Here is a 57,671-nt window from a genome sequence, read left to right as displayed (position 1 = left end):
GAGCAGTGATCGATCCGGTGAATATGATTCCCAAACAGCTTGAACAGGATATCAGGAGAAAGGTGGAGGCAAAGGCCTACCGCATCATGATTCTTCTGGCGCTGTTTTTATCTGTGATTATTATTACAATACCGGCTGTTGATTTCTTTAGTGAGGCGATGGAAACCATCGATCTACAGAATCGGCTGCTGACCGTGGAGGATGTAAAACCAATCCTGGAAAACTATAAACAGGCGCAGTCACGCTATGGTGATGTCGGACAGATTCAGGCGATGGTAAGAACGGATAACGAAAGTCTTTCCGATTTTATTACCATATTCGAACAGCTCCGGCCGAGCAATATTTCCATCCAGAGTTTTAGCTGCAGTGAGGGACAGGTGAGCTTTTCCGCACTGGCGGAGGGAAAGAAGACGGTAGCCAGGCTGATCCAGCAGCTTAATATGATTGCCAATGTATCCGAAGTAAAAGTCAGCGCACTTTCCAGTGTATTTGAGGGAGATAAGGAAACCGTTGCCTTCTCCCTGACCTGTATTCTGGTTAACCAGGATTCCCTGCTGAATCCGGGAACCAGGGCGGAAGCTCTGGGGAATCTGATGCCGGAGGAATACAGCGATATCTGGGATCCCGAAGGGCTCATGGACAGCGATAAGACGGAAAATGGAGATACGGAAGGTGACGGCGGTGAAACCATCGGAGCTGGGGAGAAAAACACTTCAGGCGCCGATGCGCAAATTGACGGACAGGAACGTTTAGCCCGTAAAGACGGAGCCGCTGCCGGAGAAGCAGCCGTACCGGAGGCCGCGCCCGCTTTGAAACAGGAAAATACCGCTGCTCCTGCGGCGGAACAGATCAATACCGCATCAGTCCAGCCGCAGGCGCCTGCCGTGCCGCTGACAGAAGCTCCGGTACAGACACAGCCGCAGACGCCTCCGATACAGCCGCAGACGCCCCCGATTCAGCCGCAGACGCCTCCGGCAGAGGCGGAAGTAGCCGTGATAACGGCAAATGCGGGAATCATGCCTGCAGCGGAAGCTGCCGCCCAGCCGGTTCCCGAAGCAGAGGCTAACATCCCGGATGGGATGGTATCAAATACAACGCCGGAAGCAGCCGTTCCAGCGGCAGATTCCGCACCTGTTCCGGAAGGCGCAGTCGCTGCGGAGGGAAATGAAAGCGGGGTGACAGCATCATGAAAATGACATCACGGGACAAAGAACTGATTTTCCTCGCATTATCACTTGGCATAGTTGCCGTGTCCTGGTTTTTCGGGGCTAAGAATCTTGAGAAGAAGACGGCCGAAGTGATAACCAGAAAAGAGGAACTTCAGCAGGAATATGACGAGAGGATGAGGATTCTTGCAAAGAAAGATGAGTACATCCAGAACACAAAAGATTATAATGAAGCATATCAGCTGATGCTGACCCAATATCCGGCGGATATCTCACAGGTTCAGCAGATTATGTTTGTAACCGGCCTGGAAGAGCGGTTCGACACACAGGTGGTTTCCGTGTCTTATACGGATCCCGCAGACATTTATCAGTTCCAGACAACGGACCCGGGAAATATGGCGCCCTATACTCTGGCCGTGAGCACACTGCAGATACCGGTTCAACTGGATTATAAACAGTGGAAAGAATTTCTCGATTATGTATTTTCCTATCAGGACAAGAATACAATCTCTGATATTTCGGCGTCATATAATACTGAAGCCAACGTGGTGGATGCAACTGTTACAATGTACCAGTATGCGATCCGCGGGGAAGGCAGAGTATTTGAGGAGCCAAAGATTACGGTTCCCATTGGAACGGACAATATCTTCCGCTCCGGAACGGCCCTTTCTTATGACGGAGGCACCGTCGAACAGATAGAGGCGATTAAAAAAGATTATGACTGTTATATCATGCTTTACCCATCCGCATCCGACATGAATGCAAAAGTGATTGCCGGGCCGGATGACAGGGAAAAGGTGGTTTCAGACAAAAACGAGGAGGAAACTTTGGTAATCCGCGCAGAGGAGAACGGCGAATCGTACAGCATTACCTATACGCTGGGAGAAAACGGCCGTCCTCACGTTCTGTATCCGGAGGGAGATACGCTGGACATCTATGTTCTCAGTTCCCCAAGAATGGGCGGTACCGATTTGAGCCAGGTAAAAGTCCAGATTGAGAACCGTACGGATAAAAAAATGCGGATTGCCGTGGCCGGTGAAGATGATTTGAGACCGAGGTTTGCGGTTGAGAGCAAAACCGGCGATGTGGAGATTCTGAAGTAATGGAGTGAACAGTAACGCCAAGTTGGTTACAGAAAGGAGCACGGCTGCCATGAAGAAAAGGAACGGAGGATTTACGCTGATTGAACTGTTGATCGCGCTTGCTGTCCTTTCCATCATGGCAGGCGTGCTTCTTCAGTCTTTTGTGATCAGCAGAAGGATGAATACAAAAGCCAGGAAAGATGAGCTTGTGCTGGATGCGGCAAAGCGGACGATGGAGGAGCTGAAGGGATATCCGTTTGAAAATCTGGAAACATTTCTGGCCGGAGGCGGTGGAACTCCGGGAGAAGGTGACGGAAGCGGGAACAGCGCCGGCGGAAATGTCATGATAGGGAATACGATTTACCGCGTGGAACGGCTGGAGGACGAATCCGGCTCAGACGACGGTACACCGGCTGGGGAAGAGGGCGGCGATGAAAATCCACCGTCATCCGGTTCACGGCAGGGATACAGGCTGACTGCGGAATATGGAAGAGATACGTCAGGTTCCGGAAAGGCGGCCTATCTTGTCTGTGCGGAAGCCGATTATGAGAAGTATAATTCGGCGGAGGACGAAGACCGAGAGAAATCATATTCCATCAACCGGTACCAGATGCCCAATATAGCCGATGTCAGCGGTTTCCAGAATGTGGTGATTGAACCGCAGGCCCTGATGAAGGATGATAAAAGCCTGACCTCCCAGTTACTCTTAAAAGTAAATCCGGATGAAGAGGAAGACGGAGAAGACAGTGGAGAAGGAGCGGCGGAAGATTCAGACGGTTCGGAGGATGAAACGGTATATACGGAGGAAGATGTAAAACGGTATTTGTGGCTGTTTGTAAAGGAAACGGCTGCTGCGGATGGCGGCAGCGGCGAAGCCGGAACCCTGACGGTCCAGGCCCAGGCCGTGTACACGGTAAAGGAGACGGAGGGAAATAGTTACAGCGCAGAGGAATCCGTCGAGGCAAATTTTGCATCGGTAAAGAAGAACGTTGTTAAGGATGAGAAAACCGGGCTTCCGGCTAACCGCGTTTATCTCTTCCTCCCGGATCATGAGACAAAATATACCTGGACGTCGGAGGAGGCCAAAGACGGCAGGGAGGCCGAAGAGTCGGGATTTCCCGGGTTTGACAGGATTTATATCGGCTCTTCCCTGGAAGAGGAGATTGAATTTTTCATGGTAGCGGCAAATCCGGATCAGTATGAAGAAAATGAAACGGACAACAAGGTTACGGTAGAACCGGCGGGAGGCACGGAACTTTTAATCTATTCCAATATCGGCGGAAAAGAACCTGTATCCTGGAAGGATGCGGAAAACAGGCTTTATCATCTGACTGTAACGGTCTATGAGGCGGATTACAATGGAACCGGAGCAGAAACCGGGGAGCCGGAAAGAGGCAGGGAAGTACTGAAGCTGGATTCTACAAAATCGGAATAGGCAGGATGGAAAAATCATACGTCAGAATCAGAGCAGAAAAAGACAGGAGGATCCGGAATGGGAAAGCGGTTAAAACATTTGCCGGAAAGAAGAAAACTGAATAATGCAGGTTCTACGATGATTATGGCGCTGACGATTGTTTCACTGATTGCCATTTTAGGAGTAATGGCCCTAAGCACGGCTCTTCTGAATGTGAAAATGAGGAATCTGAACCGGAGATCCGATAAAAATTTTTATTATCTGGAAACGGCGCTGGACGAAATCTACGCGCAGACCGGAAGGATGGCCAGCAATATCCTGAAAGAAAATTATGTCGAGGTCATGGGCTCGCTTTATAAGGACGGCTACCGGACGAATGACGAGGCCAATCTGCAGTTGAAGTCCAGGTTTATAAGCGATCTGCTGGCAGATGAGGCTTTGGGAATCGAAATGCCTTTATCGGATGACAACAGCGGAAATAACAGGAAAAATGCGGCAGAAAAACTGGCGTCTTTTTCTGATACAATACAGGAAAAGGATCTGGATGTATCAATTGGTTCGATTGTACTGGAAAAATATACGGGGCAGGCCAGTGAACCATCCGGAAACGGGCTGAAAAGTGGAATGGCGGGCGGCAGGTTTGCCGCCGGCGGAAAAGAGGTTTACAGCGGGATCCTGTTCAAGGATTTCTGCATCATGTATACAAATCCCGAAACAGGGATTGAGTCGGCTGTCACCGTGGACTTAAAAATAACGGCGCCCTATGTGAGATTTATGAATGAAGGGGAAGCTCTGTTAGATTACGTTCTGGCGGCAAACGGCGGAATCGAAGTCAATGTGAACGGAACCGGCAGCCCGGACAATTACTTTGCCGGGAAGATATATGGCAAATCATTTACAGTTGAACACAGCAAAACAGAGGTGGCAAGCAGTCTGTTTACATCGGCAGGAACCCTGACGGTCAGTAAGGGCGCGGATTTGAAAATTTCGCCGGATGAAAATACGGGTACGCAGAGCCGGGTATGGGCAGACGGAATCCGGATGGATGTTTCTTCTGTACTTACGGCGGAAAATGCAAGTTTCTTTATTAAGGATGATATGACCCTGTCGGGAGACAGGAATACGGTGACTTTAAAGGGCAGCTATTACGGATATGGCAACGAGGGAGACGACAGGGAGCTGACAAAAGAGACGCCGAATAAGAGCAGCGCGATTATTATCAATGACAGAGGGAGCAAACTCGACATGACCGGGCTGGATACGCTGATCTTGGCAGGCCGCGCCTATATGAGATTCGACGACACAATCACAGGCCAGGATGTGTATCCGATGGGAGAGTCCCTGGCTGTGAAGGCGACACAGACCATTTACCTGGTGCCGGAGTCCTCCATAACGCTTAAGTGGAACGGGAAGAAAGAAGCGGCAGGTTCCAACCCCGTACTGCTGCCGGAGGAAGAGGATGCTTATACGCTGACACTCCATGTAAAACTTCCCGAGAACATGGGCGGAAATGAGGCCGACTATCTGATTAAGGTAGATAATCCAAAAGCGGCGGACGACAGTGGAAAAGGAATCTCAGTCTCTGAGTATGACAGAGAAAATTCACCCGCTGTTCCCGTAATCCTCAACGGAAAAGTCTATGTTTATTACAATTTCAACTCGGAAAATGACAGAAGAAAATATTTCAATGATTACCTGAAAAATGAAGCCGATTCCTTTGACAGGCTGCTGCAAAAGAGCGGCATGACGGGAGGCAAAAGTCCGGAAAATACATTTAATGGAGGCGTATTGATAGAGGACGGCGGCAGTTCAACTCAAATCAATACATCCGGTTCCCTGTATCAGGTGGCGGGAAAAGATGAAGGGGAAGACGGTCATCTGTTCCAGCTTCTGGAGAAAGGGCAGAGCGGCGTAAGCAGCAGTATAGAATGGGCGAACCTGATAGGAAACCTCGACGCTTCGTTTAACAACCTGAAAATGAACCTGGCGGAGACGGATCGCGTGGGCGGCCGTGCTGCGGAGGCGGTTACGGGACTTTCCGCAATCCTTCCGATTGGCAATTATGTTAAAGTGGATGAAGTGGCAAAGCTGAATGGAGAGCCGGTATTTCTCGACGTGGATGGCTGCTATGTGCTGTTGAGCGGTGATTCGGTAACGGTTCAACTGGACGAGGACGGCGAGGCGGCAGTCAGCACTCTGGGGAGAACTTACACCATGAAAGGCGGCCTTGTAGTTTCTGCGAAAGATATAGAAGTGTATGGAGAGGGAACATATAACGGCCTGCTGATGGCTGCGGGGAAAATATCAATCACCGGCAGCGCCAAACTGACGGCGGACGGCCAGACCTTTGAACCCATTCTTGACAGAGACGAGATAGCAGAATATTTTTATGATTACAGTGACGTGGCATCTACCGTGCTGAATGACTATGAAGATTTTGTAACCAGAGAGAACTGGAGCCGCTCCGGGCGTGAGCAGGGAGGCGGAAAATGATGAATGCAGGAAAAGAGGATAAGGCAAACGGAGGTTTTTCACTGATAGAACTCATCATTGCAATGACTATTCTACTGGTACTCAGCGGGATGCTTTTCCTGGGAACCAATTCGGCAAAGAGGAAGGAAACAGAAAAGTATGTCAACGCCCTCAGCAATCAGATCAATCTCTCAAAGACAAGCGCCATGTCGAAATCCGGGAAGTGGCGACTGAGCCTTTACCTGAAAGATAAAGACTATTACTGCGTGCATGAGATAGAAAAACGGAAATCGGACGATGAGGAAGATACTTACTGGGAGATCCAGTCGGAGAAGGTTATGCTGGGGCGCTCGGGTGTTATGAAATATGAACTGCTGTCCGGCGGGAGCGGGGAAGGAAGCGGCGCGGAAGAGGATTCCAAGGGAACCCTGATCCACGTCTGGCGTTTTGACCGGGATACCGGTTCCTGCATAGAGGGAGCCGGCACACTGGCGGTAACCGGGGCTGGAAAAACGCAGTATCTTACTGTTTACCGGGAAAATGGCCGGTGTGAGACAGGCGATGCTGGTGTGGTGCAGTAGTTTAGAGATAGGAAAAGATGTTGGCGGAATGGTATCGGAGATAAGTGAAGCAGGAATAAAACTGCTGTTCACTCGGAAGGTATTCCACAAGGTGTTTTCATGAGCTTTTCGTGAAAATCTCAAGTTCTGCGGCGTGAACAATAACGGAATAAACAGAGAAGGAAAGGAGGGACGGCATGGAGAAAGCAGAAATAAAAGCGGCATTAATGGCCGGGAAAAAGAGCCGGAAGAATGCAAATAAAGGATTTACGCTGATAGAGCTTTTAGTAGGCATCTCGGTTATGGCAATTGTCGGACTAATGATGACGTCCCTGTTCGGCAGCTCCACCCGCCTTTACCGCTCTGCGATTTCCTATTCCAATATTCAGACAGAAAGCCAGACCGTCAGCCGGAGAATCAGCAATACCGTGATGGGAGCCAGGTCCTTGTACCTCAACGAAGGGGAGAAAGGAACCTATCTGTTTACCGGTGAAGTGACGGAGGCGGCCGGGAAGGCGAAATTCAGCGGTGAAATGTTATGGTTTAATAAGGAAACGAACTGTCTGTATCAAAACAGCAGCTTTCTTGCGGAAGAGGACTCCGGTGCATTGGAAGAACCAAATTCAACCGGAGAGGAAGACGGCGAGGAAGAAGACGGGCAGGAAGAGAAGCTCCAGTCTCTGGGAGCGCTTTCTCCTGATACGGTAAGGAAAGCATTTGAAGAAAACGCGGGCAAAGGACGGGAATACCTGATCAGCGATAAGGTGCAGGAACTGAAGTTTACGATTTATCCTGTACTGACACAGGAAGAGCGGATCGGTGACGCAGGGTATTTTTATAAAACTGAAGGAAAAGTAACTGTGGATTTTGCAATCACATTCCAATATCTGGACAGTAAGAGCTATTCCGTAGATACCAGTGCGACTCCAAGAAACAAGCTGGCTGTGCTGTGGTGGAACGGCAGCAGTGACGGCGGGGATGGGAGGCAGTAATGGAAGTTCGTGTACAGAAAAAGAAAAACAAATTCCCGATAGATGGGAAAAAACTGCATACGGTATGGAAGGTTCTGGCTGTGATTCTGTCGATTTGCGTGCTGGCTGGAGGGATCGCGCTTGTTCCAGGATGGTTTCAGGAAGCCCAGGCCGGAATAGATCCGACTAAATATAGTAAGGAACATCCGTTTGTGGTTTTAGAAATTGTGCCATATGAAGGTCAGGGACAGTGGGGATATACTGTTAGCGGCCAGGAACCGGTATCGGCAGAGAAAATCAGACTGTATCACGAGGCTGCTAATGATGAGAAACATTATTGGGAGAATACGAATCAGGACAATACATTTGATATTGATTTTAAATTTTCAGGCCTGGTAAGAGAGGTTCAAAATAAAAGCTATAGCAACCAAGATACTTTTGTTAAGCAGATTCTCTGCAGAGATAGTGGTAATCCGGACGATTGGTCGGGTAAAGTGAAAGTTCAATCCAAAAGTGCGTGTGATGTAACGGTTCAAGACGTAAAGTCAGCAGATTTGGTCGTGGTGCAAAGTAATGAAACTGCATATAAATATAATGGTTACAGTAAAACTCCTCTGTACGTTTATTGGAAATATAACAATCCTGCCGTTATGTTGAGGACAGAGAATGGAGCGGTCATTAGCCCTTTGGATGGAGGACAAGCTGTTTACGAAGGACAGATATCAAAAGATAATGGCGTGACATGGAAGTCAATGGATATGCAATGGGACGTGGTACTGGCTATCTTAGATCATGCATATACAAATAACAAGGCGACTATTGTTGCGTCAGAAAAAACCTCAGGGAATGCAGAAAATAATATAGACAAATTAATTTTACTCCTATCTAAACTGACCAGAAAAGCATATGTTGATGATGGAATCAGTAAAATGATTACTACTGCAGTCAACGGGAACGGGCTCACTACGGGGAGTTTTAATGGACAGGTAGTTTGGAACGAACAGTTATTTTATGATGCACTTTTACTTAACCGCACAAGTTTTGTAGATGGTTTTGAGAAACTAAAATATTTTATTTATAATCCATCAGACAAATATTCTCCTTCAGGTGCCTTGAAAACATTTCTAAATAACTTTAGAACAATGGCCAATCAGTCAAATGAGCAGTTTTATCAGTTTATAGATTCTGATTTATGGGATGATATTTTAAAATATGCAAAACTTCTGAGAGATAAGGAAGACAATGCAGGCAAAATTACAGAATCGGAGTATCAGTGGTTTGTCGAATGCCGGACAAAGTACGAAAAAAAGCAGATTTGTAAGCTCGAAGATAAATATGAAGTTGGGTATGACGTGCTGCATAATGGAGGGTATAGCGGAAAAACAGAGTGGGATAATGTAATACGCTATATGGAAGGTTGGATAAGTTATCCCTTTGTACCGGTTCTTTTAGCAGACAGTTCTAAGCATCAGATAGATGTTGAAGAGATTTTGCTTGGAGGTGTTGTAACACCTGACGGGCCACCGGAAGATGCAACAGATGGCTCTGTTAAGGTATTGGAAATAGAGCCATGTAATAATTATTGGCTTTCAGTACCGGGCAACCTTCCAAAACTTGCAACGGCAATTGGAGTTGACGAGGATGACATATCAGTTACATACGTAACGCCGAATACTTTGAATGGTATGGCGGTAGATCTCGTCGCAGAGTATGACTTGATACTTATAGGAGATGACGCATCGCTGCTGAATTCATCTGGTGGCGGCGGTTCAAAGAGTGTAAAGTACCGTAGTAACGGCTTTTCCGATGATGCAATTATTCCTCAGACTTTAATCAATGGTCTACTTGTAAATGACTATACAACTAAAGAAAGATTTGATATTGATATAACTAAGAAAACATCAGGAGTATCATTAAATACAGGCTCTTATCCTCTAACAGGCAGCGGCAGCACGAACTGGAATCCATTATTACGCGAAAAATGGAGTAAATTGCCGGGAGAGTATTTTCTTAAAAACGTAGAATTATCTTTAGAACTTCAAGCATTGGGGGCAGACACTACAGTAAGTAAGGCGAGATTCAGCGGCGATGATGTGACCCAATTTATGCAAAAGCAATTAGCAGAATTTGTAAAATCGGGACAGCCGGTTATAATTACAGAACAGCTTAGCACTGATGCTGAGAAACAAATCAATGAGTTCGAATGGATCGATATGAACAATAACCCATATAATGCGGAATGTGATATTGATTCCAGATTGCTTTTTGCACTATATGGGATAGAAGATGTAAAGGATTACTACAATAAAAGCCTGGATAAGTCTTATTTTGATAAGCTGATATTGATGGATTCAAAGATAACAAATCCAACTACGAAAACAGTAGATTTAAAAAAAGATTTTAAGAGTTCTGTTATTATTAAGGATTCTGAGCTTATAAAAGATGAGAATGATGAAGTTGTAACTGCGGTTATACAGAAGGGGTGGAATTCGGATACAAGGCCGGAGTTGAATACTTTAGCTAAATCGAATACGCTGACATTTGACTATGCAATTGAAATGCCCCTGGGGGACAAAGCCGAAAATATTATCATGAAAATTATCGTGGATCGCAATGGTGACGGTTATTTTGATGAAGAAGGAGATGGAGCATCCACTTCAGGAAAGCCGGGGGCACATAATAATGCCAGTGCATCTATTAAAAACGATCAGGTTTTTACCTGCCGTTTTGCGGATTTGTCTCCAAATGATTATACTGTGGAGGGAGCCAGGATCACAGGACGCTATACGACACCTATGCCGGTCGATTCAATCGAAGAAATATGTCAGTTTCAAGTGAAAGTATCCACACTTGACAAAAAGAATCCTCTTTATAGTGTGTGGACCGGATACATGCGGCCGGATTTGAAAAAGAAAGATGTAAAAGTACTTCAGATTACACCATACTCGGATACGATTGGAGGAAAAACGCTGGATAAAAATCCCCAATTTACCCGATTGATAGAAGAAGCGGAACAAAATGGCGGTGAGTATCATTTCGATTTTGAAAACGGCGATTTTGAAACGATATCTGAGGGCGATTTTGCCGCGGCTTGCGCAGGTGGGGAAATAAATCCAACCACATTATCCAGTTATGATTTAATTGTGGTCGGTACCGATTTTTCTTCTGAATTGAAGGGAGATATAATTGATCTGGATACGAAGGAGGCTGAAAAGGTTTTAAAGAGTTACTCAGAAGAGTTAAAAAAACCAATTATTTTTACAGGGGATGCTTTTTCGTATGTCAACTCAGAGAACTATTACGCTCCTGAAGAAGTGGATTATTATTACCGCAATATGACAATCCAGGAAGGGCAGCAGGAAAAGCCAACTGAATCCAACCCGAATTATAAGAGAGTGCTTATCAGTGAAGAACAGTATAACGACTATTTAGGGAAAAATGAGAAAGAGTGGAAAGATAATAATCATAACATAGGAGAAGGAACTGTTTACCTCGATCCGGAAGGATTACATTCAGTGGTCGAACAAGCAGGGTCCTATAAAGCAGTTATAAGGCCGACTGATGCAAATGACGGAAGACAAATTTCTGATTTGTACATAGGGTGGAATATATCTTCTGCTGACTGGATAAATGGTGGGGGAAGATCCGTAAAGACGACAGGAGAAAAGAATGTTTCGGTTTCGGCATATGACTTCTATGAGAAATTTGGAAGTATGATTTACCGCACATGGAGTTGGGTTTATTATTATTACGCACATACTGGTTATGTAACAGAAGATGAATTAAGAGCATTGTATGAAAAGAGTAATGGCAATCTTCAGACGACTACTATTGGAAGGAATTCTTTTAATGTAAAAGACCTGCATTCGGCACTGGGGAGTTACGAAGCGATTTCCAAAGATATTGTAGATGAAAAGAACCCAATTAAAATAGCAGGAGATACATATTATAAGTTTAAGTCTAATGGAAAAGACTATTTAGCGATCCGGTTGGAGGAAGACGTTACTAACTTATATGGTTATGTGTGGCAGAAAAAAGTCGCCGGAGACAGTGCAAATCCGGTCGAAACTAAGTACGTGCTGAACAATGTAGCAGGAAAAGGAGATTCCTTATATCCATCTCAAAACGCATGGAATTATTTATTCACTCAAAAACTCAGATACACCGTGGGTATGGATCGCTTTGCCATAACCACAGATATAAAACCCAAAGACAAAAGAGACAAAGGCAGCAGCAGACGCTGGACCGAGATAGAAGAACTGCAGGGATTTACCAACGGAGCCCTGTTAGAGTATGCGTTTATTCCGAAAGAGGGCAGCAGTTATGCATCATTAGTCAACACGGCCTCGCCGTATAACACACAGCTCTCATTGAATCTCGCATTAGGAGTAAAACCGCGTACGGAGTATATTGAACCTTTGAATGAAGGACAAATCGGATTATATCCCTTTATGATTTTCGACGAGGTTTCCGAAGCGAAAGTAAAGGTTGCCAAAAATCATGCGCCCTACTACCAGCTTGACCTGGAAAGGGAGCTTGGGAAGGGGAAAATTGATGATGTGACCGTCTGGTATACATTTGCAGGTTCGGGTAAAGATGACGAGTCGAAATACTTCGACACAACCGTCAGGGATGCAAGAAATAACTATTACCTCTACTCCAAAGGCAAAATTTATTACACCGGTTTTTCTCTCTACGATGTGACAGAGGGCACAGATTCCGATGATGCGCAGCTCGTTCCCGACATGGAAATGAAACTCTTCATCAACACCATCTACGCCGCCCTCAACAGCGAAACAGAAGAAACCACCTACTACGATACCGTAGTCCGGGAGGGGGGAACTGTTTCCGGCATTGAGCTGGCCCAGGATGCCGGGGCGCCGAACCGTTATACCTGTTATTACGATGAGTATGACGAGACGCTGGAGCTTTCCTTCCGCGTCCAGAAAATAAGTGCTGCGGACGGTGAGACAACACCGCTTACAATTGGTAAAAAGGGTGAAAAGGCAGAAAACGGCCTGCCGGCGGTGAATGAGTTCGATGAGACAGTATACACATTGACAGGCCTTCCGGAGGAAAACGGTGTTTCGAACTTCCCCGTTGTCAAGATTGCAGGGGAGCAGGGAACAAAGGGCAGCATGGGAAGCGGGGCAAGTGATATCTGGTATACGCTTCGTTTTACAGGGGATAAAGGAGACGGAAAAATCCCGGACGACATGGACGGGATGACGATGATAATCGGTCCAAAGGCAGCGGAGACGGGAACACTCAGGCCGGACAGCATATATGCGGAGATACGTTTTGTAAAACGGAATTTATTCGAGCTTGATTAGCTGTCAGCCGCAGCAAAAGAGGAGAGAGCCACATTCATGGTTCTCTCCTCTTTTGCAGTCTGTCCCAATTCTGGGTCAGGCTTGTACCGATTCTGTTTTCAAAGTATCAGAGCGGATGTTAGAACTCCGGCTCGATCAGTCCGTAGGTGTTGCCTTTTCTCTTGTAAACTACATTGACCTGCTCGGTCTCGGAGTTTAAGAATACGTAGAATGCATGTCCGAGAAGTTCCATCTGTACACATGCCTCTTCGGGGTCCATCGGTTTCATTGCAAATCGTTTCACTTTGACAATCTTTACTTCATCATCTGATTCGTATTCTTCATTCATAAAATAATCGGAGAAAGCGATGGCGGCCTGTTTTTTGTCGACAATCTTGTTCTTATATTTTTTGAGCTGGCGCTCGATAATTTCTTCTACCAAATCAATGGATACGTACATATCGTTACTTTCCTGCTCTGCACGGATGATAGTGCCTTTTACAGGGATGGTAACTTCAATTTTCTGACGTTCTTTTTCAACGCTTAATGTGACAATTGCTTCTGTGTCCTGATTGAAGTATCTTTCTAATTTGCCGATTTTCTCCTCAACTGCTGCCTTTAACCCCGGGGTAACATTAATATTTCTTCCAGTAATCTTATAACGCATACACATCGCTCCTTTTTCTTGGGATGTTTATAGTATACCACTTTTATTCAATAAATTCAATGATGAAAGTAAAATTGTCGAGACAATTATTGTTAATTTTTTCTAAAAAGTTTAAATTATTTGTAGAAAAAACCATTGCAAAACGGTTTAAAACAAAGAAATTCTGTCAAGGCTAATCTTTGTATTTTTTGTCGAAATATGCAAGTTTATGAGATATACACAAAAAAACGGATAGGGAACTTTGGATGGGGAAAGATGATGATAAACATAAAAAAGATGTGGATAATGTGGATAAGTCGGTGTATAACTGCTTTTTCCCCTAAAATGGACAAGGTGCGGTGTGCATAACTTTTCAACATTTTCGACGAAATCGGTGTGGATAATGTGGATAACTGGGGAATAGAACAAGTTTTTTGTGCAATTTGCTAAGTTTACCATAATGTGACGAATTATGTCACTGTAAAAATAAGGATACCGTTAATTGGATGTGGACAAAATGTAAAAAATTTATGAAGTCGTTGAATAAAACGCCTGTTAGTGTTAGAATAAGTAAGATTGTATAACTATAAGTATGCAGTTTTGGCATGAATAGAAGAGCTTGCAATGATGATAATAGAAATAATGATAGAAAATAGGAGAGTAAAGCATGAATCTGATAGAGAAAATGTTTGGAACTCACAGCGAGCGTGAATTAAAGATGATTTACCCCATTGTGGATAAAATCGTTGCTTTAAAACCTGAGATGGAAAAGCTGACGGACGAAGAACTGAAGGACAACACCAGAAAGTTCAAAGAGCGTCTGGAGAAGGGTGAAACATTGGACGACATCCTGCCGGAGGCATTTGCCACCATCAGAGAAGCGGCAAGGCGTGTCCTCAACATGGAACACTACCCGGTCCAGTTGATTGGTGGTATTGTTTTACATCAGGGACGTATCGCCGAGATGAAGACCGGTGAAGGTAAAACACTTGTATCCACGGCTCCGGCATATCTGAATGCGCTGTCCGGAAACGGTGTATTTATCGTAACGGTCAATGATTACCTGGCAAAACGAGATGCCGAGTGGATGGGTGAGGTCCACAGATTCCTGGGACTCTCCGTCGGCGTGGTACTGAATGCCATGACGCCCGATGAGCGCCGTGCGGCATACAACTGCGATATTACCTATGTTACGAACAACGAACTCGGTTTCGACTACCTTCGTGACAACATGGCTATATATAAGGAACAGATGGTTCTGAGAAATCTGGACTATGCCATCATCGATGAGGTTGACTCCGTATTGATTGATGAGGCAAGAACACCGCTTATCATTTCCGGACAGAGCGGTAAATCCACTAAATTATATGAAGTCTGTGACATCCTGGCACGCCAGCTGGAACGCGGTGAAGAATCTGCCGAGTTTACGAAGATGGCCGCCATTATGGGGGAAGAGATTGAAGAGTCGGGCGATTTCATTGTCAATGAGAAGGACAAGGTAGTCAACCTGACCGAGCAGGGCGTTAAAAAGGTAGAGGAATTCTTCCATATTGAAAACCTTGCCGATCCTCAGAACCTGGAGATTCAGCATAACATCATCCTGGCGCTGCGTGCCAACAACCTGATGTTCCGCGATAAGGACTACGTTGTAAAAGATGACGAGGTCCTGATTGTAGATGAATTTACAGGACGTATTATGCCGGGCCGCCGTTATTCCGACGGACTTCATCAGGCAATCGAGGCAAAAGAGCATGTCAATGTACGCCGCGAGAGCAGAACGCTGGCGACCATTACGTTCCAGAACTTCTTTAATAAATTTAAAAAGAAATCGGGTATGACCGGTACGGCCCAGACTGAGGAGAAGGAGTTCCGTAACATCTATCAGATGGACGTTATCGTGATTCCGACCAACAGGCCGGTAATCCGTATTGATAAAGATGATGCCGTTTACAAGACGAAGAAAGAGAAATTCCACGCAGTAGTGGATGAGGTGGTAGCAGCCCATGAGAAGGGACAGCCTGTCCTGGTCGGCACGATTACCATTGAGACTTCCGAACTTTTAAGCAAGATGCTGACAAGACGCGGAATCAAACACAAAGTACTGAACGCCAAGTTCCATGAACTGGAGGCTGAGATCGTAGCAGATGCCGGTGTACACGGCGCCGTTACCATTGCCACCAACATGGCCGGCCGTGGTACGGATATCAAGCTGGACGACGAGGCGAAAGCCATCGGCGGACTTAAGATTATCGGTACGGAGCGTCATGAGTCCAGGCGTATTGACAACCAGTTACGCGGACGTTCAGGACGTCAGGGAGACCCGGGTGAATCGCGTTTCTATATTTCTCTGGAAGATGATCTGATGCGTCTCTTCGGTTCTGAGAAGCTGATGAGTATGTTCAGTGCATTGGGCGTGCCGGAGAACGAGCAGATCGAGCACAAAATGCTGTCGAATGCCATTGAGAAAGCCCAGATGAAGATCGAGACCAATAACTACGGTATTCGTGAAAATCTGCTTAAATACGACGAAGTTATGAACGAGCAGCGTGAGGTTATCTACGACGAGCGCCGCCGCGTATTGAACGGCGAGAGCATGAGAACCGTAATTATGAAGATGATTACGGATATTGTAGAAAATGCAGTGGACTTGTCCATTTCTGATGAACAGGGGACGGAAGATTGGGACCTGACGGAACTGAATTCACTGCTGCTTCCGATTATTCCTCTTCCAACCATCGCATTAAACGATGATCAGAAGGATATGAAGAAGAACGAGTTAAAGCATATGCTGAAGGAAGCCGCCACGAAACTCTATGAAGAGAAGGAAGCGGAATTCCCGGAAGCAGAGCAGATCCGTGAGATCGAGCGCGTAATTCTTCTGAAAGTAATCGATGCCAAGTGGATGGCTCATATTGATGATATGGATCAGCTTCGCGAGGGCATCGGCCTCCAGGCATATGGCCAGAGAGATCCTCTTGTCGAGTACAAGATGAGCGGCTATGAGATGTTCGACAGTATGACTGCCGCAATCCGTGAAGACACAGTACGTATCCTGTTCCACATCCGCGTGGAGCAGAAGGTAGAACGTGAACCGGCTGCCAAGGTTACGGGAACGAATAAGGATGACAGCAGCGTTCAGGCTCCGAAGAAGCGTGAGGCAAAGAAGATTTATCCAAACGATCCGTGCCCATGCGGTTCCGGCAAGAAATTCAAGCAGTGCTGCGGCCGTAAGATCCTGCAGGAGATGAGTTCCAACCCGGAGCTTAAGAATAAGACGGTTCAGATGCAGATTCTTCCTCAGGGACAGAAGAAAGAGGAAAACTGATTAAGTCCCGATATTTAATAAGTTTATCATGTTAGATTTGTAAAAATATAAAATTGAAAGTGGGTGAAGCTATGGTTGAATTAGATCAATTCAAATATACGTTATCGACGTATGATAAAACTTTAGTGGAAGTGAGGGATTCACTTTGACCTGGATAACAAGGTAAAGCGAATCGATGAGCTGGACAAATCCATGGAGGAACCGGGATTCTGGGACGATCCGGACAGGTCCACAAAAACAGTAAAAGAAGCAAAGAATTTAAAAGATACGGTAGAAACTTACCGCCATCTGGAACAGCAGTACGAAGATATCCAGGTAATGATAGAGATGGGATACGAGGAGAACGACCCTGCGATGATCCCGGAGATTCAGGAAATGCTGGATGAGTTTATCGGCAGTCTGGAGGACATCAGGACGAGGACTCTGCTTTCAGGGGAGTATGATAACTGTAACGCCATATTGAAGCTGAATGCGGGAGCCGGAGGAACCGAGGCCATGGACTGGTGCAGCATGCTGTACCGCATGTACCAGAGATGGGCCGACAAGAAAGGTTATACGACCGAGGTACTGGATTTCCTTGACGGAGATGAGGCCGGAATCAAGTCTATCACGATTCAGATTAACGGGGAGAATGCCTTCGGATATCTGAAATCGGAGAAGGGCGTGCACCGTCTTGTGCGTATTTCACCCTTCAATGCGGCAGGCAAGAGGCAGACTTCATTCGTGTCCTGCGATGTCATGCCTGATATCGAGGAAGATCTGGATATTGATATTAACCAGGACGATCTGCGGATTGATACGTACCGCTCCAGCGGCGCCGGCGGACAGCATATTAATAAGACGTCATCCGCTATCCGTATTACCCACCTTCCAACCGGAATCGTGGTACAGTGCCAGAATGAGCGTTCCCAGTTCCAGAATAAGGACAAGGCAATGCAGATGCTGAAGGCAAAGCTCTATCTGCTGAAGCAGCAGGAGAACGCGGATAAACTTTCCGATATCCGCGGTGACGTTAAGGATATCAACTTTGGAAACCAGATCCGTTCCTATGTTATGCAGCCGTACACATTGGTTAAGGATCACCGGACCAATGTCGAGAACGGCAACGTCAATGCCGTGATGGACGGGGACATTGATCTGTTTATCAGCGCTTACCTGAAATGGATCAGCCTGAAGAACCAGGAGACTCCGGAGCGGTAATCAGCGGGGCGTCGATGTATTAAATAATATTGTTTTAATAAACGGGAGGAATCGGGCTATGTGCCGTTCCTCCCGTTTTTGCGTATTAATTGTTAATGATGCTCAGATGTATTCCGCGAAGCGGCGTTTTTTGCCGTTTCTGTGCATCGCTCAGCGTGTTACTGGGCACGGAGTGAATAGTAACCTATTTATTTAAGTTTATATTAACATTTGCCAAAAATGCTTGAATCTGGATGGCGATTTTGTTAAAATTTAACTAACAACAGAATATACAGCAGAAAACATATAACGCCGAATGCCATCAGCCTGCAAACCGGGCGGCGGCAGCGGGAGAACCAATTTTTGGGGTGTATTCGCCTTTATGGCGATAGGGGACCTTCTTCCCCGAACCCGTCAGCTAATCTCGTAGGCGAAGGAAGGGGTAAGCGCATTTATGCGCCCTTGTCTGATGCCCGTGAGAGGCCCGTAAGGCGTGCCTTTCGCTTTTTAAAGTCATTATTTTGTTTCAGGGACTGATTGAACTCAGACAATGTATTCGACCTGCATCCACCTTCGCCACTCGGTATATCCGGGTGCTTTTTTTGTTTTCTGTGAGTTTTTCAGTGAAGGAGAGATTGAATATGAAGATGAAAATGAAAAGAGAAACAGGAAAACCCAGCCTGCTGTTATCTGCCGCCGTGCTTGCCGTAATAGCCGTGGTTCTTACGGTGGGAATTACTTCGGGAGTTGCCACAATCCCGCTTCTGGTAGTCAATATTTTCCTCGTCCTTATTATCTCCATGCTGGCCGGATACCGCTATGCGGATTTGGAGCAGGGGATGATGGGCGGCGTGAAACGGGCCATGGACTGTGTCATGATCCTCCTGTTTGTGGGACTCCTGATTGGAGCATGGATTAAATGCGGCACGGTTCCCATGCTGATTTACTACGGCCTGGGAATTATTACACCCCGGATGCTGCTTCCGCTGACCTTTATCATGTGTTCCCTGCTGTCAATCTGTATCGGCTCCTCCTGGGGCACGGCGGGCACCGTCGGCGTGGCCTGCGTCAGCATCGGGGCCAGCATGGGAATTCCGGTGGCTCTGGTTGCGGGCGCAGCCATATCCGGCTCAATCCTCGGAGATAAGCTTTCGCCGCTGTCCGATTCAACCATTCTGGCCTCCAGCGCCAGTGATATCAATATTTATTACCACGTGCGCTCCATGCTGTATACAACGGGGCCGTCTTTTCTTATCAGCCTTGTAATTTTTTACTTTCTCGGAAGTAAATACGCACAGGTTGCGTTAGATCAGACCGTTCTCGATTCGGTGAGAAGCGGGCTTGCAGGACTTTATAATTTCAACATTCTGCTGCTGATTCCCATTATCCTTATTGTCGTGCTCAGCCTTAAGAAGGTCTCCGCTATTTTGGCCATCCTGATTTCCGGCTTTACGGGGCTTGTCCTTGCAATGGTGGTTCAGCATGCGGGAGTGGCGGAAGTGCTGTCCGTTATTTTTAACGGTGTCAAGGTGGATACAGGGATGGAGATCGTGGACACGATGCTGAGCAAGGGAGGAATATCCTCCATGATGTCGACCATCTGTACCGCGGTTCTTGCCCTGGGACTGGGCGGGATACTCAGTGAAGCGGGATTCCTGCACGTAATCGTAGCCAAAATCACAAAGACGGTCAAATCGGATACGGCCACCATCCTGGTCACTCTGGTATGCGGAATTTTCACGGTCATGGTGGTTACGAATTTTTATGTCTCCGCAGTTCTTATGGGGACAATGTTTAAAGAGATTTACGATGAGAGGCAAATCCACAGGAGCGTACTCTCCAGAACCATTGAGGAGGCCAACACCATTATCCTGCCTCTCGTGCCATGGAATACGAGCTGTATCTATTACATGGGACTGTTTGGGTTTACGACGCTGAGTTTTGCACCATATGTTGTGTTCGCTTATGTGAATATCGCCGTCAGTATTATCTGTGCGGTTGCCGGCATCTTTATCTTTAAGGCGGTTCCCGGTAATGATGCGGAGGCTGTCTGGAAGATCAGGGGCAGTAGTAAGGGAAGTTCTCCGACGCTGGAACCGGAGCCGTCACTCTGCGCCGAAGCGGCTGTGCTGATGGAGGAATCGGCTGCTGCGCTGGCTTCCCTGAGTTCACAGACAGGAGACACTGTTCTTGAATAAAACGAGGACGGTTTAGAAAAATCTGGAGCCGGAAGTCTGTTTTGATACCGGTATGATTGGGGAGGGTTATTTCCTGAATCCTGTATTATCATGAATGATTCCCTTGATTTTAAGAGAGAAAACGGCTTTTCCCGGCTGTTTTCTCTCTTTTGTATTGCATAAAAAACAATAATCATGGATAAAAACTACAAAATCCTGAAAAAAGATATTGCACCCGCATTTTAAATGTGTTAATATCTTTGCTATGAATACAAATGTATTTCTCAAGCATACACGATGGTATACAGCACAGGGGAGTGAATATGGAAGAGCAGACAAAATATTTTGTGTTAAAACAAAAAGCAGTACCTGAAGTTCTGCTGAAGGTGGTTGAGGCGAAAAAACTGATTGAATCGGAGCGTGCAATCACGATACAGGAAGCCACTGAGAAAGTGGGAATCAGCAGGAGTTCTTTCTACAAGTACAAAGATGATATTTTCCCATTTTACGATAATGCAAAGGGAAAAACAATTACGCTGGTGCTGCAGATGGACGATGAGCAGGGGCTGTTGTCGGATCTTCTCCACACGGTGGCGGTTTATAAGGCGAATATCCTGACCATTCATCAGAGTATTCCGGTCAATAATGTGGCTTCGCTTACTCTGAGCGTGGAAGTCAGGCCGGATACCGGCAATATTTCCAGGATGGTTGAGGACATGGAAGAGAAAAATGGCGTTCATTACGTCAAAATAATAGCCAGGGAGTAGAGATTATGATTCAGGTAGCGGTAATGGGATATGGAACGATTGGTTCCGGTGTCGTGGAAGTATTAGAGACAAACAGAGAGATAATCAAAAAGAAGACAGGTCAGGACATTGTCGTAAAATACATACTGGATCTGCGTGAATTCGCGGGTGATCCTCATGAAGGCCTGATTGTACATGATTTTTCCATTATAGAAAAGGACGAGGAAGTGGGAATTGTTGTGGAAGCCATGGGCGGTGTGAATCCGGCCTATGCGTTTGCAAAAGCCTGCCTGCTTGCCGGAAAACAGGTGGTTACATCCAATAAAGCGCTGGTAGCGGCGCACGGGACGGAGCTGCTTCAGATTGCCAGGGACAAAAATATTAATTTTCTGTTCGAGGCCAGTGTCGGCGGCGGAATTCCGATTATCCGCCCCATGGTCCAGTGTCTCGCAGGAGAGCAGATTCTGGAAATCAGCGGCATCCTGAACGGGACGACCAACTTTATCCTCAGCAAGATGGACAGAGAGGGCCAGACATTTGAGGAGGCGCTTAAAAAGGCCCAGGAACTGGGATATGCCGAGCGTAATCCCGAGGCCGATGTGGAAGGATACGACACCTGCCGGAAAATAACGATTCTTACGTCTCTGGCTCTCCAGAAGGAAGTCAATTACGAAGAAGTTTACACGGAAGGAATTACGAAGATTACCGATACCGACTTTAAGTACGCGGCAAAGATGGGAACCTCCGTCAAGCTGTTCGGAAGCAGCCGTATGGTCGACGGCAAAACCAGCGTGTTTGTCTGCCCGATGATGATCGGCAGGGATCACCCTCTTTATGGAGTGAGCGACGTATTTAACGCGGTGATGGTTCGCGGCAACATGGCCGGAACTTTGATGTTCTACGGAAGCGGAGCAGGAAAACTGCCGACCGCCAGCGCAGTGGTTGCCGATATCATGGAGGCGTCCTGTCATATGACCGATAATGTGCCTCTTGGCTGGACCGGTGAAAAGCAGGAATTGTCTGAAGTGAAAGAAATGAAATTCAGATATTTTATCCGTTTTGCAGGAACCGTGGAGGAAAAATTGTCTGATGTGGAGGCCGCTTTTGGCAAGTCGGAGGTGATTGAGCTGCCGGATATGGATGAATTCGCCGTTCTGACCGGTGAGATGACCGAATCCAGGTATCGGAAGGTGGCTGCCGCTTTTGGAGATATCCGCCAGATGATCCGCGCTTAGGAAGCTGCCGGTGCGGAGGCAGTTATTATGAAAGATGATGCGAAAGCACCTGCTGAATAATAAGATCCTGAATAATAAGATATAAGAATAAGAATAATATAAAAGAATGAGTCAAAAGTTTAAGATATAAGGATGAGATTAAAAAACGGACAGAGAAAGCTCGTATTTACCTTTGCGGTAGATATGGGCTTTTTTTATATCATAGGAAACTCCTATGATATAAAAAGCTCTCCGGGCAGGAAGATGCTCTAGAAGAACTTTCGATTGGATCAATGATGTTTAATCTGATATAATATTAACATGAAGGGTGATATATCACCTTGTACAAAACATAAAGGAGTGATGAACAGAATGGAACCAGTTGAAGTAAGGGATATGCTGTATATTCTGGCGGTCTGTGAAGAGCGGAGTTTTTCGCGGGCGGCGGAAAAGTATTATATCACGCAGCCGGCGCTCAGTAAGATTGTGAAACGGGTGGAGGGAAATCTGGGTACACAGATTTTTGACCGTGGCTCCGTACCGCTTAAAGTGACGCCGGAAGGTGAAGTCTTTGTGGAATATTTCCGAAAGATGCAGGAGATTCAGGAAGAAATAGAATTGTACTGCAACGAAATGCGCCGCCATCGGAAATCTGATTTAAATATCGGCGCCCCGTCTTTTTTCTGTACCTACGTTCTTCCGCCGCTGGTCGCGGCATTCAGGCTGGAAAATCCTGGAATTAACATCAAGCTGATCGAGACAAACGACAGCGATTTGAGAAAATTCCTCCAGGCCGGAATCGTGGATTTGGGTATCTCGGTAGAGCCCAATATGCCGTCTAAATTTAATTCCATCGTTCTGAAAAAAGAGAATATCATCCTGGCGGTTCCCAGCGCATTGGAAATTAATGAAAAACTCCGGCAGCAGGCCGTCTGTTATGGGGATATCTGCAATGGCCGTTTTCTGGCGCCGGACCTTCCGAGCGTGCCGATGCAAGTGTTTGCAAAAGAGAATTTCCTGTTCTTAAAGAGAGGCAATGATATGCACCGGCGTGGTTTGAAGATCTGCCGTGACGCCGGATTTGAACCGACCATCGTGATGGAAATGGATCAGCTTATCAGCGCATACTATCTTGCCGGGACAGGTTCGGGAATCACGTTTATCAGGGCCAGTATCCCCTATTATGTGGGACCGTCGGAAGAGCTGACCTTTTATAAGATTGCCCATCCGGACACGAGCCGTGAACTGAGGGCCTATTATAACAGCGATCAGTGTACCGAGCTGCAGAAAATATTTGTCGAATATCTGAAGAACAGCCCGATGCCGGGGTAAGTGCGGATGCCACTATTCCGTTTTCGACATAAGTATATGTCCCCCTGTCTATTGGACAATATATCACCCCAATGATAAGATCAGAGTAACGAAATATTAATCGAGATTATCAGGAGGACAGGTAGATATGACAATAGCGGAGAAGTTTGAAAAGCTTGGAATTGATAATGCTCCAGGGCAGGAGAGCCTTCAAAAGTCTGCGGCGCTGGAATTCAGGGGAGAGAAGCTTACGGGGCCTATGGTGGATTTTTCCCATGGGGATGTCGATGCGCATGAGCCGACGCCGGGAAGCTTTGAGGTGTTTGCGGAGGGAGTGAAGGCGGGGGCCGTCCAGGCTTATACGCCGTACCGCGGGAAAAAGAGCGTGCTGGAGCATGTAGCGTCCCGTCTGGCAGTTTTTACAGGAGCCGGAATCGATCCGGAGCAGAATCTCATTCTGACTCCCGGTACACAGGGAGCCTTATTTCTGGCAATGGGGAGCAATATCCTGCCGGGCGACAGGGTTGCCATCGTAGAGCCCGACTATTTTGCAAACAGAAAAATGGTAGAGTTTTTTCACGGTGAATTGGTGCCTGTATTGATGGATTATGAAAACCGTAAAGAAGGAGCGGGGATTGATCTGCAGGCGCTGGAAGCGGTTTTTAAGGACGGGGTAAAACTTTTCCTTTTCTCTAATCCCAATAATCCGGTCGGCTGTGTATATTCCTATGATGAGATCTGCCGGATTGCGGAATTGGCGGCGGAATACGGAGTCACACTGATCGTGGATGAACTTTATTCCCGTCAGGTTTATTCGGATGTAACTTATACGCATCTCTGTGCACAGAAAAAAATACCGGATAATCTCATTACCATCATGGGTCCGTCGAAGACAGAGTCGCTGAGCGGATACCGTCTGGGCGTGGCTTTCGGAACGGCTGAAATTATTGAACGAATGGAAAAGCTTCAGGCTATCATGGCGCTCAGGTGCAGCGGATATAACCAGGCGGTATTCACCACATGGTTTAATGAGCCGGATGGCTGGATGGAAAACAGGGTGAAGAACCATCAGGAAATCCGTGATGCAATTATGGAAAAACTCTCCGGTGTGCCGGGCGTGTATGCCAGACCTTCGGAAGGCGGCAGTTATCTTTTTATCACGATTCCGGAACTGGATGTTTCACTACACCAGTTTATCAGGATTGCGCGTGAGATGGCTTCGGTGATTGTCACACCGGGCACGGAATTCGGGCCTCAGTATATCCATCAATTCCGGATTAATTTTTCACAGAACAAGGAAAATGCGGTAGCGGCAATTGAGCGTCTGCTTATACTTTTGGAGAGGTACCGCAAAGAGAAATAAAATGAAGCAGCTTATTGTGAGGGGTAAAGGAGGAAGGTACAGGAATGAAAATTGCGTTTTTAGGCGGAGGAAAGATTGGAAGGGCCATGATTGGTCATGTGCTGGCGAGACAGGATGTGGAAATCGCATTTGTATATGATCCGTTTTTAAAGGCGGGAGATCTGGGCAGTGTTAAGGTGGCTGCCAAACTGGAAAAGGGGATGTTTGAGGGACTTGACCTGGTAGTAGAGTGCGCAAATGCGGAGGTGGTTACAGACAATCTGGAGGACGTGCTGTCCTGCTGCAGTTTTATGCCATTTTCCATGACGGCATTCCGGGACGACGGACTCAGGGCAAAGTCGGAGGAACTCAGTAAAAAATACGGTACAAATGTATTTCTTCCCCACGGGGCGATTCTTGGGCTGGATGGAATTTTCGACGGCCGTGAGGCACTCACGGAAGTGACGGTGGAGACGATTAAGAATCCGAAGAGCCTGGGCCGTGACGATACGGAACTGACCGTCCTCTATGAGGGGCCGACGAGAAAAGCGACGGAACTATATCCGAAGAATGTAAATGTCCATGCGGCTATCGCTCTTGCAGGCATCGGATTTGATCGCACCTGGTCGAAAATTACGGCAGACCCGGCTGTCAATACGAACACTCACGTGATTCATCTGGCCGGACAGGGGATTGATTTTACAATCCGTGTTTCCAGTTTCTCCGAAGGCGGGGTTTCCGGAAAATATGTACCTCTATCTGCCTGCGGAAGCCTGGATCGTGTGCTCGGGGGAGCCGGATTCCGGTTTGTATAAAAAGTTTCATGCAGAAGAGGGGGAGAAGCTATGAAAGCAGCATTACGCTGGCTGGATCAGCACTTTGAGGAGGTGCTGATGGCAATCTTTTTATGCGGGATTGTGGTGATGATGACAACACACGTATTTTTCCGGTATGTAGTAAAGGCTCCGCTTACCTGGTCGGAGGAAGCTACCCGGTATATGTTTATCTGGTTTGTATTTATGGGCATCAGTTATGGGATCCGGAATGGAACACACATCAGGGTGAATATTATTGAGGTGCTTTGCCCTAAAGTAATTCCCGTATTCAGTCTGATTCAGGATGTGGTGGGAGCGCTGTTTATATTTTATCTGATTCCGGCCGCACTCCGTTCCATGCAGCAGCTCGCGGCGCGTCATCAGACCTCTGCGGGGCTGCATCTTCCGATGGTTTTTGTTTACGGCGCGCTTATGACAGGTCTCTGCATCAGTGTGATCCGTATCATTCAGAAGTTTTATGGCCGTTTCAGAAAGCTATCTGATAAGAGCGGCACAAAACAGGAAGTGAGGGATGCGGTATGATTGGTGTCATGTTTATTATTTTTATTCTGTTTTTGGTACTTGGAATTCCAATTGCATTCAGTGTGGGGTGGGCGACCCTGTCGGTTCATCTGATGAATCCGGCTTTTACCTGTGATGCCGAGTATTTCTTTAAGACAATGGTAAACGGGATGGATTCGTATGTACTGCTGGCAATTCCGCTTTTTATGCTCTCATCCAGCATTATGGCGGAAAGCGGTATGTCCAACCGGCTATTTGACTTTTTTTCCTACTTCTTTGGAAATATTCCTGCCGGACTGCCTATTGCGGTCGTAGTTACCTGCCTGTTTTACGGAGCCATCTGTGGTTCCGGTCCGGCTACTGTGGCGGCGATTGGAACGATGTGCATCCCGCTTCTGACGAAGCTCGGGTATGAACGTGATTTTGTTACAGCCATGATCGCGGTGGCGGGAGGCCTGGGAGTAATTATACCGCCTAGTATTCCATTTATTACATATGGACTGGCTACCGGCGCCTCCATCGGTGATTTGTTTATTGCGGGCTTTGCACCCGGAATCCTGATTGCCCTGTGCCTGATTGCCTATATTGTTTACTATTTTATGCGTCGTGACAACACCAACCTCCAGATTGCCGAGAATACCAAAAAACTGAGGGAAAAAGGATTTGGCCATATTTTCAAGGAGAGCTTTTTCGCTCTGCTTGCTCCGGTCATCATCCTGGGAGGAATCTATGGCGGCATTGTCAGTCCCACTGAGGCTGCGTGCGTGTCCGTGGTATATGCCCTGCTCATCGGCGTAGTGGCCTACCGTGCCATAAACCTGAAGAAACTGGCGGGCTGCCTCATCGATACGGCCCGGACGGCAACGCCGGTCATGCTTATTTTGTCCATCTGTATTGTATTCGGCCGTGTGCTCACGATCCTGAATCTGCCGCAGATGCTGGCCGCTTATGTGGTCGGACATGTACAAAGTAAGATTGTAGTGCTGCTGGTCATCAATCTGTTCCTGCTCTTTGCCGGAATGGTTATGGATACGGTTCCCTGCATTTTGATTCTGGCGCCGATTATGCTGCCGATTGTACAGCAGTACGGTGTGGATCCCATTCATTTTGGCGTACTTATGACGGTCAATCTGGCAATTGGATTCGTAACCCCGCCTATCGGCACCAACCTGTTTGTTGCAAACTCCCTTACCCAGATTCCTATTACCAGGATTGCGAAGCATGCAATACCGTTTATTGCTATGTTCCTGTTTGCTTTGATGCTGATTACCTATATTCCTCAAATCACGATGTTTTTACCGAATTTGCTGGGATAATGGCGCGAAACGGTGTTTTTACCGCTTTGTGAATTGTAAAGTAAGCTTCAGTTTATGAACATAAAAAAGGGCAGTGCCCTGTTGCCGCACTGCCTCACAATTAAGGAGGAAGAAATGAAAAAACGTTTAATGTCTGTCCTGGCTGTTGTCACTTCTCTGACGCTGGCTGCCTGCGGAGGTTCCACAGGTGCGGCAAAACCCGCTGAATCGGGTAATTCCGGTCAGTCTGTCGAAACACAGAAAGCCGCTTCCGGCGGAGAAGCAATTACGATTAATATCGGACACGGCGGAGCCGAGAGCACGGCCCAGCAGGTAGGCTGCCTGGCGCTTAAAGATTATCTGGAGAAAAATTCCGGCGGAGCTTTTGCAGTCAATATTTATCCGAATAATTCCATGGGAAATGATGATGAGCTGTGCCAGATGGTGCAGAGCGGAAACCTGGAGATGTGCCTTGCCAATTCCATTATCGTTAACTACGTAGACGACGGCGTTATCTATGACCTTTTCTATAATTTTAACAATATAGACGACGTAAAGAAAAAGTATATGGAGGATGAGAATTTCCTGAACGTGATGCGTGAGAAGTATTCTGCAGCAGGTTTCTGGCTGGGAGGCTACAGTGTCCATGGATTCCGCGTGGCTACGGCCAATAAACCGATTACCAGCCCTGCCGATTTGAAGGGCCTTACATTCAGGGTTATGCAGAACGATCTTCATATTGAAGGATGGCAGTGTATGGGGGCAACTCCAACTCCATTCTCCTTCAGCGAGCTTTATACGGCCCTGCAGCAGAAAACCATCGACGCGCAGGAGAACCCGATTGAACTGATTTATTCCCAGAAGTTTTATGAGCAGCAGACACACATCACAAAGACAAACCATCTTCAGCAGACACAGCAGTGGCTGGTAAGCCAGAGCTTCTATGACAGTCTGTCTGATGAAAATAAAAAGGTTCTGGATGAGGCCATTACCGCTGCCTGTGAGGCTGCCACAAGCTATGCGCTCGACAATGAGGCTGCCTGGACAAAGGAGATTGAGGACTATGGCTGCACGATCGTGGATCTTACCGATGAACAGAGGGCGGCATTCAAGGAGGCTGTGGCGCCTGAATGGGACAGCGTCAAAGCAAAGGTTTCCCCTGAAGTATGGGAGGCATACACAAAATGAGAATTTTGATCATTAACCCGAACAGCGATGAACATACCGATGAGGTGATGGCAAAAAAAGCTGAGAATCTTGCACTTCCCGGGGTGGAGGTAGAAGTGAGGCATATGACAAAGGCCCCGAAACTGGTGTGTTCCTATGAGGAGCAGGCTGTCTCCGGGGCGGAGATGATAGAACTTGTCCGCTCTGCCGGTGATTACTATGATGCCTATATTGTGGCCTGCCACTCGGATCCCAATCTGGATCTGGTCAGAGAGATTGCAGGAAAGCCGGTGGTGGGCATAGCGGAGGCGTCTCTCAAGATGGCGGCGTCCATGGGAAACGGGTATGCGGTTATTTCACCGTCACCGAATTCTATTTCCAAAAAGATTGCCCTGGCTCATAAATACCGTTGTGACGACCTGCTAAGGACGATTAAGGTCACAGAGAGCGGCAGCAATGAGGATTTGTTAAAAGCGGCAAGGGAAGCGCTCAATGAGTTCTGCGTGGATGCGATTGTGCTCGGCTGTGCCAATTATACGGGAGCGGACGGCTATATCGAACGGGAACTTGGGATACCGGTACTGGACGGGGTGGCCTGCGCTTTAATCATGGCCTCCGGACTGGTACATTACCGCATCTGTAAAGAGAAGTATTAAAAATAATTAACTGTGAACGACGGCCGGCGGGCTGTTTGGATGTGCTGTTTAAAGGAGGATATAATCATGTTGGATCTTGCAGTAATTAACGGTCTTGCTTTTATCGAAGGTGGATTCAGAAGAGCGGATATAGGAATTAAGGATGGAAAAATTGCCATGGTAGCGGAGCCGGGCTGCCTTCCGGAGAGTGTGCGCACCATAGACGCTACGGATAAACATGTGCTGCCGGGAGGTATTGACACCCATGTACATTACCGGGATCCGGGTCATGCGGAGAGGGAAACATTCAGAGTGGGAACCCGTGCGGCGGCAGCAGGCGGCTGTACCACATTTTTTGAGCACCCCATCTCGATCCCGCCCCAGTATAATGCCGAGATTCTGCACAGCCGTGTGGATCTCTGCAAAAAGGGAAGCTGCGTGGATTTCAGCTTTTTCGGCGCGGCAGGCGGAGAGTTCCCGGAGGAGATCGAACCATTATCCCATGAGGGCGTTGTGGCTTATAAAACATTTCTTCACGAGGCGCCCGAGGGGCGTGATGCCGAGTTTAAGGGCCTGACAAGCGCTAATAATGCACAGTTAATGCGGGCTCTGGAAGAGGTGAAAAAAACAGGCCTGACGCTGGCTGCCCATGCGGAGGATAATGAGCTTGTGAGCGGAAATATTAAACGCCTGAGAGCGGAGGGCCGCGTAGATTACCTGGCCCACTGTGAGTCACGTCCTCCGATTGTAGAAATTGAGGCCATTGCTAAAATGCTGCGTTTCAGTAAGGAAGTGGGCTGCCCTGTGGAACTGGTTCATGTTTCCACCTGTGGTGCAATGGAACTGGCAAAACAGGCTAAGGCGGAGGGACAGAAGGTTTATGTGGAGACCTGTCCTCACTATCTGCTCTTAGATGAGAGTTATGTTGAAAAATACGGCCCATATGCAAAATGCAACCCTGCACTGAGGAAAAAAGAGGAAGTGGAGAAACTGTGGGATTACGTGCTGGACGGCACTGTTGATTTTATCGGAAGCGATCACAGCCCGTTCCTCGTATCGGAGAAGGAGACGGGAAACACAGACATCTTTGTGGCTCCGTCCGGATTCCCGGGAATCGATCTGCGCCTGCCGCTGATGGTGACAGAGGCAAAGAAAGGCCGCCTGAGCCTGGAAAGAGTCGTGGAACTCTGCTGCGTCAATCCTGCAAAATGTTTCAACCTGTTCCCGCAGAAGGGAACTATCTCTGCCGGAGCAGACGGCGACCTGGCTGTTATCGATTTGAACCATGAGGTGATCTGCCATGCAAAAGACAGCTATTCCCAGGCCAGGGACATCTCCAAGGTATACGAGGATTGGAAGCTCGGCTGTTCTGTAGACTATACGGTGGTCCGCGGCCGCGTGGTGATGGAGAACGGAGTTGTGGATGAAAGTGCGGCGGGCTGGGGAGAGTTTGTCAAACCGGTTTTAGCAGAAAAACAGTAACACCATAATCTCAGGGTAAGGAAGGCATATGGAATGAATCAGGTCAAAGAGATACTTGCGGCCATCGGCATGGCAGGGAAAAATGAGGATGGCTCATACACACGAAGCTGCTACAGTCCTGCGTACTTTGAAGCACTGGATATTGTAGAGCGGCAGATGCGTGAGCTAGATCTGGAGGTAAAACGGGATGCGGCGGGAAATATTCACGGACGGCTTGCCGGAACAGAGGAAGGTCTCGGGAGCATCATGATAGGCTCTCATCTGGATACCGTTCCCTCCGGAGGTCTGTTCGACGGCGCTTATGGTGTGGCGGCGGGGATTGAGGTCGTACGCCGCCTGAAGGAAGAGGGGAAATGCCTGCGCCATCCGCTGGAACTTTACGGGTTTAACGCGGAGGAATCCAATCCGATTGGCGGAACCTTCGGCAGCCGCGCCGTAGCCGGTCTGGTCGATCGGGAACAGCCGGGTCTTTCGGAGGCGCTGCGGGAATATGGCCATACAGTGCAGGAAATCATGGACTGCCGAAGAGATTTTTCAAATGCAAAATGCTATCTGGAACTGCATATTGAACAGGGAGATCTGTTATTTAACGAGGGACTTGAAATCGGCGTGGTGAGCGGGATTGTGGGGATCGTACGGTATCGGGTGACGGCCGTCGGCCACAGCAATCATGCGGGAACCACCATGATGAAAAACAGGCGGGACGCTATGGTAGCCATGGCGCGGCTGATTGCCGCGGCCGATGAAAGGTGCCGTGGGATTGACGATACACTGGTGCTGACCGTAGGAACGATCCAGTGCCGGCCTGGTTCTGAGAATGTGATTCCGGGACAGGTGGAATGCACTTTTGAGATGCGCCACATGCAGAAAGAAAAGACGGATAAACTGATAGAAGAGATTCAGAAAATTGCCGCAGGAATCGATACTGCGGACTTTGAAATAACAAAGAAAATCGATAAGGGTTCAGTGGCATGTGACAACCATCTGATGCAGGTGATTGCTCAGGCCGCAGAGGAGTCAAAGGTCAGTCATATTGTCATGCCAAGCGGGGCGGGACACGATGCCAACCCGATGGCCCACTGTCTGCCGGTGGGAATGATCTTTGTACCCAGCAGGGATGGACTCAGCCACTGTAAGGAAGAATGGACAGAAACGAAAGACCTGGAAAACGGTGCGGAGGTTTTATACAGAACCGTGGAGCTTTTGGATCAGGAAGATTAAGGCTGCAGATTGGGGGCATCCGTTTGAAGCCGGGGCGGGTTCAATGAAAAGGGGGATTCATATGGGAGTAACAGGTGGTTTGGTAGCAATGTGGGCATTATATATAGCCTTTGGTATTTTTCCGATTATTTATGTCAGCATGAAGGGGAGGAAAGAGAAATGACAACGAATTCAATTTATCTCATGATTGTTGTAGCTTTTATGATTGCACTTATGGTGATGGGACTTGTCATTTCCAGGGGTATTAACAGTTCAGAAGACTGGATGCTTGCCGGTAAATCTCTGGGAGTGATTCCCATGGCAGGTACTTATTTTGCAACAATTGTAAGTTCTGCTTCGATTGTCAGCTATATGGGGTACTACTACCTGAACGGCTGGCCGGGCTGGTGGAATTGTGCCGGCACGTTTGTCACTTCTTTTTTAGCATGTATCTGGTTTGCAAAACGTCTTCGCAAGACGGGGTGCGATACCCTCCCGCAATTTATTGATGAACGGTTTGGAAAACGCCACGCTGCATTTGCCTCACTATTGATTGTTGTTTGCTGCACCGCATTACTGGCGGCTCAGGTTATTGGAGGAATCACCATTCTTCAGACCTTTGTCAACTGGAATAAAGCGGTATGCTGTTTCGTTTTACTGCTGATTTTTCTGCTGTTTACCGCTATGGGCGGGATGAAGGCGGTAGCGTGGACGGACACTATATGTTCTTTTATTATTATTATCGGCGTTTGGATGATGGCCATTAAGTTTTTAGGGTTAGTGGGTGGTTTTACTGAAATGAACAGACAGATAGCGGCAATCAGTCCGGAATTTGTCAGTGCATTCAGTGTGAAAATTCCGCCAATCACCGCCTTTTCCTGGGTAGTGACATGGGGAATCTGTAATTTTGGAGCTCCTCAGTTTATAGCCCGTTTCTTTTCCGCCCAGACGCCGGAGATTGCTTCAAGATCGCAGGGATACACTGGGATAGGTCTCCTGTTATTTTACATACCTCTGGTAATTATAGGGATTTCCGGTATGATTTTGCTGCCCGGGATTGAAAAGCAGGATCTTGTATTCGTTGGCCTGGTAACTCAGATGCTTTCACCGGTCAGCGGCGGAATCATGTTTGCCGCGGTAATTGCCGCCATCATTTCCACAGCGGATTCGTTACTTTTATTGTCGGCTACAACATTCAGCAACGATCTATGGGGGAAATATGTCCGGCCGGATCTTACGGATAAACAGAAGCTGCAGATTTCCAGGGTGGCTACCATTGTTATTGGAATCGGAGCAATTCTCGCTACATTTGTAATTAATGATGCGATTCAGTTTATCCAGGTAAAAGCGGTTACGCTGATGGGAGCTTCCATGGCAGTGCTGACGATGGTTGGCGTTGTGTGGAAGGGAGCAAATAAAACGGGAGCGGCGGCAAGTATGCTCACCGGTTTTATCACGGCGTGTATCTGGTATGCACTTGGCCAGCCGGCCGGGATTTATGCCGCGCTGCCGGCTATAATCGTCAGTTTTGTTACACTGGTAGTGGTCAGCAAAATGACGGCGCCGGTGCCTCAGGAGATTATAGAACAATTTTTCCCAAAGGAGACGGATGAACAGTAAAGGCAGTTGTTTACGGCTGCCAATGAAAATGTGACTTTTCGAAAGAAATGATAATACATAAGAAATGAGAATACATACCCGGTGATGCCGTATCTTCCAGCTCACCGGGTATTTTGTGTCCCGCTGCGAAGAAGGGAGCACCGGCTGAATTTTTGCTGTATCGCCGGGACCATCACCGCCCCTTCGAAATATCCTGCTTCCTCCGCAATGAGAGAATATTTGACACCGTGATACTTTTGTTATAAAATAAAAATTCTAAACATTACTGTTCACACCGGACGGATTCTTGAATACTATGTCACTGTTTGCGGCAAAGCTGCTCTCTGGCTGCGATGTGGATAATAATTTCTAAACTACACAGGAGGACGGGCAATTTATGCTGGTCGTGAAAAAATTCGGAGGCAGTTCTGTAGCCGATAAAGAGAAGATTTTTAATGTGGCGAGGCGCTGCATTGAGGATTATGAGAAAGGTTATGACGTGGTGGTGGTACTGTCCGCCATGGGTAAGACGACGGATGGCCTGCTTGAAAAGGCACATGAGATTACGGACATGCCGTCGAAACGCGAGATGGACATGCTTCTGGTGACAGGAGAGCAGATTTCCGTAGCGCTTATGGCGATGGCGTTTCAGTCGCTGGGGGTCCAGGCGGTTTCCCTCAATGCGTCCCAGGTGGCGATGAGGACAACATCCGCTTACGGACAGGCAAAGCTCAAGAGAATTGAGACGGAGAGAATCCGGAATGAACTGGATGCCAGGAAGATAGTAGTAATTACAGGTTTCCAGGGAATTAATAAATATGATGATATGACGACTCTGGGAAGGGGCGGTTCTGACACGACGGCGGTTGCGCTGGCAGTTGCCCTTCACGCCGACCTCTGCGAGATTTATACAGATGTGGACGGCGTTTATACGGCGGATCCGAGGATTGTTCCAAATGCGAGGAAGCTCTCGGAGGTTTCATACGACGAGATGCTGGAATTTGCATCCCTGGGCGCGAAGGTTCTGCACAACCGTTCGGTGGAGATGGCCAAACGGTACGGAGTAAAACTGATGGTCCTTTCCAGTATGACCAGAGCGGAAGGTACGATCATTAAGGAGAAAACCACTATGGAGAAGATGTTGGTAAGCGGTGTAGCCGCAGATAAAAATACAGCCAGAGTTTCTGTGCTTGGTGTGAGTGATGAACCGGGAATCGCTTTCCGTCTGTTCAATCTTCTGGCCAGACATCAGATTAACGTAGATATTATTATTCAGTCTGTGGGGCGTGACAATAAGAAGGATATCTCCTTCACGGTGGCCCGCACGGATTTACAGGAGACGTTAAATCTTATCAATGTGCATCTGGAGATGCTGACGGCCCAGTCGGTCAGCGCCGACGACACGGTGGCAAAGATTTCGATTATCGGAGCCGGAATGACAAGTAATCCCGGCGTTGCGGCGAAGATGTTCGAAGCGATGTCCGGTGCGAATATCAATATCAAGATGATTGCCACTTCCGAGATCCGCATCACGGTTCTGATTGACGAGGTGGATACAAACCGGGCGATGCGCGTGGTACACGACGCATTTGCGCTCGCTGATTAATGAGAAAACCGGCCGGTCCGGCCCGATTCATTGTCTGGCGCGTTCCGGTGAGGAGACGAAAGAATGAGAATTTTAGCAGAGCTTATTGAAAGCGTCAGCCAGGGCATCTATCCCTGCCTGTTCCATGTGGTGACGGGAGCGTACTGTCCCGGCTGCGGAGGGACCAGGGCGTTTTTGGCGCTGCTTCACGGGCGGGTGGCGGACAGTCTCCGGCTTAACCCGCTTGTACTGTATATGGCGGTGTCCATTCCCTCTTTTTTGCTGTACCGTTTTTACTGCATGCGGAAAAAGAAAGCGCTGCGGCCCGCGGTTTGGATGACGGTGTTGTTTATCGGAATTGCGATTCTGGTTGTCAATTTTGTTATTAAAAATTATTACCTGCTGGTGAGACATGTGGATTTGCTGGCCGGGATATACTGATGTAAAAAGGCACACATTACGGTTAAACCGCGACGTGTGCCTTTTTCTGCATATATTGTTGTTGAGCGGCAATGAAAAGTTCGCGAAGCGTGCTTTTCGTTGTTTACTGCAGCTATAGTTGAATTTCATTATGCGGCAGTGTTACTGCGCATTCTGGTACTGATCCAGTATCTGATCGAACATGGAAGACATCTGCGGATCGCGGAGCATGAAATTAACCGCAATCATATACAGGCCTTCGGCTACGCCAAGCACCAGTGCAAGAATGCCTAATACAAGTCCTGCAATGGCCATGCCGGTAAACGGTTCTCCTTTTCTCGAAAGAAAGGAAAGGACAATAGCAGCCACGCCCAGGATAATCGATAAGGGAAATGCAATACAGGCGCAGAGAGAAAGAACGCCGATAATGCCGCAGATCAGGGAAACCGTGGCCATACCGTTGGGCTGCTTCGGCGGTCCGCCTGCGGGATTGCCTCCCTGGTTCCTGCCGTTCTCGGGGCCGTTATTATATTGGTTATCATTGCTGTCATAATAATCCATGGATAAAACCTCCTTTGTATCCTAATGATTGTAACATGGTTTTATTTGGTTGTCCAGAGAACGGTGGGGTGGAAAAAGGGAAATATTGTGGTTTGGGTTACTGTTCACGGGCAGTATTCCGCGAGGTGTTTTTTGTGAGTGGAGCAAAGCGAAAGTCACAGAAAACCCGAGGGTTACGGCGCGACGCAACGAAAAGTGCGCGATGCGGACTTTTCATTACAATCAACGGTGCTTTTTGCCGTTTCTGTGCATCGCGAAGCGTGTTGCTGGGCACGGAGTGAACAGTAACTGGTTTGGGGTGATGTATCCCGCGTACATTTTGCGCCTGAAAGACAGTTACATCTGTTCGTGGAAGGTGCGTTTGATTACCTCCAGCTGCTGCTCCCGGGTGAGACGGTTAAAGTTGACTGCATAGCCGGAAACGCGGATGGTTAAAGTCGGGTATTCCTCCGGGTGTTCCATGGCATCCATGAGAACCCGGCGGTTCATTACATTGACGTTAAGGTGATGGGCTCCCTGTATAAAATATCCGTCCAGGATGGAAACAAGATTTTTAGTCCGCTCGTCGGGTGACTTCCCCAGTGCATCGGGTACAATGGAAAATGTGTTGGAGACGCCGTCCTGGCAGACGGCTCTGTAGGGGAGCTTTGCCACGGAATTCAGGGAGGCCAGGGCGCCGTTTTCGTCGCGGCCGTGCATGGGATTCGCACCGGGAGCAAATGGTTCACCTGCTTTGCGGCCGTCCGGAGTGGCTCCCGTTTTCTTTCCATACATGACATTGCTGGTGATGGTGAGGGCGGAGAGCGTGTGAACGGCATTCCGGTACAGGGCGTGTTTTTTCAGCTCACCGGAGAAAAAGGCCATAAGCTCCACCGCAATATCGTCCACCCTGTCGTCGTCATTGCCGTACTTTGGAAAACTTCCCTCCACCTCAAAGTCTACGGCGATTCCGTTTTCATTCCGGATTGGCTTAACAGCGGCAAATTTGATGGCGGAGAGGGAGTCTGCGGCGATGGAGAGGCCTGCCACTCCAAAAGCGGCCAGCCGTTCCACCAGGGTGTCGTGCAGGGCCATTTGACTGGCTTCGTAGGCATATTTGTCATGCATATAGTGGATGATATTGATTGTATCCACGTACAGACCGGCAACATAGGAGAGTACTTTCTTATAGTTTCCAAGCACCTTCGGATAATCGAGAATCTCATCGGTATCCAGGGGGATTTCGGGAATGACATGCAGTCCCTTTTTCTCATCGATTCCTCCATTAACTGCATACAGCAGACTTTTGGCAAGATTGGCCCTGGCTCCGAAAAACTGCATCTGTTTTCCAACTGCCATTGCCGAAACACAGCAGGCAATACAGTAATCATCGCCGTACAGGGGGCGCATCAGTTCATCATTTTCGTACTGGAGGGAGTCGGTGGAAATGCTCATCCGTGAGCAGTATTCTTTAAACGGACCGGGCAGGCTGCCGCTCCACAGCACGGTCAGGTTGGGTTCCGGGGCAGTTCCCAGGTTTGTCAGCGTATGGAGGTAACGGAACGTGGTACGGGTGACCAGCGTGCGGCCGTCTGCGCCCATTCCGCCGAGGGCCTCCGTAACCCAGGTGGGATCGCCGCCGAAGAGTTCGTTATATTCCGGTGTACGCAAGTGACGCACAAGGCGCAGCTTGATAATGAACTGGTCAATCAGCTCCTGGGCGCCTGCTTCATCCAGTATTCCCAAATCGAGGTCCCGCTTAATATAGATGTCCAGGAAGGTTGCGGTTCTGCCCAGGCTGGTGGCCGCGCCGTTATTTTCCTTGATTCCGGCCAGATAGGCCAGGTACAGGTTCTGCACGGCCTCCCTGGCATTGCCGGCGGGGCGCCGGATGTCGCAGCCATATGTTTCCGCCATCTCCGCCATCTCGCCCAGCGCCCGGATCTGCATACGGACCTCCTCCCTGAGGCGGATTCTTTCATCCGTCATGGTCCCGTCCAGCATATCCAGATCTTTTTCTTTCTCCTCAATCAGAAAATCGGTGCCGTACAGGGGAATTCGGCGGTAGTCACCCACAATGCGCCCGCGCCCGTAGGCATCCGGCAGACCGGTGAGCAGTCCGGCCGAACGGGCCAGCCGGGTGCGTTCGGGATAAGCGTCGAATACACCGTCATTGTGTGTTTTCCGGTACAGCCGGAAATGTTTTTCGATCTCAGGATTCAACCGGTACCCATATTGTTCAAGGGCCTGGTTGGCGGTGCGGATACCGCCGAACGGATTGACGATACGCTTTAAAGGCGCGTCGGTCTGCAAACCTACAATCACTTCATTTTCCCTGTCGATAAAACCGGGAGCAAAATTGTTGATGCCGGAAACAACATTCGTTTCCACATCGATAATTCCCTTGTTCACTTCCTCCACGATCAGGGCGTGCGCCTTTTCCCAGACCTTCAGCGTACGGCCGGTCGGAGGGGCCAGAAACGCGGCGTCTCCGGTGTAGGGCGTGTAGTTTTTCTGGATAAAATTGCGGACATTTACAAGATGGCGCCATTCTCCGGTGCGGAATCCTTCCCAGGCTTTGATATTTACATTGACTGACATAATTGATCCTCCGTTCTCTTAATGACTGTGGTAAGCGGTGCGTTATTTGTAAGGCCGTTATTCATAACCTGCTGCCATCGAACCAGGCCTCCGGCCTCCATCGGCGGCACATTTTCCAGCGGACAGGGAATGCCAAGTGCATGATATTTGGACACTCCCAGTACGTGGTAGGGCAGCAGTTCCACTTTCTCTACGCCGCGCAGCGTCCGGAGAAAGTTCCAGAGTCCTGTAAAATGTTTTTCTCCGTCCGTAAGCCCGGGAACCGCTACATGGCGTATCCACAAAGGAACACCGCTGCTCATGGCGGCATCCAGAAAGCGCAGCGCCTCATCCGGCGCCCGCCCCGTAACCGCCCTGTAGCCTTCATCCGTATAGTGCTTCACATCAAAAATGACAAGATCCGTGTTACCAAGAATTTCACGGTATCTGCCGATGCCGCAGCCTGCGGTGTCGAGACAGGTGGAAATCCCCTCCTCCCGGCATAAAGACAAAGTTTCCAGAAGAAAATCGGGCTGAAGCAGGGGTTCCCCGCCTGAAAAAGTCACGCCTCCCCGAGTGCCGTAATAAGGCTTAAAGCGCTTAAGTCTCCGTATAACCTGCTCCGGTGTAAACGGCGTCCCTCCCTTTACGTTCCAGGTATCGGGGTTATGGCAGTATTGACATCGCAGCCGGCAGCCCTGCAAAAAGAGCACCGTCCTGATACCGGGTCCGTCTACCAGCCCCATAGATTCAATCGAATGAATGTAACCGGGTGTCATGTGAAAAACCTCCTTTTCTCAGAAAAAAGATCAAAAAAAGCCGACTGTCCGGGCTTTTCTGCCCAGACGGTCGGCCGGTTTCCGATCATACTCCACGTGGTTTTCCACTTGTTCCGTCAGTCATATGATCACCATATTTTTTTAATATAGCCAGTTGAAAGGAATTTGTCAAGAGAATTTAATCGAAGGGCGGGGGAAGGAGCGAAGGAGGCGTGAGGGAAAACGGATTTCCGCAACAGCCCAATCCGCCGCCGCAAGCCCCCATGGGATGCCCGAAAACCTTCGCATCTTCAGTTCCGGCCATAACCTGCCCGGCGGGGGATACGGAAGAAAGAAATCTGCTGCGGGGACCGCTTGCGCTTATGGAATGCGCAGCGGATGCTAAGACGCCATAAGACGGCGTCCAAGCACCGGCGGATTCCAACGTCCCCTCCGCAGATTTTTTCTTCCTCCTCCCCCGCCGGGCAGGTTATGGCCGGAACTGAAGAATAATCCCCCCCTTATTCTCATCTTGCACCCTGATAAAGAATCCTGTATAATAATCTCGCACAGGAAAATTGTGGAACTGTTAGTGTTACGACATAAAGTGAGGAAACAGAATGGACATTATTCAAATTTTAAAGGACGAGCTTCAGATTAACCGCAGCCAGGTAGAGGCCGCAGTCAAACTGATTGATGAAGGCAATACCATCCCTTTTATCGCACGCTACCGCAAGGAGGCCACCGGCTCCCTGAATGATGAGGTGCTGCGTAATCTGGATGAAAGGTTAAAATATTTAAGGAACCTGGAGGAACGCAAATCCCAGGTTATTAATTCCATACGCGAACAGGAAAAGCTGACTCCGGAGCTGGAAAAGAAGATTCTGGCGGCGGCGACGCTGGTGGCCGTGGAGGATCTCTATCTTCCGTACAGGCCGAAGAGGAAGACAAGAGCCAGCATTGCGAAGGAAAAGGGGCTGGAGCCTCTTGCCAACTTGATCAGCCTGCAGATGACGAAGACACCGATCCTTAAAGAGGCCGAGAAATATATCTCGGAGGAAAAAGGCGTCCAGACCGCAGAGGATGCGCTTAACGGGGCAAAGGATATTCTGGCGGAGCGGATTGCGGAGACGGCGGAATACAGAACGTATATCAGGAAGACCACGTTTCAGGAGGGTTCCCTCGACTCTTCCGCCCGGGATGAGAAGACGGAATCCGTCTATGAGATGTATTATAACTTTACCGAGCCGCTGAAAAAGACGGCCGGCCACCGGATTCTTGCCCTCAACCGGGGAGAAAAGGAAAAAATTCTGACGGTAAAGATTACCGCGCCGGAGGAGAAAGTTCTCCGTTTCCTGGAAAAGAAAGTGATTACCAGGGATAATCCCGAGACATCGGGCATTCTGAGGGAAGTGGCGGAGGACAGCTATAAGCGCCTGATTTCTCCTGCCATTGAGCGGGAAATCCGCAGTGAACTGACGGAAAACGCCGAGGCGGGAGCGATTAAGGTGTTTGGAAAGAATCTGGAGCAGCTTCTGATGCAGCCTCCAATCATGGGGCGTGTTGTCCTCGGATGGGATCCTGCATTCAGGACGGGCTGTAAACTGGCGGTGGTGGATGCAACCGGAAAAGTACTTGATACGGTGGTGATTTATCCGACGGCTCCTCAGAATAAGGTGGAGGAGTCCAAGAAAATCCTGAAGAACCTGATTAAAAAGTACGGTGTCTCCCTGATTTCCGTGGGAAACGGCACCGCGTCCAGAGAGTCGGAGCAGATTATCGTGGAACTCTTAAAGGAGATTCCGGAGCAGGTGCAGTATATTATCGTCAATGAGGCAGGCGCCTCCGTTTACTCCGCCAGCAAGCTGGCCACGGAAGAATTCCCGCAGTTTGACGTGGGACAGAGAAGCGCGGTTTCAATCGCCAGAAGACTCCAGGATCCTCTGGCCGAGCTGGTCAAGATCGATCCAAAATCCATCGGTGTGGGGCAGTACCAGCACGACATGAACCAGAAAAATCTGAGCGAGGCCCTTCAGGGCGTCGTGGAAGACTGTGTCAACAGGGTAGGAGTTGATTTGAACACCGCATCGGCCTCTCTTTTGGAGTACATTTCCGGAATCAATAAGACGATTGCGAAAAATATCGTTGCCTACCGTGAGGAGTACGGTGTGTTTGAAAGCCGGAGAGGCCTTCTCAAGGTTGCCAAACTGGGACCGAAGGCATATGAGCAGTGCGCCGGATTCATGAGGATCCAGGGAGGGAAGAATCCTCTGGACACGACCAGCGTGCATCCCGAGAGCTACAAGGCGGCCGAGGCGCTCCTGAAACGTCTCGGATATGATATCAATGAACTTTCATCCGGAGGAATCAAGGGAATCAGCCGAAAGGTGACGGATTATCAAAAGCTGTCCCAGGAACTGGAAATAGGCGAGATTACGCTGAGGGACATTGTAAGCGAGCTGGAAAAACCGGCCAGGGATCCGCGTGATGAGATGCCGAAGCCGATTCTCAGGACGGACGTCATGGATATGAAGGATCTGGCACCCGGCATGGTGCTCAAGGGGACGGTCAGGAATGTCATTGATTTCGGCGCTTTTGTAGATATCGGCGTGCATCAGGACGGACTGGTACATATCTCACAGATAACGGACCGGTATATTAAACATCCGCTGGAGGCTGTCAGCGTCGGCGATATCGTGGAAGTCAAAGTGCTGAGCGTGGATCTGGGTAAAAAGAGGATTTCCCTGACCATGAAAATAAAATAGTAACGGTTCAGAAGGTAGGATTCCGCAAGGTGTTTTCATGCGTTTCTTCATGAAAATCCCGGGTTTGTCCAGTGCGAAACAGAGTTTTCTGCTGTTTTGTGCATCGTGGAGCGGTAACCATGAAGGTACTGAAAAGTTACGTAAAATAAGATTTCAGGCGGTTCGGACCCTGCATCCTGCATTGGTCCGGGCCGCTTTTAGATTGATAACGGCAGCCTGCCGTTGAAACGGCGGATGATTGTTCACCCGCTTTACTAAGAAGGATGGAAGAGCCTGATTTTTCTGCCGGTAAAGGGGGCCTGAATTGTCTGTGTAAAAACGGTAATTGTTTCGTAACGTCTCATAAAAAACTTGTCATGTTCTGCGATTTTTGATACAATATCACAAAATGATGTATTATTATGCGAATTATCAAATAATATTATATCAGACAGGAGGGTAAGTATATGAGTAAAGAAAAAGGCAAAAAGAAGCTGCTTGACCGGATCCTGAACGGGATCGAAGTGGCGGGCAACAAGCTTCCCGATCCGGCGACGCTGTTCGTTCTTCTGGCGACACTCATCGTAGTGTTATCCGGTATTTTCAGCGCCATGGGGGTCACCGCGGTCCATCCGGGAACAGGAGAGACCTTATCGGTTGTCAATCTGTTTTCCAAAGCCGGCGTCCGCATGATGTGGAGCAAGGCGGTAACCAACTTTTCGGGATTCGCTCCGCTTGGAATGGTGCTTGTAGCGGTAATCGGTTCCGGCGCGGCTGAAAAGAGCGGTTTCCTGGCGGCGTTCATGCAGAAGATGCTTGGAAGCGCAGCACCGGCATTTGTAACATTTGTAATTATTTTTGTAGGAATTAACGGCAATATTGCCGGAGATGCGGCTTTCGTTGTAATGCCTCCTCTGGCGGCCATCATTTATCTTGGAATGGGAAGACATCCGCTTTTAGGTATGTTTACCGCATACGCCGGTGTGGCTGCAGGTTTCTGCGCCAACGTGGCTCTCGGACTTTCCGACGCCCTGGCCTATGGGTATACGGAGGCGGCGGCCCAGATGATTGACCCGAATTATGTGGCTTCTCCCGCCATCAACTATTATTTCCTGATTGCTTCCTGTGTTGTACTCTCGATCGTCGGAACAATCCTGACGGAAAAATTCATGGCACCGCGTTTTGAGGGCCAGGACTTAAGTAAATATGAATATGATAAAGCGGCGGCCGAACTTTCTCCAAAACAGCATAAGGCCCTCAATCTGGCCGGTCTTTCTTTCGTGATTACGGTTGTGGTAATCATTGCAATGTGTCTCGGAAGCGATCCCGTTCTCGGTGACCCGGAAACAGGTTCCCTGATGGCATCCACCTCTCCGTTTATGAGCGGAATTATTGTAACGGTATCCATCGTTCTCTTTGTTCCGGGCGCGGTATACGGATTTGCCTCCGGCAGATATAAGAATGACAAAGCGTTATTTGCAGACATCGTGGATGCATTTAAAGATATGGCCCCATACATACTGCTGTGCTTCTTCTGTGCACAGTTTACAAATTACTTCAGCTGGAGCAACCTGGGAGCGATTATTGCCATCAAGGGCGCCGACCTGCTGACGGCAATGAACTTTACCGGTATTCCGTTGCTCGTGGGTCTTGTTGTTGTTTCCTGCATCGTCAACCTGTTCATCGGTTCCGCATCGGCAAAATGGGCAATTCTGGCTCCCGTATTTGTACCGATGATGATGATCCTGGGATATGACCCCGCGGTTACACAGGTGGCATACAGAATCGGTGACTCCATCACCAACCCGCTGTCACCGCTGTTCTATTATTTCCCGCTGATCCTCGGATTTGCCAGAAGATATGAGAAAGATACGGGTATGGGAACAATTATAGCCAACATGATTCCTTATTCCGTGACCTTTACGGTTACATGGCTTATACTGCTGGTAATCTGGGCAATGTTCAACCTGCCCCTGGGTCCCGGCGGCGGAATCTTCTTATAGTAAAAAATCCGGAGACGGAAGAAAGGCGGGAAAAACCTTATGGTTTTTCTCGCTTTGCGATTGGTGCGTTACTGCTGCCGAATTCTTCGGCCCGGAGATAAATGAAAGGAAACAGTATGAATTTTAAAGAGGAGGCCGCTGGGCTGAGCGATTATATCGTCGAAAAGAGACGGTGGATACACAGTCACGCGGAGGTATCTTTTGAGGAAAGAGATACGACGGCGTATATTACAAAAGAACTTGAAAGTATGGGAATTGAAACGCAGCGTTTTCCCGATTATTACGGCGTAATTGGCACGATCCGCGGAGAAAAACCGGGGAAGACGGTGATGCTCAGGGCTGACATTGACGCCTTACCGCTGAACGAGGGGAGCGGGGAGGCATTTTCCTCCTGTAATCCGGGAGCAATGCATGCCTGCGGACACGACTGCCACAGCGCAATGCTGTTAGGGGCGGCCCGTATGCTGAGCAGCCACCTAGAAGGCCTCTGCGGCACGGTAAAACTTTTATTCCAGTCGGCTGAGGAATCCTGCCATGGGGCGAACTACTATGTAGATCACGGATATCTGGACGATGTGGACGCCCTGATGGGAATTCACGTCTGGGCCAGTATGGAAACAGGCTTTATAAATATCGAGGATGGATTCCGGATGGCGTCCTGCGACAATTTTAAAATCATTGTGGAGGGCTCCTCGGTACACGGCTCCACCCCTCACCTGGGGCACGACGCCATCGTGGCCGCCAGCTCGATTATCATGAATATACAGACCTTTGTCAGCAGGGAAAATGATCCGCTGAATCCAATGGTGGTGTCGGTGGGCATGGTGAAGGCCGGAACCCAGTTTAATATCATCGCCGACCGCGTGGAGATGGAAGGGACTATCCGGACCTATGGAGTGGAGATGAGGAAGAAGGTTCAGAAGGAACTGGGAAGAATCATCGGCGGCACGGCGGAGGCACTTGGCTGCAGGGCTGAATTTATCAATAACCCGATTGAACCTCCGGTCATGAATGACGACCTTGAACTCAATGAAATCGCCAGGGCGGCGGCAGTGAAGCTGTATGGAGAAGAGGTCCTTAAAAAGATGCCGAGGGTCATGGGTTCCGAAGACATGTCCATTCTGATGGAAAAAGTTCCGGGACTGCTGTGTTTTATAGGCTATTATAATGAGGAGTGCGGAAGCGTCCATCCCGTTCATTCCGTCCATTTCCGTGTGGATGAAAAACTTCTGCCAAGAGGAGCGGCGCTTTACGCGCAGTTTGCCTATGACTATCTGGAAGGCGGAGAAGTGGAAGAGGAGGGAAAATCGCTGTGAATATAAAAGAACTTGCAGGAGAACAGAAGGAATATATACGTACGCAGCGCCGCTTTTTCCACGCGCATCCTGAGGTATCCAAGGAAGAGGCGGGTACAACGGAACATATCGTAAGGGAACTGGAGGCAATGGGCATTCCGGTCCGTACATTCGACGACTGCACCGGCGCGGTGGGAACCATCGAGGGAACCCGTTCGGGCGGGGAACCGGGTTCGGGAAAAACCGTAATGCTGCGGGCGGATATAGATGCCCTGCCGATCACCGAACCACAGAATAAAGAATATTCCTCGCAGAATCCGGGTGTGATGCATGCCTGCGGCCATGACTGCCATATGGCCATGCTTCTGGCGGCCGCCAAAATCCTGTCGTCCCACAGGGATGAATTTTCAGGTACAGTGAAACTGCTCTTCCAGATGGGAGAGGAAGTAGGCATAGAATCAAAGCATTATGTGGATAACGGTGCACTGGACGGCGTAGATGCAATCTTCGGAATGCATGTGTGGGCGCTCCTGGACTCCGGCTGCGTCAATTTTGAGGACGGGGAGAGGATGGCGTCCAGCGATCGGTTTACCATCCGGATCAAGGGCTGCTCCTCACACGGAAGCGCCCCTCACGAGGGAAAGGATGCCGTCGTAGGAGCGGCAGCCGTTGTTATGGCGCTTCAGACCCTGGTAAGCCGCATCAATAACCCCCAGAACACCTTTGTATTGTCGGTGGGGATGATGAATGGGGGAACCCAGTCCAATATTCTGGCCGGACAGGTGGAACTGGTGGGAACCACCAGGACTTTTAACAGAGAATTCAGAAAGAGCCTGCCAAAGCTCATCACCGATATGGCCTCAGGCGTAGCCGTGGCATACGGCTGCGAGGCGGAGACGGAATACTGCTTTTTCCCGGGACCGGTTATCAACGACCATGAGGATTTAAATAATATAGCGAGAAGCGCCGCGGAGAAACAAATGGGAAAAGCGGCTCTTGTTCATCTGGATAAAATGACGGGTGCGGAGGATTTTTCCGTTTTGATGGAAAAGGTGCCCGGAGTTTATGGTTTTTTAGGAGTGAGAAACAGAGAAAAGGGAATCTGCTGTGTGCATCATCATCCTGATTTTGAGGTAGACGAGGAACAGCTCCCGAACGGAACGGGAATCTATGTGCAGTTTGCGATAGATTATCTGAATGGATGAGAGAAACAGGGGAAGCGTGTTACTGGGCATTTTATGCGTTACTGTTCACACGGATGTATCCCGCGAGGTGTTTTCACGTGTTTTTCGTGAAAATCCCGAGTTAAGCGGCGCGACGCAACGAAAAGTGCGCGATGCGGACTTTTCATTACAATCAACGGAGTTTTTTGCCGTTTCTGTGCAGCGCGAAGCGGGTTGCTGGGCACGGAGTGAACAGTAACTTTTATGCCCAGTAACGGATGCGGAGGAAAGAAATAGTTCTTGCCATTCCGTCGTCGTAAAGTTATAATTACAATACAAATCGATGCCGTCTCAAGGCATCCGGATTTTTAATTCTGCAATGCAGTTTTGCATTGTAACCGGCAATTTCTGCCATAGTTCAACAGTTAAAAGGATATGGCAGGAAAGACAGCTCCTGTCATAAAAGAGAGGAGTTACGGATGGATAAAAGAAGCACGGTGAGCGGTTTCTGCAGCAGGATGGATTTTTATGAGGAACGCCGGAAAAAGGTGCAGCAGTTCAATATGACAAGCGATGTGTTTTGTGGAAAAGTACTGGAGGACAGGAGCGCCTGTGAGGAGGTTATCAGGATAATACTGGACGAGCCGGGATTTACCGTCAAAGAGGTAAAGGCACAGTATTCGATCCGCAATATTGAGAACCGTTCTGTGATTCTGGATATACTGGCGGAGGATACGAGCGGGAGAATGGTCAACATAGAGATGCAGATACGAAATGACGGTGATAACCAGAGGCGGGTAAGATATTATCAGGCCAGCATCGATATGAGCTGCCTGGAAAAGGGAGTGCCCTATGACGAGCTTCCGGAATTGTATCTCATTTTTATTACGGAAAAGGATTTTTTTGCACATAAGCTGGGAATCTATTATGTCGAACGCAGGCTGAAAAATATCGGTAACACTGTGGATAACGGAATCCATGAGATATATGCGAATCTGGAATGTGAATGCAGCAATGAAAAAATCAACGAATTGCTCTCTTATATGAAAAAGTCGGACAGCAGTTATCAAACTGAGATATTTCCGAATGTTGTCAGGAGAGTGAAGTTTTTCAAGGAGAAAGAGAAAGGAGTAGAGGGTATGTGCAGAATATTGGAGGAAGAGCGAAATGAAGGAAGAGAAGAGGGGAGAAAGGAAGGCAGTGACCGGATCAACGAATTGAATCGGAGGCTGTTAAAGGACGGAAGGAACGAAGATATGGTGAAATCCCTGGAAGAGCCGGAGTATCAGGAACAACTGTTGAAGGAATATAATCTGTGAACGAAAGAACGCTCCGCGAGGATGCACATGCCGCGTAGAGGTAAATAGTTGCTGAAGCAACTGCGCGGCAGTGCAAGAATCTGTGTTTTATTTTATATAATCAAGATACTCCTCAATTGTAAGAGCCGGCATAAAATCATTAAGAATCTGTCCGGCTTCTTTTGCCTGGTTTGTCAGAAGGCGGTAAGCGGTAAGAGCCATCAGTTTGGCAGGATTTACAAATGCCTTTTCCTCATCGGTCAGGCGGAAATCTTTGCTGTGCAGTGCGCCCTCGAATCCGCCGAAGGTAAAATTGAGCACCGGCATCAGGTGGGTCAGGTCGCCGACATCGGTGGAAGTCATATTTTCCTGACCGGGTGTGATGGAAGTCCAGCGGATGGAGCTGCCGATGAGCTCGGCTGCGTCTATCATAACCTGATCCGGCAGGCGTTCGATGACGGGGAGATAGCCGGGTACATCCTTAATCTCAATCTCGGCGCCGATGGCATAGGCAGCTCCTTTGAAGGCGCGGTCCGTTTTCTCAGATACCTCGGCGACGGCTTTCAGGCTGCCGGCCCGCACCATCATATCGAGAACGGCTTTATCGGGCACGACATTGACGGCAGAACCGGCCTCTTTCATAATAGGATGCACCCGGACATAATCTTTTTCCTGGAATGTTTCGCGTATCATGCCGAGAGCGCTGAGGGCCAGGGCAGCCGCATTCATCGCATTGATTCCCTCGTGGGGAGCTCCTGCCGCATGGGCGGCTTTGCCGTAAAATGTCGCCGTTTTTCCTATGAACCCGGTGCAGGCGTTGTTGCCGAGGACGAAATCATATTCACCGAAGGGGAGCATATGGGCGTGTGTGGTTATCGCCATATCAATGTCCTCAAAACAGCCGCGGGAGATCAGTTCGGCCTTTCCTCCGGAATGGGTGGAAATCTTTTTTTCCCTCAGTCCGCTGCGTATATCCTCACTGAGAAATTCCTCGGATGGTACGGCGAAAAAGGTGGCCAGTCCGTCCAGCTCACCGGCAACTTCCGGCGCCGTCAGGGCAATTGCGGCCCCGAGCATCGCTATCATCTGGGCATGGTGGCCGCAGGCATGGCTCATTCCGTCGGGAGCGGCCTGCGGATGGGAAGGGCAGAGAATTCCATCCAGCTCACTGATCAGGGCGAGATTTACGCCGCCCTCTTTGCCGACGGAAGCGCGGAGCCCTGTTCCGGCCAGACCGGTGCGGACGGACAAACCGAGCTTTTTTAGTTGTTCTGCAATAAAAGCGGAGGTATTCACCTCGGCAAATCCACGCTCTGCGCGGGTATAAAGTGTATTTCCCATGGATATCAGTTCTTCACGGTGTTCATCAATGATCTTTAATATCTGTTTTTCTGTCTCGTTCATGTTTTTCTCCTGTTGTTCTGAAAAATCATATGTGATTTTTCAGAAGCTGCATTTATTTTCAGGTTTTATCTTGCGAGTGTATTTAGAATCTCAGGCCGGAATCCTGCCCGGCCTCATGATTGGGAGCGCGGTTATTCTTCTTCGTCTTCTTCGGTAATGGAAACCTCGCCTGCAATATTCGTATTAAAAATTTCACGGACCTTTTCCGGATCATCCGTCTGTCCGAGAGCCCACATCAGTTTTGTGACGGCCGCTTCGGTCGTCATATCACGACCCGGAATGACTCCGCATTCCAGCAGACGGCGTCCTACCTCGTAGATAGAGAAATCACTTGGTTCGTACAGGCACTGGCTGCAGGCCACGACACTGATACCGGCTTTGGTGAGCTGCTCCAGTTTTTCAAGCAGGTTTCTTCTGAAAAAGTGCAGTCCGCCTGCTCCGAATGCTTCCAGCACGATTCCGCGGTATCCCAGGTTTTTCAGCGCATCAAAGATGGCCGGTTTGGTGTTTGGAATCAGCTTCAGCAAAAAAACGTCGGTGGAAATGCTGTCATTTAAAACGGCGCGGCAGGAGCCTTCGGTTGGCGGATCGGCAAGCGGGGCGGAAGACACCGGCTTTTCCGGCTCATGGTATCTTCGCATCCCATTGGCGAAAACTTCCGCCAGATAGGGGGCGTTAACACTCTCAAAAGCTTCAAACCCAAGCGTTCTTACCTTGACGGCCCGGCAGCCCAGCATGATCCGGCGGTTGAACGCCACACAGACGCCGTTTATTTTGGCGTCAATGGCGGCAAAGGCCGAGTAGAGATTGTTTCGCGCATCGGTCAGCATGTTGTCGATGGGCATCTGTGAGCCGGTCAGCACAACGGGGATGGGCAGGCTCTGGAGCATGAAAGACAGCATGGACGAGGTATAGGCCATGGTGTCGGTTCCATGGGTAACGACGATGCCGTCATACAGATCCAGGTTTTCGAAAATATTGCGGGCTATTTTTTTCCATTCCTCCGCCTGAATATTGGAACTGTCCAGACTGAGCAGTTCACGGCAGGTGATTTCATAGCGTGAGGTTAAATCTCCCATATAAGAAAGCAGCTCGTCTGCATTCATCTCGGGCTCCAGGCCGTTAGTGCCTTCTTTTGAGGCGATGGTGCCTCCTGTGGTGAATAATAATATTTTTTTCATGTTGTTTTACCGTCCTTTATGTTCACAAGTATACAGGAAACAAAATAGGCTGGCAAGGGGGGAAGAAAGGTGTTACTGTTCACTTTGTGACCAGTAACAGAAAGGTTACCGGCAATGTGAAACGGATACCCGGCAGAGAGGGGAATACCGTTTTGAAAATGCATGATTGACGGCGTGAAAACTGTCTTTTTGACAAAGATAGACAACTGCGGGGAAATGCAGCCCCGATTGACTTTTTTCAATTCCTATATTAAGATGTGGGAAGGAAATATTGGTGTTTTGTCTCTTCGATATTTATCCTTGCCCGGCAGGGCGGGGAGATAGGACACCGGAGAAAAGAGGCGTGTTATATGGATTTAAGAATTAAGGTAACGGCAAGGGAGATTTTCCTGTTTTCGCTTCACCACTATTACCATTCCACAGCAGGCGCCATCAGTATCGGCTGTTCGGTGCTGGCCCTTGGAGCGGTGGCGGCCACCTGGTCCGCGCAGCCTGGCTATATGAAGGGAGTTCTGGCACTGGCAGTCATATTGATCGCGGCAACCCAGCCCTTTGTCCTGTACAGGAAAGCCGGCAAGGAGACGCTGGATCCCCAGAGATCAAAGGAAACCCATTTTAAAATAGATTATAACGGACTGCGGGTGCATCAGGGGAAGGATAAGGCCGTAATCCGGTGGAACCAGATTGTAAAGGTGGGAAAGATATCGGATATTTATATCTTGTATCTGACCAAAGACAGGGCATACCTGTTCCCGGAGCGGGTACTCGACGGGAGCAAAAAAGAGCAGTTTCTGAACGTGATCAGAGAGTATGTCCCGGCAGAAAAGAGGAAAGGGATCTGAGATGACAATAGAGACATTTACACCGGAAGAGACATTTGAACTGGGAGAGAACCTGGGAAAGAAAGCAAAGCCGGGAGAGGTGTACTGCTTAAACGGAGATCTGGGAGTTGGAAAGACCGTATTTACCCAGGGGTTTGCGAAAGGACTCGGCATCGAAGGGCCGGTGAGCAGCCCTACGTTTACCATTGTTCAGCAATATGACGACGGGCGCCTTCCGCTTTATCACTTTGACGTCTACCGCATTGGCGATATCAGCGAGATGGATGAAATCGGCTATGAGGACTGTTTTTACGGCGATGGAGTCAGCCTGATAGAGTGGTCCAACCTGATCGAGGAAATTCTGCCGGAACAGCTTACACAGATCCGGATTGAGAAGGATTTGGAAAAGGGGTTTGACTACCGTAAAATAACCGTGGAGGAAAGAAAATGAGAATTCTTGGAATCGAAAGTTCATCTCTGGTGGCCTCGGTGGCCATTGTGACGGATGACGTTGTTACGGCAGAGTATACGGTGAATTTGAAGAAAACACACTCACAGACGCTGCTGCCCATGATCGATCAGATGATGGGGATGCTGGAGGAAGAGCCGGGTACCGTTGATGCGATTGCTGTCTCGGGAGGACCCGGGTCTTTTACCGGACTCCGTATCGGCTCGGCGACGGGAAAAGGGCTGGGTCTGGCGTTAGGCAAACCTCTGATCCATATCCCAACGATGGATGCAATGGCCTATAATCTCTACGGAGCTTCCGCGCTGATTTGTCCGATCATGGATGCGAGAAGAAACCAGGTCTATACAGGTCTTTACCATTACCATGATTCATTCGAGGTGGTCAGGGAACAGTGGCCGGCGGATATAAGGGAGCTGGTGGAAGAACTTAACCGGATTGGGGAAAAAGTTATTTTTCTCGGTGACGGAGTGCCTGTCTGCCGGCATATAATAGAAGAGGAAATAAAGGTTCCCTATGAGTTTGCACCGGCCCATGTAAACCGGCAGAGAGCAGCGGCAGTGGCAGCCCTGGGAGCCGTTTATTACAGTCAGGGCAAAACTGAGGATGCGTCGGAACATAAGCCGGACTATCTGCGCAAATCCCAGGCAGAACGGGAACGCGAGGTAGCGGAACGCCAGGGAGAAATGGATAAACTGGCGGCAGGGATTGTGGTAGTAGAGAAAAGCGGCAAGTAATAGAAGGCCGGAACAGCAGAGCATAGATAGAGAAGAGGGATAGGATGGCATCGATTCGTTTGATGGAGCTTAAGGATTTACAGGATGTGGCGGAACTGGAGCAGAAAAGTTTTACCGTACCCTGGTCCGGGAAACTTCTCGAAGAGTGCCTGGTGAGCCCTTTAGACAAGGTATGGGTTCTGGAAGATGAAGGAAAAATCAAGGGGTACTGCAACTTCCGTGTGATAGCCGGGGAGGGTGAACTGATGAGAATTGCCGTCCTGCCAGCATCCAGGGGGAGGGGGTACGGCAGGGAGCTTATGGAAATCCTGGCTGAGTATGCCAGTATAAATCAGGTGGAAGAAATCAGTTTAGAGGTAAGAGCTTCCAACAGCGCGGCCATAAATCTTTATAAATCATACGGTTTTAAAATAGAAGCAGTCAGAAAAAGGTATTACACCGATCCTGCCGAGGATGCACTCATTATGTGGCGCCGTCACAGTTGAAAAAATTACCACCTGAAATCGTGAATAAACCAGATATAATGTAGGAGTATCCCTGACGGTGATGCTCCTTTTTTCTCTGCAGCAGGGAAAATCAGAGCGTTGAAAATCGGACGGGAAAAACGAGATAAAAAATAAAAAAGGTCCGGTCGGGAAAAAGAGGGACAAGTAAAAAAACAGGTGACACACGATAAGAAGAAAGGCGAGGATATTATGAGAAAGTACAAAGAAAATGGACAACTTGAAGCTGTCTGCTGTAACATGTGCGGGAAAAAGATGGTTGTGAAGGACGGAATCCTGAGAGAAGGGGCTGCCCGCTTTGACTATGTATGGGATTATTTTTCGGAAAAGGATGGCGAGGTACATCATTTTGATCTCTGTGAGGAATGTTATGACAGAATGACGGCGGAATTCTGCATTCCGATCGATGTTGAGGAGCAGGTAGAGCTTTTGTGACAGGATTAATATATGAAAACACGAGGGTCACGGCGCGAAACTACGTTTTTTTGCCGTTTTCTGTGCATCGCGCAGCGTGTTATTGTTCACAGCGCAATGCAGTGTGAACAGTAACCTCAATCACTTCTGCTTCCCAACTAAATCCTCCTCCCCCTTGCAACCTGGCTTCCTTTTATGGTATGATTTGGGAGAACTATTTGACAGGCCGTATTATAGAAAAGAGGATTTTACATGTTAGACGTTTGTCTGCTGGGAACAGGGGGAATGATGCCGCTGCCGTACAGGTGGCTGACATCGTTGATGACCCGCTGTGACGGGAGCAATTTATTAATAGACTGTGGTGAAGGAACCCAGGTGGCGCTGAAGGAGAAGGGATGGAGCCCCAAACCGATCGATGTAATGTGTTTTACCCATTACCACGCGGATCATATCAGCGGTCTTCCGGGCCTTTTACTGACGATGGGAAATGCGGAGCGGACAGAGCCCGTAATTATGATTGGACCGAAGGGCCTGGAACGGGTGGTCGGCGCTCTCAGGACAATAGCGCCGGAACTTCCGTTCCCGCTTCAATTCATTGAGATGACGGAACCAAGGGAAAAGTTTGAGATAGGACCTTATGTGATCGATGCATACAAGGTGAACCATAACGTTACCTGTTATGGATATTCCGTTTCCATCCCGAGGAATGGGCGGTTTGATGTGGAGCGTGCAAGAGAGCAGCAGATCCCTCAGAAGTTCTGGAACCGGCTTCAGAAAGGTGAAATTGTGGAGGACGGCGGACGTACCCTGACGCCGGATATGGTTTTGGGAGCTGCCAGAAAAGGAATCCGCGTCACATATTGTACGGACACCAGACCGGTTCCCGTGATTGCGGAATATGCGCAGGATGCGGATCTGTTTATCTGTGAAGGAATGTACGGCGAGGACGGGAAAGAGTCCAAGGCCAGAGAATACAAGCATATGACGATGTATGAGGCGGCGAACCTCGCAAAGACGGCGAAACCAGCGCAGATGTGGCTTACCCATTACAGTCCTTCCCTCACCAGACCGGAAGAATATATGGATAAGGTCAGAGAGATATTCCCTGAGGCAAAAGCGGCAAGGGACGGCTGGACGGCAGAGCTGGGCTTCGAAGAAGATTAGGAAGCGGGAGGAAGAAAAACGCTATGAAAAAACATACAACGGATGAAGATGTTTATATTCTTGCAATTGAAAGCTCCTGCGACGAGACCGCTGCCTCCGTGGTGAAAAACGGCCGCCGGGTGCTCTCAAATGTCATATCGTCACAAATTGACCTTCATACGCTCTATGGTGGGGTTGTACCGGAGATTGCCTCCAGGAAACACATAGAGAAGATTAACCAGGTAATTGAAAGTGCCCTGAAAGAGGCGGACATGACCCTGGAGGAGATTACGGCAATTGCAGTCACCTACGGGCCCGGCCTGGTGGGTGCTCTTTTAGTTGGAGTGGCCGAGGCGAAAGCGCTGGCCTATGCCGCCAAAAAACCACTTGTTGGAGTCCATCATATAGAAGGACACGTATCGGCCAATTTTATTGAGAATCCAGATCTGGAGCCTCCATTTGTCTGCCTTATCGTATCCGGAGGACATACACATCTTGTAATTGTGAAGGATTACGGGGAATTTGAGATTATTGGAAGAACAAGGGATGACGCCGCCGGAGAGGCCTTTGATAAAGTGGCAAGGGCTGTGGGCCTGGGTTATCCGGGAGGGCCTAAGGTGGACAAGGCCGCACAGGGCGGAAATAAGCACGCTGTGGAATTTCCGAGAGCCAAAGTCGGGGAGAATCCCTATGACTTCAGCTTCAGCGGCTTAAAATCGGCTGTTCTTAATTATATTAACCATGCGAAAATGACGGGAGAAGAGATTGCCGTTCCAGACCTCGCAGCCTCATTTCAGAACGCCGTAGTGGAAGTTCTGGTCACAAGAACAATTGCAGCAGCCAGGGAGTATGGCTATGACAAGGTTGCGATCGCCGGAGGCGTTGCATCGAATACGGCTCTCAGGGAAGGAATGGAGGAGGCCTGCCGCAAAGCCGGGCTCAAATTCTATCACCCATCCCCCATCTACTGTACGGACAATGCGGCGATGATTGGTGTGGCGGCCTATTATGAATACATCAATGGTTCCCGGGCCGGATGGGATCTTAATGCGGTGCCTAATCTGAAGCTGGGGGAGCGCTGACTATGGACAAAGAAGCCTTAAATAAGACAGGCCGGTTTGCGGCTGTCATACTGGCGGCAGGCAGAGGGAGCCGGATGAACAGCAAAGTCCAAAAGCAGTATATGCTCCTGGATGGGAAACCTCTTATCTATTATTCACTGAAAACATTTGAGGATGGGCCGGTGAATGAGATTGTGCTTGTGACGGGGGCGGAAGAAATAGAGTATTGCCGCAAAGAAATAATAGAGAAATACGGATTTAATAAAATATTGGCCGTGGTCTCCGGAGGTAAAGAACGCTATCACTCTGTCTATGAAGGACTTAAATGCCTGGAGGCACAGGGGGGATACGGTCAGGGAGATTATGTCCTGGTCCACGACGGGGCCAGGCCGTTTGCCGATGCAGGGGTGATTGCCCGGGTGATGGATGACTCGGTGCGTTATGGAGCCTGTGTGGCGGGGATGCCGTCCAAAGATACGGTAAAGCTTTCCGATGACGCCGGATTTGCCGGAGTGACGCCGGATCGCTCCCTGGTCTGGACGGTTCAGACGCCGCAGGGATTTTCCTATTCTCTGCTCAGGGAAGCCTATGACAAGATGATGGCCCGGGTGGAATATCAGACAGGTGTTACCGATGATGCAATGGTGGTGGAGTCGATGACCAGACATAAAGTCAGGCTGACGGAAGGCTCATACCGCAATATCAAGGTAACGACACCGGAGGATATGCTTGTGGCGGAAACTTTTATACATCATACAGCCGGTATTTAGGCAAATGGAAAAAGATTTACGGTGTGCCAGGATATGGATAGGTTTTTATTTTTCTGGATATACTGTACATAGGAATAACAGCCTTATTATTAAAAACGGATTTAAAACGTAAAAAGGTATGGAAGTTTCCTTTTTGCTGCCGGTTTTTTATCATTGGATAAAAGGTGCGGAACAGGAATTCGTATCCGCCCGATTGAGGTTCGGTGATTCCAAAGAAAGATTCTTATTTTACTATAGAATTCATATTAAGTAGAATTTATATAAAAGAGGATAACCTCATATTTTGGTGAAAAGGAAAATATAAGGACGAAACTCAACGATATAAATTATACCTAAAATGCCCGCAGGCCTTGTGTTTAAAGGAAAGCTTACAGAGGCTGGAAACCAGTAATTACAAAATTTGTAAAAAAATGAAAAAAAGTGGTTGACACCTGTGGGTATACGTGGTAAGATTATCACCGTTGCTGCTGAGACAGCGAGCGACAAAGCCCTGATAAACAACCGTTTTCGACGGCTGCAGAGATTAATATTATCTAATGTATGAATTGAATCTATAAAAGATTAAATTCAAAAAAAGATAAAAAAGTACTTGACAAATTGGAAAGCCTGTTGTAGAATATGAAGGCACGTTTGGAGAGATATCGAAGTGGTCATAACGAGGCGGTCTTGAAAACCGTTTGTCCGCAAGGGCGCGTGGGTTCGAATCCCACTCTCTCCGTTAAGAAATATAATGCACAGCTTCATATATAAATAAGAAATCAACCGGCAGAAGTACCCAAGAGGTTGAAGGGGCTCCCCTGGAAAGGGAGTAGGTCGTTAGTAGCGGCGCGAGGGTTCAAATCCCTCCTTCTGCGTTCGACATTGACAGACAAGCAATTGGAAGTCAGTGCCAGGAACCTTGAAAACTGAACAGTATGTAAAACCTTGAAAATTCTTAAAGAACAAAGGCTTTTGGTTAAGCCTAGAAGTTCGAGAGAACATTCAGAACAAAACCAAGTAAAAACGTGATACACTTGCGGAGCACGAAAGTGCTACAAAAGCGAACACAAACGGACAAAAATAGCCAAGCGATTTTTGAACGGAATCAAATCTTAAACATGAGAGTTTGATCCTGGCTCAGGATGAACGCTGGCGGCGTGCCTAACACATGCAA

At 48.6% G+C, this 57,671-nt stretch carries 43 protein-coding genes, 2 tRNA genes, 1 rRNA gene and 2 riboswitches (1 of these 48 running past the window's edge); of the genes, 40 read left to right on the top strand and 6 right to left on the bottom strand.

Features of this window, described 5'->3' with window-relative positions:
• The 7 genes from pilM to QZT18_RS09235 all read left to right on the top strand — a co-directional run.
• Window positions 1–1,190: the 3' portion of a pilus assembly protein PilM gene (gene pilM / locus QZT18_RS09265; RefSeq protein ID WP_294146969.1), read on the top strand. Its footprint begins 1,075 nt before the window's first position; 1,190 of the gene's 2,265 nt are visible here — the last part of the coding sequence; its start codon lies off the left edge, out of view; it ends in the stop codon at window positions 1,188–1,190.
• Window positions 1,187–2,269, top strand: a complete 1,083-nt coding sequence (locus QZT18_RS09260) for a hypothetical protein (protein WP_294146953.1) — start codon at window positions 1,187–1,189, stop codon at window positions 2,267–2,269. Before pilM ends, QZT18_RS09260 begins: the two co-directional genes overlap by 4 nt.
• A 49-nt stretch (window positions 2,270–2,318) precedes the next feature.
• Window positions 2,319–3,683 carry a type II secretion system protein gene (locus QZT18_RS09255; protein WP_294146951.1) on the top strand — a complete coding sequence of 455 codons (1,365 nt, stop codon included), beginning with the start codon at window positions 2,319–2,321 and terminating at the stop codon, window positions 3,681–3,683.
• A gap of 57 nt (window positions 3,684–3,740) precedes the next feature.
• Complete coding sequence (locus QZT18_RS09250; protein ID WP_294146948.1) at window positions 3,741–6,155, top strand: hypothetical protein; 2,415 nt, start codon at window positions 3,741–3,743, stop codon at window positions 6,153–6,155.
• The gene (locus QZT18_RS09245) at window positions 6,152–6,715 is read left to right on the top strand and encodes a type II secretion system protein (protein ID WP_294146946.1); all 564 of its coding nucleotides are present in this window, start codon (window positions 6,152–6,154) and stop codon (window positions 6,713–6,715) included. Before QZT18_RS09250 ends, QZT18_RS09245 begins: the two co-directional genes overlap by 4 nt.
• A 176-nt stretch (window positions 6,716–6,891) precedes the next feature.
• Window positions 6,892–7,686, top strand: a complete 795-nt coding sequence (locus tag QZT18_RS09240) for a PilW family protein (RefSeq protein WP_294146944.1) — start codon at window positions 6,892–6,894, stop codon at window positions 7,684–7,686.
• Window positions 7,686–12,998, top strand: a complete 5,313-nt coding sequence (locus tag QZT18_RS09235) for a DUF5057 domain-containing protein (RefSeq protein ID WP_294146942.1) — start codon at window positions 7,686–7,688, stop codon at window positions 12,996–12,998. Before QZT18_RS09240 ends, QZT18_RS09235 begins: the two co-directional genes overlap by 1 nt.
• A gap of 118 nt (window positions 12,999–13,116) precedes the next feature.
• Here the strand turns inward: QZT18_RS09235 and raiA are convergent, their stop codons facing one another.
• On the bottom strand, window positions 13,117–13,644 hold the full coding sequence (gene raiA, locus QZT18_RS09230; RefSeq protein ID WP_227032361.1) for a ribosome hibernation-promoting factor, HPF/YfiA family: 528 nt from the start codon (window positions 13,642–13,644) through the stop codon (window positions 13,117–13,119).
• 646 nt (window positions 13,645–14,290) lie between these two features.
• On the opposite strand from raiA, the gene secA reads away from it, so the two are divergent.
• The 17 genes from secA to QZT18_RS09145 all read left to right on the top strand — a co-directional run bounded on the left by secA (window position 14,291) and on the right by QZT18_RS09145 (window position 35,658).
• Window positions 14,291–16,948, top strand: a complete 2,658-nt coding sequence (secA, locus tag QZT18_RS09225; RefSeq protein ID WP_294146938.1) for a preprotein translocase subunit SecA — start codon at window positions 14,291–14,293, stop codon at window positions 16,946–16,948.
• Window positions 16,949–17,019: 71 nt separating this feature from the next.
• Window positions 17,020–18,148 (top strand): peptide chain release factor 2 gene (gene prfB / locus QZT18_RS09220; RefSeq protein WP_294146936.1). Its coding sequence is split into 2 segments (ribosomal slippage): window positions 17,020–17,094 and window positions 17,096–18,148, totalling 1,128 coding nucleotides; the frame shifts between segments, so codons are not numbered across the junction.
• A 279-nt stretch (window positions 18,149–18,427) separates the two neighbouring features.
• Window positions 18,428–18,575, top strand: a riboswitch (cyclic di-AMP (ydaO/yuaA leader).
• 193 nt (window positions 18,576–18,768) lie between these two features.
• The gene (gene nhaC, locus QZT18_RS09215) at window positions 18,769–20,325 is read left to right on the top strand and encodes a Na+/H+ antiporter NhaC (protein ID WP_294146934.1); all 1,557 of its coding nucleotides are present in this window, start codon (window positions 18,769–18,771) and stop codon (window positions 20,323–20,325) included.
• Window positions 20,326–20,627: 302 nt separating this feature from the next.
• A complete protein-coding gene (locus tag QZT18_RS09210) occupies window positions 20,628–21,071 on the top strand; it encodes an ACT domain-containing protein (protein ID WP_294146932.1) in 444 nt (147 codons plus the stop codon).
• A gap of 5 nt (window positions 21,072–21,076) precedes the next feature.
• Window positions 21,077–22,285, top strand: a complete 1,209-nt coding sequence (locus tag QZT18_RS09205) for a homoserine dehydrogenase (protein WP_294146930.1) — start codon at window positions 21,077–21,079, stop codon at window positions 22,283–22,285.
• Between the two features lie 351 nt (window positions 22,286–22,636).
• On the top strand, window positions 22,637–23,596 hold the full coding sequence (locus QZT18_RS09200) for a LysR family transcriptional regulator (RefSeq protein ID WP_294146928.1): 960 nt from the start codon (window positions 22,637–22,639) through the stop codon (window positions 23,594–23,596).
• Window positions 23,597–23,723: 127 nt separating this feature from the next.
• A complete protein-coding gene (locus QZT18_RS09195; protein ID WP_294146926.1) occupies window positions 23,724–24,938 on the top strand; it encodes a pyridoxal phosphate-dependent aminotransferase in 1,215 nt (404 codons plus the stop codon).
• Window positions 24,939–24,982: 44 nt separating this feature from the next.
• Complete coding sequence (locus tag QZT18_RS09190) at window positions 24,983–25,732, top strand: aspartate dehydrogenase domain-containing protein (protein WP_294146925.1); 750 nt, start codon at window positions 24,983–24,985, stop codon at window positions 25,730–25,732.
• A gap of 30 nt (window positions 25,733–25,762) precedes the next feature.
• Window positions 25,763–26,275, top strand: a complete 513-nt coding sequence (locus QZT18_RS09185) for a TRAP transporter small permease (protein WP_294146924.1) — start codon at window positions 25,763–25,765, stop codon at window positions 26,273–26,275.
• Entirely contained in the window at window positions 26,272–27,570 is a 1,299-nt protein-coding gene (locus QZT18_RS09180; protein WP_294146923.1) for a TRAP transporter large permease, read from the top strand. The genes QZT18_RS09185 and QZT18_RS09180 overlap by 4 nt, the downstream gene beginning before the upstream one ends.
• Window positions 27,571–27,684: 114 nt before the next feature.
• Window positions 27,685–28,737, top strand: coding sequence for a TRAP transporter substrate-binding protein (locus QZT18_RS09175; protein ID WP_294146921.1), 1,053 nt, complete (start codon window positions 27,685–27,687; stop codon window positions 28,735–28,737).
• Window positions 28,734–29,372 carry an aspartate/glutamate racemase family protein gene (locus QZT18_RS09170; protein ID WP_294146919.1) on the top strand — a complete coding sequence of 213 codons (639 nt, stop codon included), beginning with the start codon at window positions 28,734–28,736 and terminating at the stop codon, window positions 29,370–29,372. The genes QZT18_RS09175 and QZT18_RS09170 overlap by 4 nt, the downstream gene beginning before the upstream one ends.
• A gap of 66 nt (window positions 29,373–29,438) precedes the next feature.
• Window positions 29,439–30,833 carry an allantoinase AllB gene (gene allB, locus QZT18_RS09165; RefSeq protein WP_294146916.1) on the top strand — a complete coding sequence of 465 codons (1,395 nt, stop codon included), beginning with the start codon at window positions 29,439–29,441 and terminating at the stop codon, window positions 30,831–30,833.
• Window positions 30,834–30,866: 33 nt separating this feature from the next.
• Window positions 30,867–32,054 (top strand): Zn-dependent hydrolase, encoded by a 1,188-nt coding sequence (locus QZT18_RS09160; protein WP_294146914.1) that lies wholly within the window; start codon window positions 30,867–30,869, stop codon window positions 32,052–32,054.
• 159 nt (window positions 32,055–32,213) lie between these two features.
• Window positions 32,214–33,653, top strand: coding sequence for a sodium:solute symporter (locus tag QZT18_RS09155; protein WP_294146909.1), 1,440 nt, complete (start codon window positions 32,214–32,216; stop codon window positions 33,651–33,653).
• A gap of 376 nt (window positions 33,654–34,029) precedes the next feature.
• Window positions 34,030–35,238: an aspartate kinase gene (locus QZT18_RS09150; protein WP_294146906.1), complete on the top strand. Its 1,209-nt coding sequence runs from the start codon at window positions 34,030–34,032 to the stop codon at window positions 35,236–35,238.
• A 63-nt stretch (window positions 35,239–35,301) separates the two neighbouring features.
• Entirely contained in the window at window positions 35,302–35,658 is a 357-nt protein-coding gene (locus tag QZT18_RS09145; RefSeq protein WP_294146904.1) for a DUF2752 domain-containing protein, read from the top strand.
• Between the two features lie 141 nt (window positions 35,659–35,799).
• Here the strand turns inward: QZT18_RS09145 and QZT18_RS09140 are convergent, their stop codons facing one another.
• The 3 genes from QZT18_RS09140 to pflA all read right to left on the bottom strand — a co-directional run bounded on the left by QZT18_RS09140 (window position 35,800) and on the right by pflA (window position 39,536).
• On the bottom strand, window positions 35,800–36,198 hold the full coding sequence (locus tag QZT18_RS09140; protein WP_294146903.1) for a DUF4190 domain-containing protein: 399 nt from the start codon (window positions 36,196–36,198) through the stop codon (window positions 35,800–35,802).
• 336 nt (window positions 36,199–36,534) lie between these two features.
• Complete coding sequence (gene pflB, locus QZT18_RS09135) at window positions 36,535–38,778, bottom strand: formate C-acetyltransferase (RefSeq protein WP_294146900.1); 2,244 nt, start codon at window positions 38,776–38,778, stop codon at window positions 36,535–36,537.
• Window positions 38,763–39,536 carry a pyruvate formate-lyase-activating protein gene (gene pflA, locus QZT18_RS09130; protein WP_294146898.1) on the bottom strand — a complete coding sequence of 258 codons (774 nt, stop codon included), beginning with the start codon at window positions 39,534–39,536 and terminating at the stop codon, window positions 38,763–38,765. Before pflA ends, pflB begins: the two co-directional genes overlap by 16 nt.
• A 53-nt stretch (window positions 39,537–39,589) precedes the next feature.
• Window positions 39,590–39,670: riboswitch (ZMP/ZTP riboswitch) on the bottom strand.
• A 465-nt stretch (window positions 39,671–40,135) separates the two neighbouring features.
• On the opposite strand from pflA, the gene QZT18_RS09125 reads away from it, so the two are divergent.
• The 5 genes from QZT18_RS09125 to QZT18_RS09105 all read left to right on the top strand — a co-directional run bounded on the left by QZT18_RS09125 (window position 40,136) and on the right by QZT18_RS09105 (window position 48,039).
• Window positions 40,136–42,280 (top strand): Tex family protein, encoded by a 2,145-nt coding sequence (locus QZT18_RS09125; protein ID WP_294146896.1) that lies wholly within the window; start codon window positions 40,136–40,138, stop codon window positions 42,278–42,280.
• 446 nt (window positions 42,281–42,726) lie between these two features.
• Window positions 42,727–44,262 carry an AbgT family transporter gene (locus QZT18_RS09120; protein WP_294146894.1) on the top strand — a complete coding sequence of 512 codons (1,536 nt, stop codon included), beginning with the start codon at window positions 42,727–42,729 and terminating at the stop codon, window positions 44,260–44,262.
• A 116-nt stretch (window positions 44,263–44,378) separates the two neighbouring features.
• Window positions 44,379–45,578, top strand: coding sequence for an amidohydrolase (locus QZT18_RS09115; protein WP_294146893.1), 1,200 nt, complete (start codon window positions 44,379–44,381; stop codon window positions 45,576–45,578).
• Window positions 45,575–46,762, top strand: a complete 1,188-nt coding sequence (locus tag QZT18_RS09110; RefSeq protein WP_294146892.1) for an amidohydrolase — start codon at window positions 45,575–45,577, stop codon at window positions 46,760–46,762. The genes QZT18_RS09115 and QZT18_RS09110 overlap by 4 nt, the downstream gene beginning before the upstream one ends.
• A 437-nt stretch (window positions 46,763–47,199) precedes the next feature.
• Window positions 47,200–48,039 (top strand): PD-(D/E)XK nuclease family transposase, encoded by an 840-nt coding sequence (locus QZT18_RS09105; RefSeq protein ID WP_294146891.1) that lies wholly within the window; start codon window positions 47,200–47,202, stop codon window positions 48,037–48,039.
• Between the two features lie 87 nt (window positions 48,040–48,126).
• Here QZT18_RS09105 and QZT18_RS09100 read toward each other — a convergent pair whose 3' ends face one another.
• Complete coding sequence (locus QZT18_RS09100) at window positions 48,127–49,422, bottom strand: amidohydrolase (RefSeq protein ID WP_294146890.1); 1,296 nt, start codon at window positions 49,420–49,422, stop codon at window positions 48,127–48,129.
• Between the two features lie 131 nt (window positions 49,423–49,553).
• Window positions 49,554–50,603, bottom strand: coding sequence for an asparaginase (locus QZT18_RS09095; RefSeq protein ID WP_294146889.1), 1,050 nt, complete (start codon window positions 50,601–50,603; stop codon window positions 49,554–49,556).
• A 350-nt stretch (window positions 50,604–50,953) separates the two neighbouring features.
• On the opposite strand from QZT18_RS09095, the gene QZT18_RS09090 reads away from it, so the two are divergent.
• The 11 genes from QZT18_RS09090 to QZT18_RS09040 all read left to right on the top strand — a co-directional run.
• Window positions 50,954–51,445: a YcxB family protein gene (locus QZT18_RS09090; RefSeq protein ID WP_227032325.1), complete on the top strand. Its 492-nt coding sequence runs from the start codon at window positions 50,954–50,956 to the stop codon at window positions 51,443–51,445.
• Window position 51,446: 1 nt separating this feature from the next.
• On the top strand, window positions 51,447–51,875 hold the full coding sequence (gene tsaE / locus QZT18_RS09085; protein WP_294146888.1) for a tRNA (adenosine(37)-N6)-threonylcarbamoyltransferase complex ATPase subunit type 1 TsaE: 429 nt from the start codon (window positions 51,447–51,449) through the stop codon (window positions 51,873–51,875).
• Window positions 51,872–52,627 (top strand): tRNA (adenosine(37)-N6)-threonylcarbamoyltransferase complex dimerization subunit type 1 TsaB, encoded by a 756-nt coding sequence (gene tsaB / locus QZT18_RS09080; protein WP_294146887.1) that lies wholly within the window; start codon window positions 51,872–51,874, stop codon window positions 52,625–52,627. Before tsaE ends, tsaB begins: the two co-directional genes overlap by 4 nt.
• A gap of 44 nt (window positions 52,628–52,671) precedes the next feature.
• A complete protein-coding gene (gene rimI / locus QZT18_RS09075) occupies window positions 52,672–53,112 on the top strand; it encodes a ribosomal protein S18-alanine N-acetyltransferase (protein WP_294146886.1) in 441 nt (146 codons plus the stop codon).
• A gap of 210 nt (window positions 53,113–53,322) precedes the next feature.
• Window positions 53,323–53,565, top strand: a complete 243-nt coding sequence (locus QZT18_RS09070; RefSeq protein WP_294146885.1) for a hypothetical protein — start codon at window positions 53,323–53,325, stop codon at window positions 53,563–53,565.
• A gap of 231 nt (window positions 53,566–53,796) precedes the next feature.
• Window positions 53,797–54,708 carry a ribonuclease Z gene (locus QZT18_RS09065; protein WP_294146884.1) on the top strand — a complete coding sequence of 304 codons (912 nt, stop codon included), beginning with the start codon at window positions 53,797–53,799 and terminating at the stop codon, window positions 54,706–54,708.
• Between the two features lie 23 nt (window positions 54,709–54,731).
• On the top strand, window positions 54,732–55,769 hold the full coding sequence (gene tsaD, locus QZT18_RS09060) for a tRNA (adenosine(37)-N6)-threonylcarbamoyltransferase complex transferase subunit TsaD (RefSeq protein WP_294146883.1): 1,038 nt from the start codon (window positions 54,732–54,734) through the stop codon (window positions 55,767–55,769).
• Between the two features lie 2 nt (window positions 55,770–55,771).
• The gene (gene ispD / locus QZT18_RS09055; protein WP_294146882.1) at window positions 55,772–56,518 is read left to right on the top strand and encodes a 2-C-methyl-D-erythritol 4-phosphate cytidylyltransferase; all 747 of its coding nucleotides are present in this window, start codon (window positions 55,772–55,774) and stop codon (window positions 56,516–56,518) included.
• Window positions 56,519–57,150: 632 nt separating this feature from the next.
• Window positions 57,151–57,236: transfer RNA gene (locus QZT18_RS09050), tRNA-Ser, on the top strand.
• A gap of 47 nt (window positions 57,237–57,283) precedes the next feature.
• A tRNA-Ser gene (locus QZT18_RS09045) sits at window positions 57,284–57,372 on the top strand.
• 239 nt (window positions 57,373–57,611) lie between these two features.
• A 16S ribosomal RNA gene (locus QZT18_RS09040) occupies window positions 57,612–57,671 on the top strand; the annotation flags it as partial.

This window comes from uncultured Clostridium sp. (assembly GCF_900547735.1).
Classification (GTDB): Bacteria; Bacillota; Clostridia; order Lachnospirales; family Lachnospiraceae; genus Otoolea.
Note: the sequence above shows the minus strand (reverse complement) of the source record. Positions and strands in the feature narration are given on the sequence as shown.

Bases quoted from the DNA above. Each gene is read 5' to 3' on its own strand.
- rimI (WP_294146886.1), top strand. From the start codon at position 52,672: ATGGCATCGATTCGTTTGATGGAGCTTAAGGATTTACAGGATGTGGCG.
- pflB (WP_294146900.1), bottom strand. From the start codon at position 38,778: ATGTCAGTCAATGTAAATATCAAAGCCTGGGAAGGATTCCGCACCGGA.
- QZT18_RS09180 (WP_294146923.1), top strand. From the start codon at position 26,272: ATGATTGGTGTCATGTTTATTATTTTTATTCTGTTTTTGGTACTTGGA.
- pflA (WP_294146898.1), bottom strand. From the start codon at position 39,536: ATGACACCCGGTTACATTCATTCGATTGAATCTATGGGGCTGGTAGAC.
- QZT18_RS09175 (WP_294146921.1), top strand. From the start codon at position 27,685: ATGAAAAAACGTTTAATGTCTGTCCTGGCTGTTGTCACTTCTCTGACG.
- QZT18_RS09205 (WP_294146930.1), top strand. From the start codon at position 21,077: ATGATTCAGGTAGCGGTAATGGGATATGGAACGATTGGTTCCGGTGTC.
- tsaD (WP_294146883.1), top strand. From the start codon at position 54,732: ATGAAAAAACATACAACGGATGAAGATGTTTATATTCTTGCAATTGAA.
- tsaB (WP_294146887.1), top strand. From the start codon at position 51,872: ATGAGAATTCTTGGAATCGAAAGTTCATCTCTGGTGGCCTCGGTGGCC.
- QZT18_RS09105 (WP_294146891.1), top strand. From the start codon at position 47,200: ATGGATAAAAGAAGCACGGTGAGCGGTTTCTGCAGCAGGATGGATTTT.
- QZT18_RS09170 (WP_294146919.1), top strand. From the start codon at position 28,734: ATGAGAATTTTGATCATTAACCCGAACAGCGATGAACATACCGATGAG.
- allB (WP_294146916.1), top strand. From the start codon at position 29,439: ATGTTGGATCTTGCAGTAATTAACGGTCTTGCTTTTATCGAAGGTGGA.
- QZT18_RS09260 (WP_294146953.1), top strand. From the start codon at position 1,187: ATGAAAATGACATCACGGGACAAAGAACTGATTTTCCTCGCATTATCA.
- QZT18_RS09195 (WP_294146926.1), top strand. From the start codon at position 23,724: ATGACAATAGCGGAGAAGTTTGAAAAGCTTGGAATTGATAATGCTCCA.
- QZT18_RS09095 (WP_294146889.1), bottom strand. From the start codon at position 50,603: ATGAAAAAAATATTATTATTCACCACAGGAGGCACCATCGCCTCAAAA.
- QZT18_RS09100 (WP_294146890.1), bottom strand. From the start codon at position 49,422: ATGAACGAGACAGAAAAACAGATATTAAAGATCATTGATGAACACCGT.
- QZT18_RS09150 (WP_294146906.1), top strand. From the start codon at position 34,030: ATGCTGGTCGTGAAAAAATTCGGAGGCAGTTCTGTAGCCGATAAAGAG.
- QZT18_RS09145 (WP_294146904.1), top strand. From the start codon at position 35,302: ATGAGAATTTTAGCAGAGCTTATTGAAAGCGTCAGCCAGGGCATCTAT.
- QZT18_RS09255 (WP_294146951.1), top strand. From the start codon at position 2,319: ATGAAGAAAAGGAACGGAGGATTTACGCTGATTGAACTGTTGATCGCG.
- ispD (WP_294146882.1), top strand. From the start codon at position 55,772: ATGGACAAAGAAGCCTTAAATAAGACAGGCCGGTTTGCGGCTGTCATA.
- QZT18_RS09190 (WP_294146925.1), top strand. From the start codon at position 24,983: ATGAAAATTGCGTTTTTAGGCGGAGGAAAGATTGGAAGGGCCATGATT.
- QZT18_RS09090 (WP_227032325.1), top strand. From the start codon at position 50,954: ATGGATTTAAGAATTAAGGTAACGGCAAGGGAGATTTTCCTGTTTTCG.
- raiA (WP_227032361.1), bottom strand. From the start codon at position 13,644: ATGCGTTATAAGATTACTGGAAGAAATATTAATGTTACCCCGGGGTTA.
- QZT18_RS09160 (WP_294146914.1), top strand. From the start codon at position 30,867: ATGAATCAGGTCAAAGAGATACTTGCGGCCATCGGCATGGCAGGGAAA.
- QZT18_RS09235 (WP_294146942.1), top strand. From the start codon at position 7,686: ATGGAAGTTCGTGTACAGAAAAAGAAAAACAAATTCCCGATAGATGGG.
- QZT18_RS09250 (WP_294146948.1), top strand. From the start codon at position 3,741: ATGGGAAAGCGGTTAAAACATTTGCCGGAAAGAAGAAAACTGAATAAT.
- QZT18_RS09155 (WP_294146909.1), top strand. From the start codon at position 32,214: ATGACAACGAATTCAATTTATCTCATGATTGTTGTAGCTTTTATGATT.
- QZT18_RS09240 (WP_294146944.1), top strand. From the start codon at position 6,892: ATGGAGAAAGCAGAAATAAAAGCGGCATTAATGGCCGGGAAAAAGAGC.
- QZT18_RS09185 (WP_294146924.1), top strand. From the start codon at position 25,763: ATGAAAGCAGCATTACGCTGGCTGGATCAGCACTTTGAGGAGGTGCTG.
- QZT18_RS09125 (WP_294146896.1), top strand. From the start codon at position 40,136: ATGGACATTATTCAAATTTTAAAGGACGAGCTTCAGATTAACCGCAGC.
- QZT18_RS09245 (WP_294146946.1), top strand. From the start codon at position 6,152: ATGATGAATGCAGGAAAAGAGGATAAGGCAAACGGAGGTTTTTCACTG.
- QZT18_RS09200 (WP_294146928.1), top strand. From the start codon at position 22,637: ATGGAACCAGTTGAAGTAAGGGATATGCTGTATATTCTGGCGGTCTGT.
- tsaE (WP_294146888.1), top strand. From the start codon at position 51,447: ATGACAATAGAGACATTTACACCGGAAGAGACATTTGAACTGGGAGAG.
- nhaC (WP_294146934.1), top strand. From the start codon at position 18,769: ATGAAGATGAAAATGAAAAGAGAAACAGGAAAACCCAGCCTGCTGTTA.
- QZT18_RS09120 (WP_294146894.1), top strand. From the start codon at position 42,727: ATGAGTAAAGAAAAAGGCAAAAAGAAGCTGCTTGACCGGATCCTGAAC.
- QZT18_RS09070 (WP_294146885.1), top strand. From the start codon at position 53,323: ATGAGAAAGTACAAAGAAAATGGACAACTTGAAGCTGTCTGCTGTAAC.
- QZT18_RS09140 (WP_294146903.1), bottom strand. From the start codon at position 36,198: ATGGATTATTATGACAGCAATGATAACCAATATAATAACGGCCCCGAG.
- QZT18_RS09115 (WP_294146893.1), top strand. From the start codon at position 44,379: ATGAATTTTAAAGAGGAGGCCGCTGGGCTGAGCGATTATATCGTCGAA.
- QZT18_RS09065 (WP_294146884.1), top strand. From the start codon at position 53,797: ATGTTAGACGTTTGTCTGCTGGGAACAGGGGGAATGATGCCGCTGCCG.
- QZT18_RS09210 (WP_294146932.1), top strand. From the start codon at position 20,628: ATGGAAGAGCAGACAAAATATTTTGTGTTAAAACAAAAAGCAGTACCT.
- secA (WP_294146938.1), top strand. From the start codon at position 14,291: ATGAATCTGATAGAGAAAATGTTTGGAACTCACAGCGAGCGTGAATTA.